The organism is Vibrio sp. 11-4(1) (genome assembly GCF_013048625.1).
In the GTDB taxonomy this organism is placed as follows: Bacteria; Pseudomonadota; Gammaproteobacteria; order Enterobacterales; family Vibrionaceae; genus Vibrio; species Vibrio diabolicus.
On record NZ_VHSY01000006.1, the window covers coordinates 288,358 to 346,028 of the forward strand.

The 57,671-nt window shown below is 44.4% G+C and carries 48 protein-coding genes, 4 tRNA genes and 1 other annotated feature (2 of these 53 only partly in view); of the genes, 24 read left to right on the top strand and 28 right to left on the bottom strand.

Going from position 1 to position 57,671, the window contains the following annotated elements:
• Nucleotides 1-832: the 5' portion of an HTH-type transcriptional regulator MetR gene (metR, locus tag FKN16_RS14310; RefSeq protein ID WP_170902979.1), read on the bottom strand. Its footprint begins 80 nt before the window's first position; 832 of the gene's 912 nt are visible here — the first part of the coding sequence; the start codon lies at nt 830-832; its stop codon lies off the left edge, out of view.
• Nucleotides 833-1,110: 278 nt separating this feature from the next.
• Between metR and metE the strand changes: the two genes are divergently transcribed.
• Nucleotides 1,111-3,393: a 5-methyltetrahydropteroyltriglutamate--homocysteine S-methyltransferase gene (gene metE, locus FKN16_RS14315; protein WP_170902980.1), complete on the top strand. Its 2,283-nt coding sequence runs from the start codon at nt 1,111-1,113 to the stop codon at nt 3,391-3,393.
• Nucleotides 3,394-3,526: 133 nt separating this feature from the next.
• Here metE and gspS2 read toward each other — a convergent pair whose 3' ends face one another.
• The 8 genes from gspS2 to FKN16_RS14355 all read right to left on the bottom strand — a co-directional run bounded on the left by gspS2 (nt 3,527) and on the right by FKN16_RS14355 (nt 11,216).
• Complete coding sequence (gspS2, locus tag FKN16_RS14320) at nt 3,527-3,919, bottom strand: GspS/AspS pilotin family protein (protein ID WP_170902981.1); 393 nt, start codon at nt 3,917-3,919, stop codon at nt 3,527-3,529.
• A 3-nt stretch (nt 3,920-3,922) separates the two neighbouring features.
• Entirely contained in the window at nt 3,923-4,219 is a 297-nt protein-coding gene (locus FKN16_RS14325; RefSeq protein WP_005392847.1) for a YciI family protein, read from the bottom strand.
• Between the two features lie 115 nt (nt 4,220-4,334).
• On the bottom strand, nt 4,335-4,730 hold the full coding sequence (gene yciA, locus FKN16_RS14330; protein ID WP_005392848.1) for an acyl-CoA thioester hydrolase YciA: 396 nt from the start codon (nt 4,728-4,730) through the stop codon (nt 4,335-4,337).
• Nucleotides 4,731-4,957: 227 nt separating this feature from the next.
• Nucleotides 4,958-5,521, bottom strand: coding sequence for a septation protein A (locus tag FKN16_RS14335; RefSeq protein WP_005392849.1), 564 nt, complete (start codon nt 5,519-5,521; stop codon nt 4,958-4,960).
• Nucleotides 5,522-5,724: 203 nt separating this feature from the next.
• Nucleotides 5,725-5,967, bottom strand: a complete 243-nt coding sequence (locus FKN16_RS14340) for a hypothetical protein (RefSeq protein WP_005392851.1) — start codon at nt 5,965-5,967, stop codon at nt 5,725-5,727.
• Nucleotides 5,968-6,078: 111 nt separating this feature from the next.
• Complete coding sequence (locus FKN16_RS14345; RefSeq protein WP_170902982.1) at nt 6,079-8,625, bottom strand: response regulator; 2,547 nt, start codon at nt 8,623-8,625, stop codon at nt 6,079-6,081.
• A gap of 6 nt (nt 8,626-8,631) precedes the next feature.
• The gene (locus FKN16_RS14350) at nt 8,632-9,801 is read right to left on the bottom strand and encodes an acyl-homoserine-lactone synthase (RefSeq protein ID WP_170902983.1); all 1,170 of its coding nucleotides are present in this window, start codon (nt 9,799-9,801) and stop codon (nt 8,632-8,634) included.
• Between the two features lie 155 nt (nt 9,802-9,956).
• Nucleotides 9,957-11,216: a dicarboxylate/amino acid:cation symporter gene (locus tag FKN16_RS14355; protein WP_012841620.1), complete on the bottom strand. Its 1,260-nt coding sequence runs from the start codon at nt 11,214-11,216 to the stop codon at nt 9,957-9,959.
• Between the two features lie 545 nt (nt 11,217-11,761).
• Here FKN16_RS14355 and FKN16_RS14360 point away from each other — a divergent pair.
• Entirely contained in the window at nt 11,762-13,303 is a 1,542-nt protein-coding gene (locus FKN16_RS14360) for a long-chain fatty acid--CoA ligase (protein ID WP_170902984.1), read from the top strand.
• Between the two features lie 122 nt (nt 13,304-13,425).
• Here the strand turns inward: FKN16_RS14360 and FKN16_RS14365 are convergent, their stop codons facing one another.
• The 8 genes from FKN16_RS14365 to FKN16_RS14400 all read right to left on the bottom strand — a co-directional run bounded on the left by FKN16_RS14365 (nt 13,426) and on the right by FKN16_RS14400 (nt 21,377).
• Nucleotides 13,426-14,121: a Crp/Fnr family transcriptional regulator gene (locus FKN16_RS14365; RefSeq protein ID WP_170902985.1), complete on the bottom strand. Its 696-nt coding sequence runs from the start codon at nt 14,119-14,121 to the stop codon at nt 13,426-13,428.
• Nucleotides 14,122-14,321: 200 nt separating this feature from the next.
• Nucleotides 14,322-15,128: a tryptophan synthase subunit alpha gene (trpA, locus tag FKN16_RS14370; RefSeq protein WP_170902986.1), complete on the bottom strand. Its 807-nt coding sequence runs from the start codon at nt 15,126-15,128 to the stop codon at nt 14,322-14,324.
• Nucleotides 15,128-16,318 carry a tryptophan synthase subunit beta gene (gene trpB / locus FKN16_RS14375; protein WP_170902987.1) on the bottom strand — a complete coding sequence of 397 codons (1,191 nt, stop codon included), beginning with the start codon at nt 16,316-16,318 and terminating at the stop codon, nt 15,128-15,130. The genes trpA and trpB overlap by 1 nt, the downstream gene beginning before the upstream one ends.
• A 64-nt stretch (nt 16,319-16,382) precedes the next feature.
• Nucleotides 16,383-17,822 carry a bifunctional indole-3-glycerol-phosphate synthase TrpC/phosphoribosylanthranilate isomerase TrpF gene (gene trpCF / locus FKN16_RS14380; protein WP_170902988.1) on the bottom strand — a complete coding sequence of 480 codons (1,440 nt, stop codon included), beginning with the start codon at nt 17,820-17,822 and terminating at the stop codon, nt 16,383-16,385.
• 13 nt (nt 17,823-17,835) lie between these two features.
• Nucleotides 17,836-18,846, bottom strand: a complete 1,011-nt coding sequence (gene trpD, locus FKN16_RS14385; protein WP_152811983.1) for an anthranilate phosphoribosyltransferase — start codon at nt 18,844-18,846, stop codon at nt 17,836-17,838.
• Between the two features lie 37 nt (nt 18,847-18,883).
• The gene (locus FKN16_RS14390; RefSeq protein WP_046874475.1) at nt 18,884-19,492 is read right to left on the bottom strand and encodes an aminodeoxychorismate/anthranilate synthase component II; all 609 of its coding nucleotides are present in this window, start codon (nt 19,490-19,492) and stop codon (nt 18,884-18,886) included.
• Between the two features lie 5 nt (nt 19,493-19,497).
• Nucleotides 19,498-21,075 (bottom strand): anthranilate synthase component 1, encoded by a 1,578-nt coding sequence (locus tag FKN16_RS14395; protein ID WP_170902989.1) that lies wholly within the window; start codon nt 21,073-21,075, stop codon nt 19,498-19,500.
• 126 nt (nt 21,076-21,201) lie between these two features.
• Nucleotides 21,202-21,305 (bottom strand) — a sequence feature (Trp leader region).
• Nucleotides 21,252-21,377 (bottom strand): trp operon leader peptide, encoded by a 126-nt coding sequence (locus FKN16_RS14400; RefSeq protein ID WP_005394819.1) that lies wholly within the window; start codon nt 21,375-21,377, stop codon nt 21,252-21,254. It overlaps the preceding feature by 54 nt.
• A 95-nt stretch (nt 21,378-21,472) precedes the next feature.
• Here FKN16_RS14400 and FKN16_RS14405 point away from each other — a divergent pair, with 95 nt between their 5' ends.
• A complete protein-coding gene (locus FKN16_RS14405) occupies nt 21,473-22,330 on the top strand; it encodes a PHP domain-containing protein (RefSeq protein ID WP_170902990.1) in 858 nt (285 codons plus the stop codon).
• 185 nt (nt 22,331-22,515) lie between these two features.
• Nucleotides 22,516-23,136 (top strand): L-threonylcarbamoyladenylate synthase, encoded by a 621-nt coding sequence (locus FKN16_RS14410; RefSeq protein ID WP_005376791.1) that lies wholly within the window; start codon nt 22,516-22,518, stop codon nt 23,134-23,136.
• Nucleotides 23,137-23,238: 102 nt separating this feature from the next.
• Here the strand turns inward: FKN16_RS14410 and FKN16_RS14415 are convergent, their stop codons facing one another.
• Entirely contained in the window at nt 23,239-23,949 is a 711-nt protein-coding gene (locus FKN16_RS14415) for a calcium-binding protein (protein ID WP_047009985.1), read from the bottom strand.
• A gap of 547 nt (nt 23,950-24,496) precedes the next feature.
• Here FKN16_RS14415 and rluB point away from each other — a divergent pair.
• Nucleotides 24,497-25,435 carry a 23S rRNA pseudouridine(2605) synthase RluB gene (gene rluB, locus FKN16_RS14420; protein ID WP_005376798.1) on the top strand — a complete coding sequence of 313 codons (939 nt, stop codon included), beginning with the start codon at nt 24,497-24,499 and terminating at the stop codon, nt 25,433-25,435.
• A 186-nt stretch (nt 25,436-25,621) separates the two neighbouring features.
• On the opposite strand, the gene FKN16_RS14425 is transcribed toward rluB, so the two are convergent.
• Together FKN16_RS14425 and yeiP are read right to left on the bottom strand one after the other, a co-directional pair.
• A complete protein-coding gene (locus FKN16_RS14425; RefSeq protein ID WP_005376800.1) occupies nt 25,622-25,942 on the bottom strand; it encodes an HI1450 family dsDNA-mimic protein in 321 nt (106 codons plus the stop codon).
• 2 nt (nt 25,943-25,944) lie between these two features.
• Complete coding sequence (gene yeiP, locus FKN16_RS14430) at nt 25,945-26,511, bottom strand: elongation factor P-like protein YeiP (protein WP_005376801.1); 567 nt, start codon at nt 26,509-26,511, stop codon at nt 25,945-25,947.
• A 194-nt stretch (nt 26,512-26,705) separates the two neighbouring features.
• On the opposite strand from yeiP, the gene FKN16_RS14435 reads away from it, so the two are divergent.
• Nucleotides 26,706-27,473: a nucleotidyltransferase domain-containing protein gene (locus tag FKN16_RS14435; protein ID WP_114323234.1), complete on the top strand. Its 768-nt coding sequence runs from the start codon at nt 26,706-26,708 to the stop codon at nt 27,471-27,473.
• On the opposite strand, the gene FKN16_RS14440 is transcribed toward FKN16_RS14435, so the two are convergent.
• Complete coding sequence (locus FKN16_RS14440; protein WP_170902991.1) at nt 27,470-29,833, bottom strand: DNA polymerase II; 2,364 nt, start codon at nt 29,831-29,833, stop codon at nt 27,470-27,472. The genes FKN16_RS14435 and FKN16_RS14440 overlap by 4 nt on opposite strands.
• Nucleotides 29,834-30,260: 427 nt before the next feature.
• Between FKN16_RS14440 and uvrY the strand changes: the two genes are divergently transcribed.
• The 10 genes from uvrY to nspC all read left to right on the top strand — a co-directional run bounded on the left by uvrY (nt 30,261) and on the right by nspC (nt 40,535).
• Nucleotides 30,261-30,905, top strand: a complete 645-nt coding sequence (gene uvrY / locus FKN16_RS14445) for a UvrY/SirA/GacA family response regulator transcription factor (RefSeq protein ID WP_005386783.1) — start codon at nt 30,261-30,263, stop codon at nt 30,903-30,905.
• Nucleotide 30,906: 1 nt separating this feature from the next.
• A complete protein-coding gene (gene uvrC / locus FKN16_RS14450; RefSeq protein WP_025767270.1) occupies nt 30,907-32,739 on the top strand; it encodes an excinuclease ABC subunit UvrC in 1,833 nt (610 codons plus the stop codon).
• Between the two features lie 46 nt (nt 32,740-32,785).
• Nucleotides 32,786-33,343 (top strand): CDP-diacylglycerol--glycerol-3-phosphate 3-phosphatidyltransferase, encoded by a 558-nt coding sequence (gene pgsA / locus FKN16_RS14455; RefSeq protein WP_005394805.1) that lies wholly within the window; start codon nt 32,786-32,788, stop codon nt 33,341-33,343.
• 464 nt (nt 33,344-33,807) lie between these two features.
• A tRNA-Cys gene (locus FKN16_RS14460) sits at nt 33,808-33,881 on the top strand.
• Nucleotides 33,882-33,918: 37 nt separating this feature from the next.
• Nucleotides 33,919-33,994 (top strand) — tRNA-Gly (locus FKN16_RS14465).
• A gap of 77 nt (nt 33,995-34,071) precedes the next feature.
• Nucleotides 34,072-34,158 (top strand) — tRNA-Leu (locus tag FKN16_RS14470).
• A gap of 13 nt (nt 34,159-34,171) precedes the next feature.
• Nucleotides 34,172-34,247 (top strand) — tRNA-Gly (locus tag FKN16_RS14475).
• Between the two features lie 911 nt (nt 34,248-35,158).
• Nucleotides 35,159-38,035, top strand: coding sequence for a pyridoxal phosphate-dependent class III aminotransferase (locus FKN16_RS14480; protein ID WP_170902992.1), 2,877 nt, complete (start codon nt 35,159-35,161; stop codon nt 38,033-38,035).
• Between the two features lie 18 nt (nt 38,036-38,053).
• The gene (locus FKN16_RS14485) at nt 38,054-39,298 is read left to right on the top strand and encodes a carboxynorspermidine synthase (RefSeq protein WP_005394799.1); all 1,245 of its coding nucleotides are present in this window, start codon (nt 38,054-38,056) and stop codon (nt 39,296-39,298) included.
• Nucleotides 39,299-39,401: 103 nt separating this feature from the next.
• The gene (gene nspC / locus FKN16_RS14490) at nt 39,402-40,535 is read left to right on the top strand and encodes a carboxynorspermidine decarboxylase (protein ID WP_005394797.1); all 1,134 of its coding nucleotides are present in this window, start codon (nt 39,402-39,404) and stop codon (nt 40,533-40,535) included.
• Nucleotides 40,536-40,613: 78 nt separating this feature from the next.
• Here nspC and FKN16_RS14495 read toward each other — a convergent pair whose 3' ends face one another.
• The gene (locus FKN16_RS14495; RefSeq protein ID WP_005394795.1) at nt 40,614-41,126 is read right to left on the bottom strand and encodes an ACT domain-containing protein; all 513 of its coding nucleotides are present in this window, start codon (nt 41,124-41,126) and stop codon (nt 40,614-40,616) included.
• 226 nt (nt 41,127-41,352) lie between these two features.
• Nucleotides 41,353-42,255, bottom strand: a complete 903-nt coding sequence (locus FKN16_RS14500; RefSeq protein WP_170903019.1) for a DUF3943 domain-containing protein — start codon at nt 42,253-42,255, stop codon at nt 41,353-41,355.
• A 193-nt stretch (nt 42,256-42,448) separates the two neighbouring features.
• Between FKN16_RS14500 and FKN16_RS14505 the strand changes: the two genes are divergently transcribed.
• A complete protein-coding gene (locus FKN16_RS14505; RefSeq protein WP_170902993.1) occupies nt 42,449-43,681 on the top strand; it encodes a CinA family nicotinamide mononucleotide deamidase-related protein in 1,233 nt (410 codons plus the stop codon).
• Between the two features lie 95 nt (nt 43,682-43,776).
• Here FKN16_RS14505 and yfaE read toward each other — a convergent pair whose 3' ends face one another.
• The 4 genes from yfaE to ubiG all read right to left on the bottom strand — a co-directional run bounded on the left by yfaE (nt 43,777) and on the right by ubiG (nt 48,764).
• Nucleotides 43,777-44,058 carry a class I ribonucleotide reductase maintenance protein YfaE gene (gene yfaE, locus FKN16_RS14510; RefSeq protein ID WP_005376817.1) on the bottom strand — a complete coding sequence of 94 codons (282 nt, stop codon included), beginning with the start codon at nt 44,056-44,058 and terminating at the stop codon, nt 43,777-43,779.
• Entirely contained in the window at nt 44,058-45,191 is a 1,134-nt protein-coding gene (gene nrdB, locus FKN16_RS14515) for a class Ia ribonucleoside-diphosphate reductase subunit beta (protein WP_005376818.1), read from the bottom strand. The genes yfaE and nrdB overlap by 1 nt, the downstream gene beginning before the upstream one ends.
• A gap of 81 nt (nt 45,192-45,272) precedes the next feature.
• On the bottom strand, nt 45,273-47,555 hold the full coding sequence (nrdA, locus tag FKN16_RS14520) for a class 1a ribonucleoside-diphosphate reductase subunit alpha (protein ID WP_005394788.1): 2,283 nt from the start codon (nt 47,553-47,555) through the stop codon (nt 45,273-45,275).
• Between the two features lie 501 nt (nt 47,556-48,056).
• Nucleotides 48,057-48,764 (bottom strand): bifunctional 2-polyprenyl-6-hydroxyphenol methylase/3-demethylubiquinol 3-O-methyltransferase UbiG, encoded by a 708-nt coding sequence (gene ubiG / locus FKN16_RS14525; RefSeq protein ID WP_031780424.1) that lies wholly within the window; start codon nt 48,762-48,764, stop codon nt 48,057-48,059.
• A gap of 481 nt (nt 48,765-49,245) precedes the next feature.
• Between ubiG and gyrA the strand changes: the two genes are divergently transcribed.
• The 3 genes from gyrA (at nt 49,246) to FKN16_RS14540 (ending at nt 53,309) form a co-directional block, all read left to right on the top strand.
• Nucleotides 49,246-51,966 (top strand): DNA topoisomerase (ATP-hydrolyzing) subunit A, encoded by a 2,721-nt coding sequence (gyrA, locus tag FKN16_RS14530; protein ID WP_170902994.1) that lies wholly within the window; start codon nt 49,246-49,248, stop codon nt 51,964-51,966.
• Nucleotides 51,967-52,089: 123 nt separating this feature from the next.
• The gene (locus FKN16_RS14535; protein WP_170902995.1) at nt 52,090-52,713 is read left to right on the top strand and encodes a hypothetical protein; all 624 of its coding nucleotides are present in this window, start codon (nt 52,090-52,092) and stop codon (nt 52,711-52,713) included.
• A 41-nt stretch (nt 52,714-52,754) separates the two neighbouring features.
• Nucleotides 52,755-53,309, top strand: coding sequence for a hypothetical protein (locus FKN16_RS14540; RefSeq protein ID WP_170902996.1), 555 nt, complete (start codon nt 52,755-52,757; stop codon nt 53,307-53,309).
• A gap of 87 nt (nt 53,310-53,396) precedes the next feature.
• Here the strand turns inward: FKN16_RS14540 and nrfA are convergent, their stop codons facing one another.
• Nucleotides 53,397-54,824 (bottom strand): ammonia-forming nitrite reductase cytochrome c552 subunit, encoded by a 1,428-nt coding sequence (nrfA, locus tag FKN16_RS14545; protein WP_170902997.1) that lies wholly within the window; start codon nt 54,822-54,824, stop codon nt 53,397-53,399.
• A 449-nt stretch (nt 54,825-55,273) separates the two neighbouring features.
• On the opposite strand from nrfA, the gene nrfB reads away from it, so the two are divergent.
• The 4 genes in view from nrfB to nrfE are tightly spaced (at most 9 nt apart) and all read left to right on the top strand, a layout consistent with a single transcriptional unit that may run on beyond the window.
• Complete coding sequence (gene nrfB / locus FKN16_RS14550) at nt 55,274-55,876, top strand: cytochrome c nitrite reductase pentaheme subunit (protein ID WP_109169692.1); 603 nt, start codon at nt 55,274-55,276, stop codon at nt 55,874-55,876.
• Nucleotide 55,877: 1 nt separating this feature from the next.
• Nucleotides 55,878-56,564 carry a cytochrome c nitrite reductase Fe-S protein gene (gene nrfC / locus FKN16_RS14555; RefSeq protein WP_012841634.1) on the top strand — a complete coding sequence of 229 codons (687 nt, stop codon included), beginning with the start codon at nt 55,878-55,880 and terminating at the stop codon, nt 56,562-56,564.
• On the top strand, nt 56,561-57,532 hold the full coding sequence (gene nrfD, locus FKN16_RS14560) for a cytochrome c nitrite reductase subunit NrfD (RefSeq protein ID WP_109169691.1): 972 nt from the start codon (nt 56,561-56,563) through the stop codon (nt 57,530-57,532). Before nrfC ends, nrfD begins: the two co-directional genes overlap by 4 nt.
• Nucleotides 57,533-57,541: 9 nt before the next feature.
• Nucleotides 57,542-57,671, top strand: the start of a protein-coding gene (nrfE, locus tag FKN16_RS14565; RefSeq protein WP_085343485.1) for a heme lyase NrfEFG subunit NrfE. The gene runs 1,775 nt beyond the window's last position; 130 of the gene's 1,905 nt are visible here — the first part of the coding sequence; it begins with the start codon at nt 57,542-57,544; its stop codon lies off the right edge, out of view.

Sequence of the window (57,671 nt, forward strand, 5' to 3'; positions counted from 1 at the left end):
CTTTCTCTGAGTGACGCGTTGCAGCAAATAAGCGACGCCATAAGCCTTGGCCAAAAGGTTTACTGGTAATAAGGCCTTGGCGCGAAAATTCAGAAATCGCCCAATTTGGCAGTGCTGCAACCCCTAATCCTGCGGAGACCATTTGCACTAACATCAGAGTATTGTCGGCTTGCTTCCATTTGGCGGGCTCTACACCCGCTGGCTGCAAGAAGTGTTTTACGACGTCTAGCCTTTGTTTTTGAACCGGATAAGAGAGCATGGTTTGATCTGCGAGATCTTGCGGATTAATAACTTCTTTTTCCGCCAATGGGTGGTTGGTCGCGGTAATTAAGCGCATTTCAAAGTCGAATAAAGGTTCATAATGCACTTCAGAACGAGGTTGAATATCTGACGTGATAACGAGATCCAACTCGCCAGCTAACAGTGCAGGAAGTGGTTCAAAGCCAAAACCTGATGAAAAATCCAGTGTTACGCTAGGCCAGGCAAGTTGATATTCCCTAAGAGCAGGCATGAGCCATTGGAAACATGAGTGACATTCAATCGCCATATGCAACCGACCATTGACGTCTTCTTTCAAGCTTGCCAAATCATTTTCTGCTCTTGCGAGTTTGGGAAGAATATCTTCTGCAAGACGCAATAGGATTTCTCCCTCTGAAGTGAACTTCACCGGACGAGTTTTTCTAAGGAATAATTGTCCCCCAATCCGTGCCTCTAAATCTTTGATCTGGTGAGACAAGGCCGATTGAGTGAGATGCAACGCGGTCGCGGTCGCGGTTAGAGAGCCGGTGTCTCGAAGCGAAGTGAGTGTCCGCAAATGTTTTAGCTCTATCATGAATTCCTTTCATCCTTTGTTGCTCGCTATGAACAGAATAGCAATCGTATAAATAACTTAACGACAAAAAATGGATATGTAAACGTCTAGACGTCTATTTGTTGTGTTTATTTGCGAATCATGTCGCCTCATGATGAATTTTTTTAATAAACAAGTTGAATAAATGGACGTTGTTCAAACCGCAGATGAGAGCGATAGTTTAGCCATCCAGACATCTTTTATGACGAAAGATACTCTGACCCAAACAAATTGAACAAGATTGAAAAAGGAATAGGGACATGGCTACAACAACGCACGTACTAGGTTATCCCCGCATCGGTGAAAAACGAGAATTAAAATTCGCTCAGGAAAAATACTGGCGCGGAGAAATAGATCAAGCAGAGCTTAAAAAGGTTGGGGAAGATCTGCGCGCTAAAAACTGGCAAACACAAACAGATGCTGGCTTGAGTTTTACCACCGCTGGCGATTTCGCTTGGTACGATCATGTACTGACGACCACGTTGTTACTGGGTCACGTGCCAAAACGTCACGCAGACGGTTTCCCTGATTTGGATACGCTATTCAAAGTGGGTCGCGGTCAATCTCAAGCGGGTTGCGGCTGTGCGGGCGCTGCAGCATCGGATATGACTAAATGGTTCAACACAAACTACCACTACATCGTACCTGAATTTAGCAAGGACGATACATTTGAAGTGAGCTGGCCTCAACTGTTTGAAGAAGTCAACGAAGCAACCCAAGCTGGGCATAAAGTGAAGCCAGTTTTGCTTGGCCCAGTCAGTTATCTTTACTTAGGTAAAGAGGTAGAAGAAGGGTTCGATCGCCTGACGCTACTGCCACGATTGCTTACGGCTTACCAAGCTATTTTGGCAAAGCTCGCAAGTCAAGGTGTTGAGTGGGTTCAGATTGATGAGCCAATTTTGTCACTAGAGCTTGAAAGTCAGTGGGCTGATGCGTTCAAGCTAGCGTACCAAGTGATTCGAAGCGATGTAAAAGTGCTGCTAACGACGTACTTTGACTCTATAAGCGATACGCTAGACAAAATTGTAAAGCTACCAGTGGATGGTTTACATATCGATTTATCTGCCGCGCCTCAGCAGCTTGACGAAGTGGTTGCCAAACTACCGGAGGGGTGGGTGCTGTCTGCTGGCGTGGTCAACGGTCGTAACGTGTGGCGCTCGGATTTGAGTGCGCAACTTGAACGTCTACAGCCAGTAAAAGAAAAACTGGGCGACAACCTTTGGGTTGCGAGCTCATGCTCTTTGCTACATAGCCCGGTTGATCTGGAACTGGAAACAAAACTCAGTGAGGAAGTGAAAAGCTGGTTTGCGTTCGCAAAACAAAAAGTAACAGAAGTCGCCTTGCTTGGCCGAGCACTCGATGGTGATCAAGATGCGATTCTCGCTTGTGATACCTACAGCCAGCCAATCAAAGCACGTAAAACGGCAACGCATGTGAATAAGCCACAAGTTCAAGCACGTTTAAACAGTATTACTGCGTCACTTGCCGAGCGCAGCGCACCTTACGCGGAGCGTGCTGCGCATCAAGCTGAAGTATTGGGCTTGCCTCTGTTGCCAACCACGACAATCGGTTCTTTCCCTCAAACGGGTGAAATTCGTGTTCAGCGCAGCGCTTATCGCACTGGCCAGTTATCTGAGTCCGACTATATCCAAGCACTAAAAGGACATATTGCGGATGCCGTAAAACGCCAAGAAGCCCTTGACCTAGATGTGCTTGTGCATGGTGAAGCTGAGCGTAACGACATGGTAGAATACTTCGCGGAGAACTTGGCGGGCTTCCAAACGACGAAATTTGGTTGGGTACAGAGTTATGGCTCTCGCTGTGTGAAACCAGCCATTGTGGTTGCCGACATTGAGCGTGAAAAGCCGATTACGGTGGAATGGTCGACGTACGCACAATCTCTAACCAGAAAGCAGATGAAAGGTATGCTAACGGGCCCGGTAACGATTTTATGTTGGACGTTCCCGCGTGAAGACATTACTCGTCAAGAAATCGCCCAGCAACTGGCACTGGCACTGCGTGATGAGGTTTCTGATCTGCAAGATGCAGGCATCAATATCATTCAAATCGATGAGCCTGCGATTCGTGAAGGTCTGCCGTTGAAAAAGCGCGATCACAAAGCGTATTTAGAATGGGCGGTGGATGCATTTAAGATCTCGGCAGCGAGTGCAAAACCAGAGACTCAGATTCACACTCACATGTGTTACAGCGAGTTCAATGAAATCATCGATTCAGTCGCGGCGCTCGATGCGGATGTGATTACCATTGAAACGTCACGCTCAAATATGGAACTGCTTAAAGCGTTTGAAGAGTTCAATTACCCGAATGAAATCGGTCCAGGTGTTTATGACATTCACTCACCAAACATTCCGACGGAAGAGTGGATTGAAGGCTTAATCAAGAAAGCGGCAGAAAAGATTCCGGTACAACGTTTGTGGGTGAACCCAGACTGTGGTCTGAAAACACGTAACTGGGCAGAGACAGAAGCAGCATTGGCGAACCTCGTGTCAGCGGCGAAGAAACTTCGTGCTGAGCTGGCGTAAGGCACCTTTTTAGCAAATAAAAAACGGAGATTGTTGTCTCCGTTTTTCTATTCTTAGCCGTTCATTTTCGTCGTTATACTATCCCGCAATAGCGGATGAATTGCTCGTATCGAAAACAACGCACTCACTGTGACTATTTCATTTGAGTACAAGTTTGCGCGGAAACCAACTCATCTGCCATCAACTGACCGCGAGAGTTACGCACTTTAATACGGTACATTAAGCCCATATCAATTTGCTTACGAACTTCCGGGTTACTGCAATAGGTGTAGATACTGGTATTCAGTACTTGATTTAACGGCTTTGCACCGAGTGCGTCATCGTTATAAATCATCATCATTTCAACAACATTTTTGTTGGATGAGACACGCATTATCTGCAGTGGACCGTATTCCAAAGGGAGACCTGCGGACAAGACTCCCGCTCGGTTTGATGCCAATAGCTCAAGCTGGCGTTGATTATCATCGGTAGATGAACAGCCCGCTAACGCACCAAATGCCAAGAAAAGACACAGTAATTTTTTCATAAATTAAAACACTTTTTTGAACGGTTTCACGATTACATTATCGTAAACACCAGCCGCTACGTAAGGATCGGCTTCTGCCCACGCTTTAGCGTCTTCTAGAGAGGCGAACTCAGCGATGACAGTCGAGCCCGTAAATCCAGCTTCTCCTGGGTTGTCAGAGTCTATCGCAGGCATAGGGCCAGCAGTAAGAAGGCGACCTTCGTCTTGAAGCTTTTGTAAGCGCTCCAAGTGTTGCGGGCGAACGCTCATGCGTTTTTCCAGCGAGTTCTCGACGTCCTGAGAAAAGATGACATACCACATAGCATAGTTCCTTAATTGGTAGGGTAAAGTGTTAATTTAACGCCTTTTTTGTGTCTCTCACAAGTGAACAACAGAAAATGTGAGATCCTTTCTAACAGTTAGCGCTGTAGGTTGACTAATTCTGAACCGGGCGTGGTTTGCCTTCACTGTCAATGGCTACGTAGTTGAAAGTCGCATCACAAACCATGAAGCGCTCGCCGACACCGTGTGCTTTTACCGGCTTGACCCATACTTCCAGATCGACACTCATTGAGGTGCGACCAATCTTAGTGCATTCGCCATAGCAGCAAACGACATCGCCAACACCTACAGGCTTCTTGAAGGTAATGCTTGACACTGAAACGGTAACAACGCGACCAGAAGAGATCTCTTTGGCCAGAATCGCACCTGCTAGGTCGAGCTGAGACATAATCCAACCACCAAAAATATCGCCATTGGCATTAGTATCGGCAGGCATTGCAAGGGTACGAAGCAGCAGTTGACCTCTCGGAGAGCTAATTTCTTGACTCATTGTGACATCCTAAATCTTAAAGGCGCTCAAACTAAGCGCCAACATAGTAAATACCTAGAACCAAAGGTCCTTAAAAAAACCGCAGACACCGGACCAGAGAAAGTTGGTTTACAGCAGCAAGAATGGTCTGATTCCGGTATGCCGTTTGATCGGTTTAGTGATACATGGAGCAAAACAGCGACCCGAAGGTCGCTGCAAAGTGCGCGGATTATAGCAAAACTGAGTTTTTAATCATCAGTCGACACATCGGATGAGTTATTTTTTTGTTCTTTTGGCATGTGTTTGTAAATGTAGAAGCCAGTCGCAATCATGTAGGCAAATGTCGCAATCAACATTCCGAATACTTTGAAGTTGACCCAAACATCCAGTGGTAGCTCGTAAGCGATATAAATGTTCAGACCAGCAAAGAATGAGAAGAAGCCGACCCAAGCCCAGTTGATCTTCGCCCAAATAGCATCAGGTAGCGAAATTTCTTTGCCCAACATGCCTTTAATGGCCGATTTCCCCATTGCGTGACTCGCTGCTAAACCGATAGCTAGAATCACATAAATGATGGTGACTTTCCATTTTATGAAATTGTCGTCGTGGAAGAAAAGGGTCATGCTGCCAAATATCGTCACGATAACGAACGTAATTAGCTGCATTTTCTCGACTTTTTTATACAGAGCATAGGTGACGACAAGCTGAATTGCCGTTGCAACGATCAGCGCTCCTGTTGCTGCGTAGATGTCGTACATCTTGTACAAAGCGAAGAAGACGATGAGTGGGATAAAATCTAGGATTTGCTTCATGGTGGCAAAATCTACCTAATTAGTGAATTGAAGACAGTCTAACGGAATCTGACAAGATGTGAATACCGTCAAGGTTAGAGGTAAGAGAAGTAATCCCCTGACTGAATGATACAACAAGCAACATTTCGCAAAGATGAAGTAGTAAATCGAAGGCATAAAAATTGCCGCGATAGAGCGGCAATTGAGTTGATAGAATTTAAGATTTAAGCAACACGTTGATATTGAGAAATAAGCGTTTTGACATCTTCTAAATAGCCTTCACGTAACAGGTTATCAACGGTTGCTTCAAGCTCTTCGAGAGACATCGTAAAGCAAGTGGATTTGCCGGTCATTAGGCTCAGATACTGATGGTATTCTTCTTCTGTATAGTGGCCTAAGCGATCGAGTAGTAGTGCTTTGATTCCATGATGAATCAAGCCGTAGTATGTGTGTCGATGAAGTAACATGGCGATCTCCTTATCAAGCTCATCCGCTAACCATTTGCAGCTTGCTTGACCCTCTGGATAATTCGATTTACTTCAGTAATGCACATCTAGTGCCAGTTTTATCTTCGCAAATTAGAAAGTGTTGGAAGTAGCAAAACTCTCATGTTGCAACCAGCGCTTGATGACGGTTTGGAGCGCATTTAACGTGGTTGGCTTTTCAAGTCTGTCATCCATGAGTTTCGCAATGAGCTCCAGCTCTTTAGCTCCAGACTCTCCAGATAGTGCGATGATCGGAACGGAAGACGCAATTTGCTTAATTCGTTGGCTTGCGTCAAATCCATTCATCACTGGCATCTGTACATCCATAAGCACCAAATCAATCTTGTGCGACTGAAATAGCTCCACCGCAGAAGCGCCATTATTTGCTTGTAAGCTGTTGACTCCCAGCCTCTTTAAGTACATTTGAACCAAAGTACGCTGCACCTCTTTGTCATCAACAATGAGCACTGTTGGTGCATCGTTGGTTACTTGTACGTGTTGGGTTGTGCGAGGTTCAGAATGTGGTGCATTTACTTTCCAGCCATTGAAGTCCGGTGCTCTCAACGTCTCTGGCTTGGGGGCGTTTGGAACGACCGGGAAATACAAGTAGAACTCTGTAAATTCGCCCAATTCAGACTGGCACTCAATTCGTCCGCCAAAAGAGCGCATAACGCGTTGACAGTAGCCTAAGCCAAGGCCGCTGCCGCCACTTTTCTGGTACGAGAAAAATTCGTCAAATATCTTGTGTAAAATACTGCTATCAATGCCAGGACCACTATCTCGGAAGATCAGAACGTTTTCATAGGCCCCTGTTTGAGTACGAATCTCAATTTGACTATCGGGATAAGAATCAAAATAGTAGATAGCATTGCGAATTAAATTGAAAATGACAAAGTTAAACAGAGTCTCGTTTAATTTCACGACAAAATCGTGCTCTTGGGGCAGGTTGATTCTTTCGATTATTTGATCGTTTTCAAAGCCATAACGGCTGACCGCTTGATCGACGGCCTTATGTATTGAAGTAATGTCTAAATGCTCATGCTCAGGTGAGCTGTCGCTGACTTCTCGCAAAATGATGTCGATCAATTGGCGACCGCGTTGAATCGCTGCTTCTCCTTTATCAATCTCTCTCTTTAACGTATCAAGTGAAGCGTTTGATTCAATATGCTGTTTTAAGGTTTCAAGTTGTAATTGCACTTGAGCGAGAGGGTTACGCATTTCATGGGCAATTGAATTCGCCAACGCATGACTCTGTCTTATACGCCGATCTGCTTCTATTGAGCTTTGTATACGGGTCAATAAGGTCTGTAGTGCTGAGATTTCTTCATTACAGAACATTTGATTGTTAAGTTTGTGAGGCGAGACTAAAAAGTGGCTAACGGATTTGCAATGACCAAATAATGGCATAACAAGAGCGGTATCATTAGAACTCATTCTATCGTAGAGCACTTTTATAGAGTTTTTGACCGATATTTTGTGTTCTAATTCCTGTGATAGTTCATCCAAAATTAATACTGTTCTGTTCGATGACAGATATCTCTCGTAAAACGCCTCGTTATAGTTACTTGTGACCAAGCGTAATTTGTCATCTGGGATTTGTAGTAGTGTACCAAGGCGACGCATTGCATCGTCGATAGATATTTTAAAATCCTTTTCTAATTCCAATATTTTTTGTACAGGCGTTTTTTTGGTACCATAAATTAAAAGTGCTGTACAATAACCTACTTTTTCATATAATACTCTCCAAGTCATCCCTATTAAAGCACATATAGGTATTGCAACTAACCACTGTACATTATCAGAGAGTGGAATAAATATTATCCCAAGAGGAATAGTCAGAAGCATACAGGCGAAAAGAGCGCTTAATATCAAATAGGCAAGGTATTTTATACTGTAAAATCGTGATGTTAACAATGCATAGCCAACAAATAACATTTCGCTCACTGATAATGCCGGAGGAAGCCAAGTTAACGAGAAATCCTTTAGGAAGTAAGTAATGCCTATTTGTATGACGACTGTGGATAACATGTACACTAATATCCCAGCGATCATGTAACTTGTTTTTGCTAGAGTTAGACGATTGCTATATTTACGCATGGTAATAAGATTACCTAAACAAAGAATCATCAAACAAAACATAGTGAAAAAAAAGTATGGCGTTTGGTTTCCAAACTCAATTATGAATTGGCTAGTGTTGATTATGCTAATGTTCTCTACGGTTAGTCCAGGCGTTATGTTCACTGATATGGAATAAAAAACAACAATGGTTATGAGCCACCTTTGCCATAGGTATATATTGCTTTTCCTCTGCTCGGCAGACAGTTGGCATGAAAAGTAATAGGCGAAACAGAAGGCTAATGAAGAGGTAATGTTGGCTACTCGTGCCATAACGATACCGAAATCAGCCCCTAGTTTTGGGAGAAAGTTGGTATGAAAATAAGCATTACTGATAATCCACCCAATAATGCAGGCAGAATAAGCAATGTACGAGAAATGGTAGGTGCCTAATATCTTTTCTTCTTTGTTTGTCAACTGGATGCAATAATAAATCAACCAAATAAATACCAGTAAAACTATTAAAAGGAGTGCGGTTGCTTTTGGGTACAATATTAGAATTGTTGGTAATTTGGAAATTTGCATCTCTTTTTATCCTTTTACCTTCTTAACTAATCTAATATAATCAAAAAAAGATATTTTATTAAACTCGTCTTTCAATATGTTTATATTCCATAAACCACGATAAGTTAAAATATGATCATTATTTAAATCACAAAATCCTAAATTGTAGTATCCTTCCTCTTTGATGTTAGAGTAAAAATCGAGGATAAATGGTTGGTCTATAACTGTAAAACTAATTTTATATCCAAGTTCATGCAATAATTGAGTGAGTTTTTTTTGAGTAAGATATATATAATAAAGTTTCTGCCGTGTATTTCCAGTGACTGCTAATCTAAGGATTTCACAAACCTTATGCTTATTTATTAGTGCTGTTTTCACTATGTTGTCAAACTCTTCGATAGACTGAATCTTTGAAGAGCTGGTTGATTCTATAATTCCCAAGCGTTTTAGGTTCGAAAAGGCTGAGTTAGGGAAGCAATAGTTCCACTTTGAATTGCTAAATTGTGGTGTATAGCTTAGCCAAGAGTCCCGAGTCTCCCAATCCTGAATGAGCATCGAAGAAACAAGCACTTTGGTTTTTTCAAAGCCTGATCGTTTGAGTAAAAGAAAGTGTTTTCCAGTTTGCGACATGGATAGGAGAGGTAGCATCTCAAACCATTTATTACCTTTGATAAAAAGTTCAAGGTTAGTTAACGCCACAGCATCGCTGATAGTCATAATGTGCGGATGGTTTGGTGTGCACACCATAAGCTGGGATTCTTCGATCTTATCAATTACCACTCCGTAGTATACTTCGTCTTTGAGCGGAAGTTCTAGTTGGTTTTTTGATTGATCGTTTAACAGAGATTTTTGCTTGATCGCAGCAATCTCACATTTACACCAGAAAACCATCCAATGCGGGTAACAATCTGCGGCAATTTGTTCAATTAAGAGCGCCTCTTCGGAGAAAGGCGTTGGATACTGCTGTACTAAATCTCGATAATCCATTAATTCAAACAGTACGGACAGACTCTTAGATGCGTATTTAGGAAAGAGGGACTTAAGAAGCTTTATTCTATACAAAGCAACTTGTTGAAAAAGAGAAGACCTTTCTTGCGGTGTAAGAGTAAGAAGGACCGTGTCAACCAGCGCCTGTTGTTTTGACTCGATCGGCAAATCTGTACTGGCGAGGGGCTCCAAAGACAGCTTAAGACTCATGATATAACCTAGTTCTGACGTTTTTTATATTTTGTAATGGTTTATATCATTTTGATAAATTTATGCTATTGGTTTCTATTTATATAGTTACGTAATGCAAGAAAAGACAAAAAAACCGCTCATAGTGAGCGGTTTTTAGTTCATTCGAGAAAGGACTAAGCTTCTTGCTTTTTAAGCTCAGCTTCTGCCGCTTCCTCTTCAATTAGCGCATCAACGATAACTGCACATGCTGCATCACCTGTGATGTTTAGTGCTGTACGAATCATATCGAAAATACGGTCAAGAGCGAATAGCAGTGGTAAACCTTCGATTGGAATGCCAGCGGCAAGAAGCACGGCAACCACTAGGAAAGAAGGACCAGGAACACCCGCTTGACCAACCGCACCCAATGTAGACGTTACGATAATTGCAATGTAAGCGCCCATACCTAAATCGATATTGAACAGTTGAGCAAAGAAGATAGCAACCAAGCCATAGTAAATCGCATTACCTGACATGTTGATCGTTGCGCCTAGAGGCAGAACAAATGACGCGGTTGAATTTTTTACGCCCAGTTCTTTTTCACAGGTGTCCATTGTGACAGGCAGTGTTGCCATAGAAGAGGCCGTTGAAAGCGCAACAGCTTGTGGTTTTTTCATTGAAGACAGGAACTTCTTCGCTGATGTCTTGGTGAAAATATGCACCATTGCTGGGTAAACAACGAAACCGAAGATTAGGATTGCGGCAACGTAAACAACGAACAGTTTGAATACCACCATTAGTGCGCCAAAACCGAATGTACCGACTGCTTCTGCCATCAGGCCGAACACACCGATAGGGGCAATGATCATCACTTTGTTGATCATCCAAACCATTGCGTCAACGATGCAGTTAACACCATTAATGATTGGCTCACGACGCTCTTTTGCTTGCTTAGAAATTGCAATACCAAAGAACATACAGAAAACGAGGATCTGTAGGATGTTTGCTTCATTTAGTGATTGGAAAACGTTGGTTGGGATCATACCAGTGATGGTTGCCCAGAAAGTAGGTAGTTCACCTTTTGAAGCGTATTCTGCTGAGAACATGCCTTCAACGCCAGAGACGTCGATCCCCATGCCTGGTTGGAATACTTCACCCATAAATAGTGCAAGCGCAACGGCTAGGGCGGATGTTAAACCGAAATAACCTAGAGTGACGATGCCAACTTTGCCTGCTGACTGGCTGTTCCCAAGACCAGCTGCGCCAGAAATCAAGGCTACAGCGACCAAAGGAATAACCAACATTTTGATTAAGTTGATAAAGATAGCACCTAAAGGAGCGAACACTGTCGCATCATGACCCATCATGGCACCAACGGCTGTGCCCACGATCATGGCGATTACGACTTGTACGCCAATGTTGTTTAGCAAACTCTTTTCTTTTAACACTTCCATAACCTCTGTGCTAATAAAATGTAAAATCCTAAAATTACCCACTAACCATGAATGGTTTTATAGATAATTATCTCGCCTTGCTTTTTACACTTATCGTTTACAATTGGCAATATGCAGCAAGGTATTATTGATGGATTAATCGATATTTTATTGACGAACGATAAAGTTTTGTTCAATAGCAAACGTTTGCTATTGATTTTTGTTATGCCTATTAGCTGTGTAATTGTTTTTGTTTATTTCTTTTTCTTGTTTGTTTTTTGTTAACTGAGATGAATTTTGTGTTTGCGAGCGTAGTCTGCGTCTTGCGTGACTTAGATTGATATTTATAACAATTAATTTCTTTCAAGCTCACATTTTTACCAATTAGCTTTGTGAAATGTTAACTGTTTTACATTCTTAGTTTTGATTGCATTGTAAACATAATGTTAATCAGAAATGGGAGAGACATATATAAAGTACCAACATTTTAGTGTCGAGGAGTGCTCTCTCTGTTAATGCTCCCGAGCCGATAAAACGAAAATCAACAAGTAAGAGGTGAAGCGATTATGATGAATCTTGCTGCTGCATTACAAAGAAATGCTGCGAGTAAACCAGATAAGACGGCGTTGATATGTGGTGATGTCGAGATAACTTATGCGCAGTTTGATGCGATTACCGGAAAGATCGCGGCATCTTTAATCAACAAAGGGGTCGTTCCGGGCGATCGTATTGCGCTCTCATGCCCAAACATTCCTTTTTTCGCGTTTGTTTATTATGCGATACAAAAAGCTGGCGCGGTTGCTGTCCCATTAAATGTGCTTTTGAAAGCGCGAGAAATTAAGTATCACTTAGAAGATTCAAAAGCGAAGTTTTACTTCTGTTTTGAAGGGACAGCAGAACTGCCAATGGCAAAAGAGGGGGTTAAAGCGTTTGAGCAGGCCGAGATATGTGAAAATATGGTCGTGATGACTCAATCTCAAGTTGAAAACGAATGGAATGGTGTGCCAACTCTCAATGCGTTTATAGCGGATGCAGAACCATTGTCAGATTATGTACCGCGTAATGCGGATGATACTTGTGTTATTTTGTATACATCAGGGACGACGGGCTTACCAAAAGGAGCTGAACTGACGCAGCAGAACATCATAATGAATGCTCTGGTGGCACAAAACATTATGGGTAGCCAGGCCGATGATATTCACTTAGTAACTTTGCCTTTATTTCATACCTTTGGTCAAACCGTCCACTTAAATGCTAGTGTTTTGGGCGGGGCAACCTTGGTGTTAGTACCTAGGTTTGAGCCTAAACATGTTCTTGAGCTGATAGCAAAACACAAAGTGACGTTGTTTGCTGGAGTGCCAACGATGTATATTGGCTTGCTTCATGTCCAGCACCAATTTGATACATCCTCACTACGTGTTACTATCAGCGGTGGAGCCCCGTTGCCAACCGAAATCTTTAGATCCTTTGAGGAACAATTTAATGTCCCAATTCTTGAAGGATACGGGTTATCAGAAACAAGTCCTATTGCATGTTTTAATCATTTAGATCAGGAACGTATACCAGGATCGGTAGGTCAACCGATTCAAGGCGTTGAAGTAAAAGTTGTCGACATTGAAGGCAATGCACTACCGATCGGTGAAGAAGGTGAGATTGTTGTGCGTGGGCATAATGTTATGAAAGGATACCTTGACCGCCCGGAAGTCACTGAATCCGCGCTACAAAATGGTTGGTTCCATACTGGTGATGTTGGCCGTTTTGACAGTTCAGGTAATCTATTTATCGTCGATAGAATGAAAGATCTGATCATTCGAGGTGGATTTAACGTTTACCCTAGAGAAATTGAAGAAGTGTTTATGACTCACCCTGCCATCTCAATGGTAGCGGTGATAGGGATTCCAAATGAAGAGTATGGAGAAGAGATAAAGGCTTACGTTGTGCTTAAACCGGGAGAGTACATTGATGCGGAAACATTACAAAAGTGGGGCAAAGAGCAGTTAGCCTCTTTTAAATATCCTCGTTATGTTGAAATTCGTGAGCATCTCCCGATGAGTGCAACAGGAAAGATTTTAAAGCGTGAATTGAAATCTGAATTGAATGTGGCTTAGTCAATTCAATGAACTTCGGGTCACAGCGCCACTTGTCTGGAGCGAGTGGTGTTGTGCACGTTACTCAAGAATAGAAGATGGCAATCTCTCGCTAGCGTGTACACATGAACTATCTGTTTACTCTATTGTTCGAGTTGTTTTATGTGCGCTTCTAAGCGTTTTGGATTGGTAATGGTCACCGAACCATATTTCAGTTCTAGCATCCCAATACTCTCTAAGTTTTTTAGTACTTTATGAACACTTTGACGCGTTAGCCCCATCATGTTGGCGATATGCTCTCTAGTCACTCTCACGACACACGGCTGAGTATTGACAGCTTGGTTGTGTTGGTATTCAGCAAGCAACAGCAACCTTCTTGCAATCCGCTCTTCGATTCCTCTAATCGCATCATCTTCGATAACAGAAATGGCAGACCATAAGCGGCGGCTAAGTAAGTCGAGAATCGTAGGGTAACTTTGAGGATATTTGACGAGTAATTGGCGAAACTTATCACCAGGTAGTTCCAGTAAGGTCACGCCCGAATGCGCGGTTGCGCCAAAAATACGGGGCATGCCGGGAGAAAAAACATTGTCTCCAAACCAGCCTCCTGCCTCGAAAATCATTAATGTGACTTCTTTGCCTTTTGAACTCATCGAATTAATTCGTACGGCACCCTGTGCTACGACCATAAGAGAAGATTGAGGTTCCCCTTTATTGCAAATCAGTGCTTTTTCGTCGAAACAGCGAACTTTAGCTATTTGTGCTGCTTCACTAAGTCCTTTCTCGGGCAGCCCTGATAATACAGGACATTTGGCTAATAACGCTTTGACTTCTTCCATGTGCAACCTTACAGCATCCCGCTCTAGTTATTATTTGTGCTGGTTAAGTGGCAAAGTTTATCACTCTTTGATTGCTCTGCTTTAGATTGGTTTGGAAAGTGCGGGCGTTGAATAAAAAATGATATGGTATAAACGCCATACAAGAAAATGCCCGCTAAACAGAATGTTAAGCGGGCGCTATACGTTACATCAAATGGAAATTATTTCTGAGTGGCAGCTTTCATCGCTGACACAAAATCACCAAGTTTATCGAGCATAATTTGTGGCTGCTCGACATTCGCTTCAATGATTTTCACCACAGCTGAGCCGGAGATGGCCCCTGCTGCGCCAGACTCTATTGCTTGTTTCACCTGTGCTGGTTCAGAAATACCGAAGCCAAGCAGCGCTGGTGGTGCATCGAACTGGTTTAATCTATCTAACATGTGACCAACTGGCATATTTGCTTTTGTCTCTGCGCCTGTCACGCCAGAACGAGAAAGCAAGTAAGTGTAGCCACCACCCAGTTCTGATACTTGCTTCAGTGTTTCGTCACTTGCCGTTGGCGGTGCGATGAAGATTGGGTGAATACCAAACTTCTCTGCTGCTGCAACAAACTCTGCACTTTCATTGGTTGGTACGTCTGCAATCAAAACAGAATCGATGCCTGCTTTTGCACAGCGCTCGTAGAAGTTTTCGACACCGCGTGAGTAAACTAGGTTCGCGTACATCAGAAGGCCAATAGGCAGATCTGGGTATTTAGCACGAATCTTACCAATTTGTTCAAAGCAGATATCTGGTGTAGCGCCTGAATCTAGCGCACGAATGTTAGCGCCTTGGATGGTTGGGCCATCTGCAAGCGGATCTGAAAATGGAATACCAAGTTCAAGGGCGTCTGCGCCAGACTCAACGAGGGTTTCCATGATCTTGTAAGATTGTTCTGCGTTTGGATCGCAAACCGTTACGAACGGTACAAATGCGCCTTGGTTTTTTTCGTTTAGACGCGCAAACATCTTCTCATAACGGCTCATTAAATCACTCCTTTTTCTTCTAGGATGGCGTGTACGGTGAAGATGTCTTTGTCACCACGACCAGATAGGTTTACGACCAATAGTTGTTCTTTCTCAGGATTCTCACGAGCCATGCGCAATGCATGAGCCAGTGCGTGAGAAGATTCTAGAGCAGGGATGATACCTTCGTGACGCGCAATTTCTTGGAACGCTTCTAGTGCTTCATCGTCTGTCACGTTGTCGTATTCAGCACGGCCAATTGCGTTTAGATGGGCGTGTTGTGGACCAACTGAAGGGAAATCAAGACCAGCAGACACCGAGTAAGACTCTTCTACTTGACCGTTTGGATCTTGCATCAACGGTGCTTTCATGCCGAAGAAGATGCCTGTTTTACCATGCTTAAGTGGTGCACCGTGTTGGTCAGTATCGATACCTTTACCTGCTGGCTCAACACCAATGAGGCGAACGCTTTCTTCTTCGATGAAGTCAGCAAACATACCAATCGCGTTTGAACCGCCGCCCACACACGCGATAACTGCATCAGGAAGACGACCTTCACGTGCCAAAATCTGATTCTTAGTTTCTTCACCGATCATTCGTTGGAAATCACGCACGATGGTTGGGAATGGGTGAGGACCAGCCGCTGTACCTAGTAGGTAGTGCGCGTCTTCATAAGTTGCAGACCAGTCGCGTAGCGCTTCGTTACATGCGTCTTTAAGTGTTGCTGAACCTGAGTGAACCGGAATGACTTCTGCACCCATGAGTTTCATACGGAATACGTTCGGGCTTTGGCGTTCAACGTCTTTTGCACCCATGTAAACGCGACACTTAAGACCAAGCAGTGCACATGCTAGTGCAGTTGCAACACCGTGTTGGCCAGCACCTGTTTCTGCGATGATTTCGTTTTTACCCATGCGTTTCGCAAGCAGAGCTTGACCTAACACTTGGTTGGTCTTGTGCGCGCCACCGTGAAGCAGATCTTCACGTTTTAGGTACAGTTTGGTTTTCGTACCTTTGGTTAGGTTACGAGTTAGAGTCAAAGCCGTTGGACGGCCCGCATACTCTTGAAGAAGCGTCATGAATTCGCTGCGGAATTCTGGATCTTCTTGCGCGTCGATAAACGCTTGCTCTAGTTGCTCCAGTGCTGGAACTAGAATTTGCGGAACGTACTGACCGCCGTATTCGCCAAAGTAGGCATTCAGTTTTGCCATCGTTATATTCCTTCTCGTATTTTTCGCTACGAATAGCTTTAAATTTTTTAGCTGAAATACAGCTTTAGTAGTTGCGAATGGCGGTGAATGCCGCGAGCAACTTCTGTGAATCTTTTTTGCCTGGTGCACTTTCTACACCAGAGTTTAAATCTAATCCCAAGCAACCTAGTGTCGCTGCTTGTTGAGCATTTTCTGGCGACAGTCCGCCTGCTAGCATAATTTGACTTGGGTCACCGATCAGTGACCAGTCGAACACTTGACCAGTTCCGCCAGTTTGGGTGCCAACTTGAGCATCTAATAGATGGCGGTCAATGTGGTCTGCAAGTAGTTCTGGCTTCGCATCAGTCACGCCGTAAGCTTTCCAAATTTCTACTGTTGTTGGCAGTTCGGCTTTTAGCTGGTTAACGTAAGCTTGGTCTTCTTGGCCGTGCAACTGCACCGCTTTTAAACCCAAAGAGGTCACCATGGATGCAACAAAATCGATATCGTGGTTTTGGAACACGCCTACGTAGTTCAGTGGGGCACCGCTCATGGTTAAGCGAGCGCCTTCAAGGTCAACTGCACGCTTCGACTTCTCGACAAAAATCAGGCCACCAAATACCGCACCAGCTTGATATGCTTTTGCTGCGTCATCTGGATGCGTTAAGCCACAGACTTTGTTTTCACCCAACGTGACTTTGCGTACTGTAAGCTCTAGGTTGTCTTCCGCCATCAGCGAACTACCAATCAAGAAGCCGTCTGCGTATTCCGCTAAATCACGAACTTGTTGATGCGTATAAATGCCAGACTCTGAAATTACCGTCGCGTTTGGTGCCAGTTCGCGAATGGTCGGTGCCAATTCTTTAGTACGATTCAAATCGGTACTTAGGTCGCGCAAGTTACGGTTATTGATGCCGATAACGCGTGCTCCTAGATTAACGGCACGATGAAGCTCGTCTTCGTTGCTGACTTCGGTCAGAATGCCCATATTCAGGCTGTGAGCTGCTTCTTCTAGCGCTTTGTACTCTTCGTCATTCAGGACTGAAAGCATCAGAAGTACGGCATCAGCACTGTAATGACGTGCTAGGTAAACTTGGTAGGTATCTACCATGAAGTCTTTACACAGAACGGGCTGTTTGACTTGCCCACGCACTTGAGGAAGAAAGTCAAAGTTACCTTGGAAGTACTTCTCGTCTGTTAGGACTGAAATTGCATCAGCATGGTTGTTGTAAACCGATGCAATGTAATCCAAGTCGAAGTGATCACGAATCAAACCTTTGGAAGGAGACGCCTTCTTACATTCGGTGATGAATGCCGTCTTTTCGCCACTCAGTGCATCGTAGAAGCTGCGGTCCGATGGCAGCAAATCAGACTGAAAGGTGCTTAGCGGTTGAGACACCTTACGGTCTGCTACCCACTGATATTTGTCGCGGACAATTTTTGCCAGTACTTCTGCCATTTCTGCTTCTTTCTTAGAAACGTGTTCAGACAGGTTGTCAGCTTGCTGAGTGTTGAAGTCAGTCATCTTCTTCAATTCCTTAAGCGTGTGCGGCAAGTTGTTGTACCAATTGGTACGCCTTGCCTGAATTCATTGCCTCAATCGCTTGTTGCGTGTTGGCTTTTAAATCTTCGTGGCCGAATAGACGCATTAGCAGAGCAACGTTCACCGCCACTGCACCCAATTGTGCGTCTGTACCTTTACCCGTCAGGATATTGGTAATAATCGCTTTGTTTTCTTCAGGATCACCGCCTTTGATCGCTTCTAGCGGGTGTGCATCTAAACCGAAGTCTGCAGGCGTTAGTTTGTATTCTGTGATCTTACCGTCTTTGATTTCGGCAACGGTTGTTTCACCGTGAATCGCCACTTCATCCAAGCCACTGCCGTGTACTACAGCGGCGCGCTTCATACCCATTTGTAGCATGGTTTCTGCGATAGGACGAACCAGTTTTTCACTATAAACGCCCATCAATTCGATGTTAGGACGAGCAGGGTTAATCAGTGGGCCAAGAATGTTAAAGATGGTGCGTGTTTTCATGGTTTGACGCACTGGCATCGCATGACGCACACCACCGTGGTATTGAGGTGCAAATAGGAAAGCAACACCGATATCGTCGACCGCTTTGCGTGTATCTTCTGCGCTCATAGCTAGGTTGATACCAAATGAATCAAGAAGGTCAGAAGACCCCGATTTGCTTGAAACGCTGCGGTTGCCGTGTTTTGCTACTTTTAGACCACATGCTGCAGCAACAAACGCCGCAGTGGTTGAGATATTGATGGTGTTGTGGCCGTCACCGCCGGTACCTACGATATCTGCGAAATCGTAATCTGGGCGAGGAAATGGGTTTGCGTTTGCCAGCAGTGCTTTTGCCGCACCCGCAATTTCATCCGGTGTCTCGCCTTTGATTTTTAGTGCAGTCAGTGCTGACGCCATTAAAATTGGGTCTAGTTCTCCACGGATAATGATGTCGAATAGCTGTTGGCTCTCTTCCTGAGTAAGCGATTCTTGCTCGTACAGTTTGGTAATAATAGGGTTGATGATTGCTTCCATATTTCCTCTCCTAAATTTCTTATGTGCCAAGTGCTTTTTAAGCAGTGAGTGGGTTCGCTGAAGTTTGTTCTTCAAGTGCCCATTCAATGGCATTGGCCAACAGTGTCGCTCCGTAGGTCGTCATAATAGATTCCGGGTGGAACTGGAACCCGCAAACTTTATCTTCTTCATGTACAACAGACATCACCAAGTCATCCACTTCTGCCGTGATGGTTAGACTCTCAGGAATCTTGGTCGCAACCAGCGAGTGGTAGCGTGCAATCGCAAGTGGTGATGGTAGGTTTTGGTAAATCGCATGGTTTTGGTGCTCCATCATAGAGACCTTACCGTGAATGATTTCACCCGCGCCAGCGACGGTGCCGCCGTACGCTTCAACAATCGCTTGGTGACCAAGACAAATACCGATCATCGGAACTTTGCCTTTCATGCGTAGGATAAGTTCTGGCATTGAGCCTGCCTCTGACGGTGCACCAGGGCCTGGCGATAGCAGAACCACTGGGTTTTCAAGCTCGTTTACCGCTTGTTCGATGGTTTCTGCTGGGATGTTGTTTCGGTAAATCTTGACTGAGTGACCTAGCGAGCGGAATTGATCCACAAGGTTGTAGGTGAACGAGTCAAAGTTATCGATGAATACGATGTTCGCCATGTCTGCTACTCCTTGTTCGTAGGTTGAGAATGCGCTGCTTGAATAGCAGAGATTACCGCTTGTGCTTTACCGCGCGTTTCGTCTGCTTCCGCTTGTGGGTCAGAGTCGAACACAACGCCTGCGCCTGCTTGAACTTGAGCAATGCCGTTCTCAACGTAAGCTGAGCGAATTACGATACATGTGTCGAGTGTACCTTCGCCGGTAAGGTAACCCACAGCACCGCCGTAGCTACCGCGTCGTGCGCCTTCTACATCGCGAATCAACTGCATTGCACGAATCTTTGGTGCGCCAGTGAGCGTGCCCATGTTCATACAAGCTTGGTATGCGTGCAGGGCGTCTAGGTCTTCACGCAGTTGACCAACCACACGAGATACTAAGTGCATTACGTGGCTGTAGCGGTCGACTTTTAGTAGGTCTGCTACGTGGCGAGTGCCAGCTTGAGCAATACGAGCGACGTCGTTACGTGCTAAGTCAACCAACATCATGTGTTCTGCGTTTTCTTTCATGTCGGTGCGCAGTTCAAGTTCGATGCGGCTATCTAGGTCGAAATCGATCTCTCCATTCGGGCGTTTACCACGGCGACGTGTGCCTGCAATTGGGTAGATTTCAATTTGGTTGGTGTCGGTTTCGTACTTAAGCGCGCTTTCTGGTGATGCGCCAAACAAAGTGAACAGCTCATCTTGCATGTAGAACATGTAAGGGCTTGGGTTACTTTGTTTCAGTTCTTTGTAAGCAGCGAGTGGAGAGGGGCAAGGTAGAGTGAATCGGCGAGATGGTACGACTTGGAATACATCGCCTTTCACTACGAACTCTTTTAAGTCGCGAACGATTTGGCAGAAGTCATCATCAGATACGCTAGGTTCTACCGTTACGTCGGCGATTTTCTCTGCACTTGGAAGTAACTTTGGCGCCGCACATTGAGCACTGATTTCTGCGATGCGAGTCTCTAGCGCTAGTTTTTCTGAACCGTCAACAAACAATGTAGCTTGAAGCTGGCAAGACTCCGTTTGATGGTCGACAACAAGCAATGTTTCCGCTACATAGAAAACGTAATCTGGGCACTGGTTTGTTGCTTCTGCATTACCAAGCGGCTCGAAGTTTGCGACTAAGTCGTAGGCAAACAGACCGCCAAGGAAAATAGCGTGTTTGTCTTGCTGTGAAATATCGAAGCTATGTTGCACTAAACGTAGCGCATCAAAAGAAGAAGCTTCACGTAGGCGAGAATCTTCATCTAACGTGTCGCATGGCTGATCAAATTCTAAAGTTAGCGTTTCGCCATCGAACTTACTCTCAACGTTACCACGGATGTTCTGGTTTAGGTGAGAAAGTAGTTTTTTACCGTTGTTGGTTAACGCCTGCATGTTTACAGTGTGGCCGTAACAAACGATGCGCACCGCTGAATCGACGATTAAAAGTGATTTTAGATTCTGTTTCGAATCAATTTCAGCGGATTCGAGCAGTAAGCTATCTCTTTTGTTCTCACAAATGGTATGGAACAAACGTGTTGGGTCTTGAGTGTAAGGAACCGAAGTCTTTAATACTTCTAGGCATCCAAGTTTCTTGATTTCTATGGCCTTATTCACAAGACCTCCTTGTAGCTGTCTAAATCTTCCTGCCGTACATAGTCGCATAAAGCAAACGTTCTCCCAATCTAGAGTTAGCCATATTCGATTAATGTTTAGGCAGTTGAATGTGAAATGAGCAACAAAACAAAAAAGCCCGCTTAAGTAGCGGGCTTTACAACGTTTGGTTCTATAAACTAGAAGTATACGTTTGCCCACCAAGAACTAGTCCAAGTGCGCCACCAAGCAAGATCTGATGAGTTTGTCTTATTAAGACAAACCGCAACTTTCGCTTTTTGGTTTTGGTTAAATTCTTGTAACATGGTGAACCTTAAATTACGTACTTTGTATTTGTGTACTAGTTAACTAGTGCGAGAGTAAAAAGTCAACCCCAAAACAGCATTAAAACGATAAAAATATGAGAATTGATTTACATAGTCACACCACTGCATCGGACGGTCGGTTAGAGCCTAAAGATTTAGTGGAAAGGGCGCTGAGTTTTGATATCGAGGTTTTGGCGATCACTGATCACGATACGGTTGACGGTTTGGCGTTAGCCAAGCAACACGTTCAAGACAATAATTTACCGATCAAAATTATCAACGGCATTGAGATATCGACTGTCTGGCAAAACAAAGACATTCATATTGTCGGCTTGAATATCGATCCGGAAAATGAACAATTATCCGCCCTCATCGAGCAGCAGAAGCAGCATCGCATAACAAGGTCAGAGTTGATTGCAGAGCGACTACAAAAAGCAACTCGGGAAGGCGTGCTCGAAGAGGTAAGGCAGATCGCCGGTGATGCGCCTGTTACGAGAGCGCACTTCGCGAAATGGTTGGTGGATAATGGTTACGTAAAAACCATGCAAATGGTGTTTAAAAAATACCTAACGCGTAATAACCCAGGTTATGTACCACCGAATTGGTGCTCGATGAAAGATGCGGTTGATGCTATCCATGCGGCTGGTGGGATGGCGGTATTGGCGCATCCTGGAAGATATAAGTTGACAGCGAAGTGGATTAAGCGTCTTCTAGCAGCGTTTGTAGAAGCAAACGGTGATGCGATGGAAGTTGCACAGCCGCAGCAAGCGCAACAAGAAAGGCGCAACTTGGCTGATTATGCTATACAATACAAACTATTAGCGTCTCAAGGCAGTGATTTTCACTACCCATCCCCTTGGATGGAGCTAGGAAGGAACCTTTGGTTGCCCGCAGGCGTCGAACCAGTTTGGAAAGATTGGGGTATTGATCCTTCGTTGGATATATCAAAGTAACCTCAAAGCGTGGGTTTCAGCATCAAATAACTGGAAAGTGTATATAGGGTATTAATGTGGCTTTCCTTGTCGTTGGAACTGAACAACACTTTGAATCTTGAAGTCACTTGATAAAGCACAACAAGGCGGCATTCAAGCTCCACATAAGAATATAGAGCCGAGAGGCTCGATAATGAGGAATTACAATGAGCCAGTTTTTTTACGTTCACCCAGAAAACCCACAGGCTCGCTTGATTAATCAAGCAGTAGCAATCATTCGTAACGGCGGCGTTGTGGTGTACCCTACCGATTCAGGGTACGCACTTGGCTGTCAGTTGGAGAACAAACAGGCACTGGAACGAATCTGTCAGATCCGTCGTCTGGATGATAAGCATAACTTTACTTTATTGTGTCGTGATTTGTCGGAGCTTTCTCTATATGCGCGAGTGGATAACTCTGCATTCCGACTACTGAAAAACAACACACCAGGTCCTTACACCTTCATCTTCAAAGGCACGAAAGAAGTGCCGCGTCGTTTGATGAACGCGAAACGTAAGACCATCGGTATCCGTGTTCCAGACAATCAAATTGCCTTGGACTTGTTGGAAGCATTAGGTGAACCGATGATGTCTACGTCGTTGATCCTACCTGGCAGTGACGTAACAGAGTCTGATCCGGAAGATATTCGCGATAAACTAGAACATGCGGTTGATGTGATTCTTAATGGTGGTTACTTAGGTGAACAACCTACGACCGTCATTGACTTTAGCGAAGGTGAACCTGTTGTGGTGCGTTTGGGATCAGGTGACCCGGCACCATTCGAATAATTCGACTAATAGACGTACACCACCGTCAAACAAAATAGGAGGCATCGCGCCTCCTATTTTAGTTGTCATATCGAATATCTCATTGAACTTAACTGTTTGAGATTAAGCGAAATCGAAAATGTCGATACCATTTTGTTCAGCATAGTTGATGTATGCAGAGCTCACGCCGTTTAGTGTCACTTCAACATTGTATTCATCACTAGAGAATACTGCCCAACCACACTCGTTGTAAGATAAAGTAAGATCATCCGCTGAATCTAAGAACGTATCGCGAATGCCATCATTGTCGGTGTCTCTGCCCATATCGAAGACAAGTTTGTCATGAAAAATATTAAAATCGACAATATCGGCTTTAATATCAATATCGTTGGAGGATACAGGTTGATCCGGTACACCAATAGCCAGGCGGTTTGTAAGCACGAAAGTGTCGTCTCCACAGCCGCCGCTCAGTACTGATTCACCATCGCCAACGACGAGCGTGTCGTTACCCCAACCCCCACTCAAGTAGTTGTTGCCTGAGTAATCAAAAATTGTATCATCGCCACAACCACCAAAGAGCTTGTCATTTCCTAATCCGCCCGATAGGAAGTCGTTGCCAAAGCCGCCAGAAACAAAGTCGTTCCCTCGGCCACCGAGCAAGGTATCGTCTCCCCAGCCCCCGAAGACAACATCATTTCCTCCGTATCCTACGAACTTATCATCACCACAGAAGCCGAAGAAAATATCGGTTGTTTCAGACCCTTTTGTACCGGTCATATTGTCATCTTGAGATGTCCCAAAAATCCAATTTAGGTCTAGATTTAGCATAGACATTGTTCTATTCCTTTTTGTCTGATTTATGCCAATCGCCGAAAATGTAGAGCCAATCTAGCTAGTTAAAATACACGATAACGTTAGTGTCATTTTTAATAGTAAATAGTGACTTACCGATGCTTCTTGTCTTGCTATGAGTGCTCATTTATCCACGATGATTGGTATTACTTAGCAGCAAACTGGGACTGTTTATTCTTCGTTGTTTTTAAAGCAACACGAACAGTAAACACACCCCAAGTGGTTATCGTTGTAACCCTGACAATTTTATCAGGTACTGCACGGTTAAAGTGGCTCGGGAAGACCGATATTAGTGGGATTCTCGCTGGGCAATATCAGCATTAAGTAGGAAAAAAGTTGCAGAATAGAGTAAATATTTTCGATGTTTTAAAGTGAATTTTTGGTGTGGAGAATGGCGCCGATTTAGCTTACATTAACTGAGAAAGTTACGTATAATGTCGGACCGAAAAATCCCACTGAAATGGGTAATTAGCAAAATACAGACCAATCCTGGTCTAGACGTCTGTGAAGACGACACATAGGTAGATAAATGAGCGAAAAGTTACAAAAAGTATTAGCACGTGCTGGTCACGGTTCTCGTCGTGAGATTGAATCGTTAATTAAATCTGGTCGCGTTAGCGTGAACGGTGTAGTCGCTAAGCTTGGTGAAAGACTTGAAGACGAGAGCAGCGTAGTTCGTATCGATGGTCACATTGTCTCTGCAAAGATTCAAGAAGAAGTGATTTGTCGTGTACTTGCGTACTACAAACCTGAAGGTGAACTGTGTACTCGTCACGATCCAGAAGGTCGTCGTACTGTTTTTGATCGTCTGCCAAAGATTCGTGGCTCTCGTTGGATTTCAGTTGGTCGTCTGGATGCGAACACTTCTGGTCTTCTGCTTTTCACAACGGATGGTGAACTGGCGAACCGCTTAATGCACCCAAGCCGCCAAGTTGAACGTGAATACCTAGTACGTGTGTTCGGTGAAGTAACTGAACAGAAAGTTCGTAATCTAGTAAAAGGTGTTGAACTGGAAGACGGTTTAGCTCGCTTTGAAGATGTTGTTTACGCGGGTGGTGAAGGCATGAACCACACGTTTTACGTTGTTATCAACGAAGGTCGTAACCGCGAAGTTCGTCGACTATGGGAATCGCAAGAGTGTACCGTTAGTCGTCTGAAACGTGTTCGTTACGGCGACATCTTCTTAGACAAGAAACTGCCTCGTGGCGGTTGGATGGAGCTTGACCTGAAAGAAGTAAACTACTTGCGTGAGCTTGTAGAGCTTCGTCCAGAGAAAGAAACCATGCTTGATCTGAACAAAGACAACACGTCACGCAAACGTGAGCGTGCACGCAGCCAAAAAATTCGTCGCGCAGTTAAGCGCCATGAAGAGCGTGTTAACACGCCAAAAGGCCGCAGCAACAACCCTTCTCGTCGTAAGCCGAAGAAGACTGCTGGTGACCAAGGCGCACGTAACAAGCATCGTTAATCGATAGCAAAACATCAGAAAGGCTTGCCAATTCAGCAAGCCTTTTTCTTATCTGTTACATAACAAAAGGATCTAAAGCCGATATAGAGCAGGGGACTTTGGATAAACAAATATCTCAGCTAAACAAAAACAACAGATAAAAAATACCAGCACTAGGCTGGTATTTTTGTTCATGATGAAGAAACGTTAATCGCGTTTCCAAAGCATATGGCAGAACTTATGTTCTGGGTCTCGGCTGATTAGCATACGAGCAAATACGTCATCAAGAACGTCATTTTCCTCATTTACTAGGCCGATACGAACCTCTGCATATACTTCTTTGTCGATCTCGAAGCCAACATGTTCAACCCAGTCATCACCAGTTTCAACAAGTTCTGCGGCACCACGATCTTCAAATTGCGCAGTAAACAGAATCACGTCAGCAGGCTCTAGGTTATCTGGAGCCATCTCAAGGAAAATGTCGTACGCTGCGTCGATGACGTCGTCGTAAGAAATCAAATCAGACATGCTTATGCTCGGCTCATGTATTTACGTTCAGCTGTGTTAATGATAACACGGTCACCAGTTGCTATGTACTCAGGAACCTGGATGACAAGACCTGAAGCGAAGCGTGCTGGTTTAGTACGAGCAGATGCAGAAGCACCTTTGATTGAGGGGTCAGTTTCTTCAATCACTAGCTCAACAGAAGATGGTAGTTCAATACCCACAGCAGCACCGTTAACAAGGATAATGTGGATACCTTGTGTATCTTCGTTGATGAACAGCATGTCGTCTTCAACTTCATTGTGCTTGAATGTGTATTGTGAGTAGTCTTCGTTATCCATGAAGATGTGCTCATCGCCGTCAGCGTATGAGTACACAACTGCACGTTTGTTCATTTCTACCGTTTCAACAACGTCATCAGACTTGTAACGCTCATCTACACGTGCGCCCGTGTTTAGATCTGTACAACGCATTTTGTAGATTTTAGCGCCGCCACGACCGCCAGGAGTCGTTACTTCGATGTCTTTAACTAGAAGAGTTTTACCATTAGACTCGATTGCGAAGCCTTTTTTGATTTCACTTGCCTTTGGCATTGTATATTCCTATTCATACTTATTAAGCAAAACTCGGTGATTATAGCGCTAAGTTAGCCGCCTAGCATTAAAATTCATTGCAGAAATTTGTTGTTACTCCCATGACTAAACACCTGAATGGACTTGATTCAGTGAGTCGGCTAAGAGAACATATAGTCCAACTTCTTGAACCATCTGAGAACACGTTTTAAGTCATGTCTCTGCCTGTTATCGATCCTAAACAACCATTTCAACCAGAGTTTGCGCCTTTAATTAGGGAAGTCACCGCTTGTCTCAAAGGTGGACTGGGGCAAAACTTGCACAGCGTTTATGTATACGGTAGTGTTGCTCGCAAAACAGCGATCGTTGGGAGGTCGAACTTAGACCTGGTTGTCGTTACTCAATCATCCTTTGAGCACAATCGCGCGACTTTGCTCAACACAATTAAGTGGCGTGCGCAGCAGAGTTACCCTCAAGTTAATGGTGTATCGGTCCGTACAGCCTTAGTGAGCGAAGTAGCTAATTTAGATAGTATTTTCACTTGGGGCTTTATGCTTAAGCATTGCTGTGTCTGTGTTTATGGTGATGATCTAGCAGACTGTTTTGGTGATTACGTCCCAAGTTGGGAAATTGCTAAGCACTGGAATATGGATGTGGAAGATTGGATTACGGTGTATCGCAAAAAAATCGTACAAGCGAAGACGATAGAAGAGCAGGTGGCCGCCCAGCGCGTGATTGCTAAAAAGTTACTAAGAGCGTCATACTCTTTGGTGATGTATCGAGATAAACGTTGGTTTGATGACCCTATACAATGTGGCAAGGTATTCTTAACTTATCATCCTGAAAAGCAGCTTGAGATCGAGCGGCTAGAAATTTTACTTTCTGGCCGGGGTATTCCCAAGCGTTCTGTTATCGGGCTAATTGATGCGTTTGGTGATTGGTTAGTCAAACAGTACCAGAAAACAGAGTTTCGTATCGGTTAAAACAACCCCATTTGTGGTGCTGAAAGCCTGTCAAAATCCGTCCCAATGAAAGGGAGAATCGCATCTGCAACGGGTTTGAGTTGTTTATCAATGTAATGTTGATAATCAATCGGGCTATTGAGGTACTCATAAGGTTCAGGACCGTTCACGGTTATAATGTATTCAATTCGTCCTTTGTTTTGATACTGTAATGGGCGTCCAAGCTTGGCATTTATCTCATCCGCTAAACGAGCTGCACGCACTTGTGGCGGGACGTTCTTCTGATACTCATGCAGTTTTCTGCGCAGTCGCTTTTGATACACCAACTGTTCATCAAATTCACCGTTGTTAGTTTTCTCAACCATCTCTCGGACATAGTCGCTTGGATCTTCACCATGGAAAATCATGCTATAGAGTGTATTTTGAAATTTCTGTGCTAACGAGGTCCAATCAGTACGGGCACTTTCTAACCCTTTAAATACAATCCGTTCTTGCTCTCCTTCACCGATTAAACCCGCATAGCGCTTTTTCGAGCCAGTTTCTGCGCCACGAATCGTTGGCATAAGGAATCTGCGATAATGGGTTTCATACTCGATTTCCAACATAGATGTTAGGTTGTACTCAGAACGCAGGTGTTCTTGCCACCAAGAGTTGATGTAATCAACTAATTGATTTCCAACAGCGTCGGCTTCTACTTGACTGTATGGTCGATTCAACGACACAAATGTGGAATCCGTATCGCCGTAAATCACTTGATAGCCTTGTTCCTCAATCAGCACTTTAGTTTGCTTCATGATCTCATGTCCGCGCATGGTAATACTAGAAGCTAATCGAGTATCAAAGAAACGACATCCCGATGAGCCCAGTACGCCATAAAAGGAGTTCATGATGATTTTGATTGCCTGAGAAAAAGCTTTTTCATTGTTCTTTTTCGCGACATCACGTGCCGCCCAAAGCTTTTCAATCATTTCTGGCAAAAAGTGTTTCGTACGATGGAATTGCCCACCGCGAAAGCCAGGTACAGCCTGATTTTCTTCTTTTCCAATATCGAGCAATAACCCCTCAACTAAACCCATAGGATCAATCAAGAAAGAGCGAATAATCGATGGATATAGACTCTTAAAATCCAATACTAAAACGGAATCATATAGGTTAGGGATGGAGTCCATTACGTAACCGCCGGGGCTCGCAATCCAATTTTCAGGGTGTAGGTTTGGGGCAACGTAGCCTGCTCGGTGTATCTGAGGCATGTATAGGTTTGTGAATGCTGCAACCGAACCGCCTACACGATCCAGTTCTACACCAGTGAGCCGAGAACGCTCTATTGCAAAGTCAAGCAGGTGAGTGTGATTGAAAATCTTGTTCACCAACACGCAGTCTTGTAAGTTATATTTAGCCAGCGATGGTTTGTCGGAGCGGTACATACGATTGATCTCATCCATACGGTCATGAACGTTGTGGATTTCTTTACCTTCCCCCAAGAGTTCTTGAGATACAGACTCTAATGACCAAGACCGAAAGTGATAAGTCGCCGTTTTTAACGTATCGATACCATCCATCACAACTCGCCCGGGAATGGAAATAAACCCTTGTTGGCTTTGAGATGAACTTCTGAAAAAGCTGGCTTGGTCTGCTCTGCCAAGCATGAGTTTCATGTTGTGCCATTCTGCTCGTTTGTGTAGCAGACGAAAGTCAAAATCAATGACATTCCAACCGACAATGATATCGGGGTCGAATTGTTTAAACCAATCGATGAGTGCTTCTAGAAGCCCCTTTTCATCCTGGACCCATTGTATCGGTGTATCCGAAGGTTCTGATTCTCCGATCATGATAACGCGGGAATCCATGAAGCTGTCTAATCCGATGGAGTAAAGAATGCCTTTCTCAGAGCATTCTAGATCTAACGAGACAACGTTTAACTTAGGCTCATATTGCCCCGTACGGCATTTTGCGTTCTGGACGAGTTGGTAGCCATTGGTACGAGTCACATTGCCTGTAAACTCAATACTGCCTTTAATAAAACGCTCCATGAGGTAGCGATCGGCGAGGCGAATATCACTTTCGTAAGTGGTGATATCATTTTGAGCGAACGTGTCTTTAAGTGTGAGAGCGTCTCTGGTTACGTTGGTATAGCATGCAGAAAGAGGCGTATGTTCAAACGTTTTGAGATCCAAAAGGCGGATGTCGACGGGTATGTTTTTTTCTCGCGCGAGTGTTTTTGCTTGCTCTGAGTGTTTCTGAGCGATGAAAAATACTGGCTTCTCACCATTAATAATTAACTGAGTAGGACCTGCTTCTGTCGAAAGCCACAGCTCGATTTGAGTTTGACCTTTGATGTCTCGTGCCTGTCGAGTAAGCAGAAAGCCTTGTTGGATATTCAAATGTGAGAAACCTTAGAAAACTTGAAGAACGCTAGTTTAACATTAAGAACTGTAAAAATAACCAGTAAAGAAAACGGTTCAAATTTTTGCTGGAATTAGTGATTACAAGTTAGCCTCTGGTGCAAGAGGGACAGTGTCATTTTAAGTTATAGCGTGTTTCTCTGGGCAATATGAAACCTAGTTACTTGATTTATTGTACTTAATGTTGTTAATTGTCTTTTCTTAGATTTCGGTTCTGCTCATCACGCTCTAAAATAATAGAGTGGTTTATGAATAAGTTCTTGCTAAAGTTTGCGTTTCAGCACATATTCATAGAAAGCAATTTTTTGTCGATTACGTTAGTATATAGGCAGTCATACTGATATCCACATTTAACAAATAATGGTTATGTGGGTGCAGAACCAATACAAAGTGTGGAGATACAAGTTTGATAAATGTTTTCCTTGTAGATGATCACGAGCTGGTTCGCACAGGGATACGACGTATTATTGAAGACGTCCGTGGAATGAACGTAGCAGGAGAAGCTGACAGCGGTGAAGATGCAGTAAAATGGTGTCGCAGTAATCATGCTGACGTCGTTTTAATGGACATGAACATGCCAGGAATTGGTGGCTTGGAAGCCACTAAAAAAATTCTTCGCGTGAATCCTGATGTGAAAATCATCGTACTTACCGTTCATACAGAAAACCCGTTTCCAACCAAGGTGATGCAGGCAGGTGCGTCTGGTTATTTAACCAAAGGTGCTGGCCCTGATGAAATGGTGAATGCGATTCGTGTAGTTAATAGTGGGCAGCGTTACATCTCACCAGAGATTGCGCAGCAGATGGCATTGAGTCAATTTTCTCCAGCCTCTGAGAACCCTTTTAAAGACTTATCCGAACGTGAATTGCAGATCATGCTTATGATCACCAAAGGCCAAAAGGTAACGGATATTTCTGAGCAACTTAATTTAAGTCCAAAGACAGTCAACAGCTATCGCTACCGACTCTTTAGTAAATTGGACATTAATGGTGACGTTGAGTTAACTCACTTAGCGATTCGCCACGGAATGCTGGACACCGAGACCCTTTAGCGTGAATCCTCCCTTCGATTCGGCTTCCTTTCTCAAGACAGTAACTCATCAGCCCGGCGTTTACAGAATGTACAACGCCGAAGCTGTTGTCATCTATGTAGGTAAAGCCAAAGACCTAAAAAAGCGCCTTTCAAGCTACTTTCGGAAAAAAGTAGACAGTGAGAAAACTCGCGCGCTTGTCAGTAATATCGCCAAAATTGACGTCACAGTGACTCACACTGAGACAGAAGCGCTCATCTTAGAGCATAACTACATCAAGCAGTATTTACCGAAATACAATGTTTTGCTGCGAGATGATAAGTCTTACCCTTATATCTTTATTAGCGGTCATAAGCACCCACGGCTTTCTATCCACCGTGGCGCCAAGAAGCGCAAAGGTGAATATTTTGGCCCCTACCCAGATTCTGGTGCAGTAAGAGAAACATTGCATTTGCTGCAAAAGATATTTCCTGTGCGCCAGTGTGAAGACACTGTCTATTCCAATCGAACGCGCCCATGTTTGATGTACCAAATTGGCCGTTGTGCAGGGCCATGCGTTGATACCATCATTTCTGATGAAGAATACGCAGAGTTGGTTGGCTTTGTGCGCATGTTTTTGCAAGGCAAAGACCAGCAAGTACTCAAACAACTGATCGAGAAAATGGAAGTTGCCAGTCAGCAATTGCGCTTTGAAGATGCCGCTAAATTTCGCGATCAAATCCAAGCGATTAGACGTGTTCAAGAGCAGCAGTACGTCTCAGAAGACAGCATGGATGATATGGATGTACTCGGGTTTGCTCAGGAGAATGGTATCGCGTGTATCCATATCCTGATGATACGCCAAGGCAAAGTGCTTGGTAGCCGTAGCCATTTTCCGAAAATCCCACAAAATACAAGCCAGCAGGAAGTGTTCGATAGTTTTCTGACTCAATACTATTTGAGCCATAACGAAGCACGCACGATTCCTTCTCGTATTATTTTGAATCAAGAGTTGGCAGAAGATATCGCGCCAATACAGAAAGCGTTAAGTGAAGTTGCTGGTCGTAAGGTTCATTTCCATACCTCGCCAACTGGCTCTAGAGCAAGGTATCTCAAGCTTTCGAACACGAATGCACTAACGGCGATTACCACCAAAATCAATCACAAGATGACGATTAATCAGCGTTTTCATGCGCTTCGCGAAACATTGAAGTTGGAGTCTATTGCTCGAATGGAGTGTTTTGATATCTCCCATACCATGGGGGAAAGTACGATTGCATCGTGTGTGGTGTTCAACAATGAAGGCCCCGTTAAGCAGGAGTATCGTCGCTATAACATCACTGGGATTACCGGTGGTGACGATTACGCTGCAATGGGACAAGCGTTGGAGCGCCGTTATTCGAAGCAATTGGACGTAGAGAAAATTCCCGACATCATCTTTATCGATGGTGGTAAAGGTCAGTTAAATCGTGCGCATGATATTATTTCGCAATATTGGGGTGATTGGCCAAAGCGTCCCATCATGATTGGTATTGCGAAAGGGGTCACTCGCAAACCAGGCTTAGAAACGCTGATTACAGTCGATGGGGACGAGTTTCATTTACCAAGCGATGCTCCAGCGCTGCACCTTATTCAACATATTCGTGATGAAAGCCATAACCATGCTATAGCGGGGCATCGTGCTAAGCGAGGTAAAACCAGACGTACGAGTGCACTTGAAGGGATTGAGGGAATTGGCCCTAAACGACGTCAGGCGTTACTCAAGTACATGGGTGGGTTACAAGAACTTAAACGTGCAAGTGTCGAAGAAATCGCCAAAGTACCGGGAATAAGTCACTCTTTAGCAGAAATTATTTTCCAAGCATTGAAACAATAAGGAAAATCGCGCAACATTAAGCCGCAATGTGTAAGAGAATAATAAAATGCGTTTGAATATCCCGAACATTCTGTCTCTTCTTAGACTGTTCCTAATCCCTGTTTTTGTGGTTGTCTTTTATCTACCTTATTCATGGGCACCGTTTGCAGCAGCAATGGTGTTTTGGGTAGCGGGTTTTACTGACTGGCTTGACGGCATGTTGGCCCGTAAACTTGGCCAAACTTCTCGTTTTGGCGCTTTTATTGATCCTGTCGCTGATAAAGTGCTAGTGGCAACGGCATTGATTCTAATCACGGAACATTATCATTCAATTTGGGTGACCATTCCTGCGGTAACGATGATTGCGCGAGAAATCATTATCTCAGCATTGCGAGAATGGATGGCTGAAATCGGTAAGCGAGCGAGTGTTGCGGTATCTTGGGTTGGCAAAGTAAAAACTGTTTCGCAAATGTTCGCCTTATGGGTGTTGATATGGCGTTACGATGAATGGATGGTTTGGTTAGGCTTTGCGGCCTTGTATGTGGCTACTTTCTTGACATATTGGTCAATGATTCAATATTTAGCTGCTGCGAAAGACGATCTGTTGAATGAAGAGCATCATTAAATTCTGATATTAGAAAGCAGGCTTAATAGCCTGCTTTTTTGTATCTAAGATAATCTACGGCATTTCTTTGCTTCTCACGTTTTTCAATGCTTGCTAACGGCCATACTTGAAATTTCTATCTGAGAGTTCCTGTTTCGATAGAATTCCATATGTGATCTAAGTCTTGTTTTTGCCCTTGGAGAGCCTCAGAGAAGCGAGTCTCCTGATTGTTAACGCTTCAATACACGTAACGCACGGCCAGCAGTGTAAGGCGTAGCCAAAGTTTTATGATAAACAAGTGTATTTAAGCGATTTTTAGTATTAAAACTAAGCAATCTACCGTCTTTCGCACAAATTCTAGTCAAACGATTTAAAAAAATAAAAATAGTGTTGACTCGATCGCTCGAATCCGTAGAATGCATTCCGTACCCAAGAGAGCACAGCTCAACAGGGTGGTGAAAAAGCTTAGCTTTGTTCACAGATGAGGCGCCTTGGCAGAGTGGCTATGCAGCGGATTGCAAATCCGTGGACCTCGGTTCGACTCCGGGAGGCGCCTCCATTATTCTTTTGAGAGTGAATAGCTTTCGAGAATAAATGCGACACTAGCTCAGTTGGTAGAGCGCAACCTTGCCAAGGTTGAGGTCACGAGTTCGAACCTCGTGTGTCGCTCCAAATTTTATTGATATGGCGTTAGCGGTATCAGATGGTGTTTTACTTTTCTGTAAAGGCATCACAAAGAATATTTGTGTGCCCTGGTGGTGGAATTGGTAGACACAAGGGATTTAAAATCCCTCGACGTTCGCGTTGTGCCGGTTCAAGTCCGGCCCGGGGCACCATCTCATATTAAATGCGACACTAGCTCAGTTGGTAGAGCGCAACCTTGCCAAGGTTGAGGTCACGAGTTCGAACCTCGTGTGTCGCTCCAGGTTTAAGGCCCAGCATCAAAATGCTGGGCCTTTTTTGTATTTCTTAAAATCTTAAATTTCTTCTTCGCGATGTATTTCTTTAAGCACTGAGCTCCTTCAGCTTACTAACTTAACTCCTTGTTAATTTTAGCCATAGCAACGTCACTTCATGGCCATACCTATCCGACTAGTTTAAGTTTAGTCAATCAAAGTTCTGTGAATAAAGACTCATCGATTTAGGCTGAGCAGTAACGTAAATACTAGCTCTGTTAAATGCCTTGGATACTGAAAATAATGTTCTACGATTAAAGAGTGGTATGTTCATAAACCGTTTTGGTTCATGGCGCTGATATTGTAAGGATATTTGTTTAAATAACAGGTATTTGAGAAAAGAAGAAAAGCGTTGTAGATGAGTATGAATGTACAAATATCACTAGGGGGAACTTTGTTGTGATTTGCGTCACTGTTACTAATATGAAAAATCGTTGCCAGAAGATTTTATTTTGTGATAAATTCGCGCGCAATCTCGGAGCGTAATTAACAACGTTTGATCTCTGGGGGATACGCGTAGTGACCATTCAAGCTGATTGTGACACTGCGTAGGGTAGGTATCGGCAAAGCCTTTTGTCGATAGACGGGATACTAATGCTGTAAAAGCGGCATATTAATGGGAAACCCAACATTGAAACCTTTGAATAAACACACACTAATCAGCTTCATACTGCCGAAATGTCCTGTTTTACAAAACGGGTGCATTACGGAACCTTGATTAATCCCTTTTACATATAAAGTCACGAATATCGTGGCAGATGATCTGTATTTGTCATTTTGCACTGACAAATGCGGAGGGGTATACACACCTCCTGTAACTTCATTCCAATGATTATTAATACAGGATATAGAATTATTATAATTCAAGGGATTATGTAGTATGAGCACTGCCTTTGAAGTCGATAGCAATATCGCAAACATTTTTTCGTCTCAGGTTCCTATCGTTGAGGGAACGTATGACTTAACGCCAGATCAAGTATTGATTGATCAGGCTGAGCATGAATCTGAAGTGCGTTCTTATCCACGTCGCTTGCCAATCGCAATCAAACAAGCTTTTGGTTGCTTGGTTGAAGATACACGTGGACAGATCTTTTTAGACTGCCTTGCGGGGGCGGGCACTCTAGCTTTGGGGTATAACCATCCTGAAATAAACCAAGCTCTGAAAGAGCAATTAGATTCGGGTCTGCCATATCAGACGCTAGATATTGCAACATCAGCAAAAACGACGTTTATTCAATCTGTTAAATCTTTTCTTCCTCAAGAGTTAAGTGAGAACAGCGTTATCCAATTTTGTGGTCCGTCTGGAGCCGATGCAGTTGAAGCCGCGATCAAACTCGCGAAGCAGACTACTGGTCGCAACACCATGTTTGCTTTTCGTGGCGCATATCATGGTATGACTAACGGCACAATGGGCATGATGGGCAACCTAGGTACGAAAGCGCGTCGAACTGGTTTAATGTCAGATGTGCACTTTATGCCTTTCCCATACAATCTGCGTTGTCCATTTGGGCTTGGCGGTGATGAAGGTGCGAAAGCAAGCATTCGTTATATCGATCGTCTTTTAAACGATGATGAATCGGGCATTATGAAGCCTGCTGCGATCATCGTTGAGCCAGTGCAAGGTGAGGGTGGTGTTGTTCCTGCGCCAGCATTCTGGCTGCGAGAGTTACGTCGTATTTGTGATGAACACGGTATCTTACTGATCTTCGATGAGATCCAGTGTGGTGTTGGTAAAACTGGCTACAATTTCGCATTTGAAGAGTCGGGAATTGTTCCAGATATCCTGTGTTTATCAAAAGCTATTGGCGGTGGCTTACCAATGTCGCTATTGGTTATCAACAAGCAGCATGATACTTGGAAGCCGGGCGAACACACAGGTACGTTTCGTGGCAATCAGTTAGCCATGGTCTCTGGTGCGAAAGCATTAGAAATCATCCAGCGTGACAATCTGGTTGAGCATGCCAATATTGCGGGCCAGTATTTGCACTATGGTCTTGAAAGCATTCAAAAGCGCGTGAACTGTATCGCAGAAGTACGTGGCAAAGGCTTGATGCTTGGTGTGGAGATTAAAAATCCAAACGGTGAGCTCAATAAATTTGGCGAACCTCAAGCGGATAGTGAACTCACTCTTTCCATTCAACGCGCAGCACTTGAGCGTGGCTTGATCGTTGAGAAAGGCGGACGTGAAGGTGCAGTAATTCGCTTCCTTCCTCCTCTTATCATCTCGTTTGAGCAAATCGACTTTGCTTTACGTGTATTTGAAGACGCGATTTTAGCAGCAGGCGGTAGTCACATCGAAACTCAGCCACAAGATGAATGGAAGAAGCATTTCATCCACACTGGAGAGTTGGGCAGCAATGAGTTTGCTTCGGTGATGAATCACACTACGACAGCAATGAAATCAGTGTTTGAACAGGTTGCTGCACCATACTCAGGTATGGATCCAAAAGCATTGGAAGCAGCGATCCATGCTGTTGATCTTGACAATAAAAATGCGCCTCTCAAAACGGTTATTGATGATGCAGCCGAGTTGGTCGCGAAAAACGCGATTTTTACTCAACATCCAGATTGTATCGCTCACCTTCATACTCCACCGTTGATGCCTGCTATTGCCGCAGAGGCAATGATTGCGGCTTTGAACCAATCAATGGACTCATGGGATCAAGCTTCATCAGCGACTTATGTTGAACAGAAAGTTGTGAACTGGCTATGCGATAAATACGAGTTAGGTGAAAAAGCGGACGGTATCTTCACGAGCGGCGGCACGCAAAGTAATCAAATGGGTTTGATGCTTGCGCGTGATTGGATTGCTGACAAACTCAGTGCGCACTCAATTCAAAAGCTTGGCCTTCCTGAATACGCAGACAAGCTGCGTATTGTATGTTCGAAAAAATCCCACTTCACGGTTCAAAAATCAGCGTCTTGGATGGGGTTGGGTGAAAAAGCGGTTATGACCGTCGATGCTAATGCCGATGGAACGATGGATGTCACTAAGTTAGACGAAGTTCTAAATCAGGCAAAAGCAGAAGGTTTGATCCCATTTGCAATTGTCGGCACAGCGGGCACAACGGATCACGGTGCTATTGATGACCTAGACTTTATCGCCGATATGGCAGCGAAACATGACATGTGGATGCACGTCGACGGTGCATACGGTGGAGCTCTGATTCTAAGTAGCCAAAAAGCCCGTCTGAAAGGTTGTGAGCGTGCACACTCCATCAGCGTAGACTTCCACAAGTTGTTTTACCAAACCATCAGTTGTGGCGCGCTGTTGGTGAATGACAAGTCTAACTTTAAATTCCTGCTTCATCACGCAGACTACTTGAACCGCGAACACGACGAACTACCGAACTTGGTGGATAAGTCTATTGCTACAACTAAGCGTTTTGATGCGCTCAAAGTGTTTATGACGATGCAAAGCGTGGGGCCAAAAGCCCTAGGCGATATGTACGATCATTTGCTTGATCAGACGCTTGAAGTTGCGGACATGATTCGAGATAACAAACACTTTGAGTTGTTGGCTGAACCATCGCTATCTACGGTTCTGTTCCGCGCGACACATGAATCAGCGGATCTTGACGAACTGAACAAAACGTTGCGCTTAGAAGCGTTAACACGCGGTATCGCGGTATTGGGTGAAACCATTGTCGACGATAAAACCGCGCTTAAATTTACGATTTTGAACCCGTGTCTGACGACGGCGGACTTTGAATCTTTGCTCTCAAAAATCAATACGCTAGCGGCAGAGCTAGTTTAACAAAGGTAACGGAAAACTATGGCAATTCTACAGATTGGTGCAGGCGGCGTTGGCTGGGTAGTTGCACATAAAGCAGCACAAAACAACGACGTTCTGGGTGATATCACAATCGCATCACGTACCGTAGGTAAGTGTGAGAAAATCATCGAATCGATTCAGAAGAAAAACAATCTGAAAGATTCAACTAAGAAACTAGAAGCTCGTGCGGTAAACGCGGACGACGTAGATTCTTTAGTTGCTTTAATTAAAGAAGTGCAGCCTGACTTAGTGATCAACGCGGGTCCTCCTTGGGTGAACATGTCTATTATGGAAGCATGTTACCAAGCTAAAGTGTCATACCTTGATACATCTGTTGCGGTTGATTTGTGCTCTGAAGGCCAACAAGTACCTCAAGCTTACGATTGGCAGTGGGGCTACCGTGAGAAGTTTGAAGAGGCGGGTATCACAGGTATTCTTGGTGCCGGTTTCGATCCGGGCGTAGTATCGGTGTTTGCTGCATACGCGGTGAAACATCTGTTCGATGAAATCGATACTATCGACGTAATGGATGTAAACGCAGGTGACCACGGTAAGAAGTTCGCAACTAACTTTGACCCAGAAACGAACATGCTTGAGATTCAAGGTGATTCCTTCTACTGGGAAAACGGCGAGTGGAAACAAGTACCTTGTCACTCACGTATGCTTGAGTTTGAATTCCCGAACTGTGGTTCACATAAAGTGTACTCAATGGCGCACGACGAAGTTCGATCTATGCAAGAGTTCATCCCGGCGAAACGCATTGAGTTTTGGATGGGGTTCGGTGACCGTTACCTGAACTATTTCAACGTAATGCGCGATATTGGTCTACTCAGCCCAGACCCACTGACGCTGCACGACGGCACGGTAGTCCAACCTCTACACGTATTGAAAGCGCTACTGCCGGACCCAACATCTCTCGCACCAGGTTACACAGGCTTAACGTGTATCGGTACTTGGGTACAAGGTAAGAAAGACGGTAAAGATCGCAGCGTATTTATCTACAACAACGCAGATCACGAAGTTGCATACGAAGATGTTGAACACCAAGCTATCTCATACACCACTGGCGTACCTGCGATCACCGCGGCTTTGCAGTTTTTCCGTGGTAAGTGGGCAGACAAAGGCGTGTTCAACATGGAGCAGCTAGATCCAGACCCATTCCTAGAAACCATGCCATCGATTGGTCTAGATTGGCATGTTCAAGAACTGGAGCCAGGACAACCTGTTATCCATAAATTGAAGTAAGAATTTAGCGACTCTTATTTGTACGTTTAAGCCGATGCACTTGCGTCGGCTTTGTTCGATTTTATAGTGCCTTTGCTAAGGCGAAGGGACGTAAGGTATCAAAATGCAACAAAACGAACTAAAAACGCCATACTTCATGATCAATGAAGACAAGCTGATTGAGAACCTAGAGAAAGCAAAACAGCTAAAAGACATCTCTGGTGTGAAGCTTGTATTAGCACTGAAGTGCTTCTCAACATGGGGTGTATTCGACATCATCAAGCCTTACCTAGACGGAACAACCAGCTCTGGCCCGTTTGAAGTGAAGCTTGGCTACGAAACGTTCGGTGGTGAGACACACGCATACAGTGTGGGTTACAGCGAAGATGACGTTCGCGACGTGGCGGACATCTGTGACAAGATGATCTTTAACTCTCAGTCACAGCTAGCGGCTTATCGTCATATTGTCGAAGGTAAAGCATCGATTGGCTTGCGACTAAACCCAGGTGTGAGCTACGCAGGGCAAGACTTAGCAAACCCAGCTCGTCAATTCTCTCGTCTTGGTGTTCAGGCTGATCACATCAAACCGGAAATTTTTGATGGTATTGATGGCGTAATGTTCCACATGAACTGTGAGAACAAAGACGTGGATGCGTTTATCGGCTTACTCGATGCTATTTCAGAGCAGTTTGGCGAGTACCTAGATAAGCTGGACTGGGTAAGCATGGGTGGCGGCGTTTTCTTCACATGGCCGGGGTACGACATCGAGAAGTTGGGTTTAGCGCTTAAAGCATTCTCAGAGAAACACGGCGTACAAATGTATCTAGAGCCGGGTGAAGCGATCATCACTAAGACAACCGATCTTGTTGTAACAGTGGTTGATATTGTGGAGAACGTGAAGAAGACGGCGATTGTCGATTCAGCAACAGAAGCTCACCGTTTGGATACGCTTATCTACAACGAGCCAGCGTCCATTCTTGAAGCATCTGAAAACGGTGAACATGAATACGTGATTGGATCGTGCTCTTGTTTAGCTGGTGACCAGTTTTGCGTGGCGAACTTCGAACAGCCTCTCGAGATCGGACAGCGTCTGCACATTCTAGATAGTGCAGGTTACACCATGGTGAAACTGAACTGGTTTAACGGTCTACGTATGCCTTCGGTTTACTGTGAACGCTCGAATGGTGACATTCAAAAACTGAATGAATTTGACTACTCTGATTTCAAACGTTCACTATCTCAGTGGTCGGTGAAATAAAACGTATTGAGTATTAGAACGACAAAGAGCAGCTGAATTGCTGCTCTTTTTTATTGGGGAAGCGTTAAAGGTATGCAGTTAGCTTTCTACAATTACACGAGTGTCTTCACTCAGAGATTCTAACTCATTAGCCACGTCCTCTATCTCTAGCTCGCTAGGCAGTTTAATCGCCATTTTTGCGCTGAATAAGCTGGAGCTTACCCCACCGCCGCCTGCAATGAATACGCGTTGGCAATCCATATCTAGAATTGAAATGCCTTGATTATCGAGAACGTGAGTAATTTCATTCACAATACCTGCTCTATCGTTGGCATCTAAGCGAAGCTGAAAGATGGTGTCTTCACGATGCGAGTGAGGATCCGAGTCAACGAACCTAACCACAAGAGTTTGACATGAAGAGAACGCCTCTTTAACGATGTCGGCATTTTCTCTTGGAAGCTCTACTTTGATGACACCTGCAACTTGATCTTCGATAAAGTTTACTTTGCTTATCAGCCATTTACCGCCATTTTCATGAGTAATTGCTGCGAGCTCTTTGATGGTTGCGGGTGACGCTTGTCCGACAAAATTAACAATAAATACGGTGTTCATAATGTCCCCTCCTGGAATAAGGTTTGGACGCAGTACGAATAAACGTGCTACTTAAGTTATTGGAATAAATCCTTTTATTTAGTGTAGGTGCTAGGAGAGGGTTATGTTTGATGAAAGTCAATTTTTGACACTAATTCGTGAAGCAAATAATTAAAACGATGTTTAGGGCACAAAAAAGCAGCCATCATAAGGCTGCTTTTCTACTGAGTATCAACTCAAGTCAAGGCTAAAATGTTACTTTTAGTTCGACACCGTAAAATTGGCTATCGTAGTTGGCGCCTGCGTCCATTGCGAATTTTGCGACGTCTTGATTACCAAACCAAGGTGATGAATTAAATTGTAGTTCTGCACTACCGCCCCATGTATCGGTTACCCAATAATGGATATGTCCAACAGGGTTTAGGAAGAAGAGTGATACATCACCGACGGTTTCAGAGCCCATGACTTCGCCGCCGTTTGCTACAATATCTTGCTCAGCAGTGAGCATCATTTCGCCAACCACAGCACCAAAGAATGGAGTGATAAAAATATCCTGCCAAGATGGCACTTCTGCAAATGCTTCTACTCCGTACTCCCAAAAGAACGTTGACATGGTTGCGGAGTACAAGAATGACTGAAACTCGTTATAGCCAGCGTGGCGTGCGGCTGTGTAGTAAACGCCGCCAAAATAAGGATGCATGATGTAGTTGAGGACATGTTCATCACGATCCCAAACAGGCCCGTCAGAGACATTATCTTTCCATTTTTGACCCAGCTTACTCATGTCTCGGTCTTCTTCGTCCCACTTAGTGATGCTTTCTGGAAGGAAAGTCATCATACCAACGGTTGCGATACTCAGGCCAAGAATGGTGTAGGTTTGACCCATGAGGTAATCCCAGTCTTTATCTTGAGGGATAATGAGATGTTTAGGCTGAAGCCCTGCATCAAGATTTAATGAATCATCATTATTCTGTTCAAACATAAGACCGCGATTTTGAGACTCGAAGGTGTACAGAGTCGTCGTTTCGCAGTAACCTGACAAGCAATCAGGTGTGTAAGAAAACTCCGTATGACTGGTCATATCGTACTGACTTGCGTGCGCAAGTGCTGACGAAGTCAAGCAAAGGCCAGTTAGAGTTTTCTTGAACATGGATGATTTTGACACAAAGGTCTCCGAGTTGATGGTGTGATGATCGGGCTCGCAATTATCCCTCAAAACATCAACCATTTAAATACTTGATCCTTATTTAGTCCCAATATATCTCGTCGAGATTCGTCCAAATAAAAAGAAAAATAAGCACTATAACGAATAATAGGATTGTGCTTATGTTCAGGAGTCAGTTGTGAAAATAGCAATGCTTAGTACCGGTGAGGAAGTGCTCCACGGTGATATTGTTGATACTAATGCGGCATGGTTGTCTAGCCTGTTTTATCAACATGGATTTGGCTTAACAAAGCGTTCAACGGTTGGTGATAGCCTGTCGAGCTTGGTTGAAGAGTTTTTAATGTTGAGCTTCAACAATGACGTGGTGATCGTGAATGGTGGTTTAGGGCCAACGACCGATGATATGAGTGCGGCCGCCGCTGCGAGAGCAGCTGAGTGTAAACTCGTGCTTTTCAAAGAGTGGCTGCAGCATCTAGAAAGTTTGTATGCTCGACGTGGCATCCCAATGCCAGACAGTAATTTAAAACAAGCCATGCTACCAGAAACGGCTGAGATTCTGGATAACCCGATAGGCACGGCCTGTGGTTTTAAGATGCTGATTAATGATGCCATTTTTTATTTTACGCCGGGTGTGCCAAGTGAATTTAAGCTTATGGCAGAGACGCAAATTTTGCCTGATCTGAGAAGAGCTTTTCCAGAGGTGCAAGGTTCATGTTGTAGTCGAATCTATACGTTCGGCCTTTCCGAATCCGGCATCTCGGACAAGCTTGATCAGCTAAAACTTCCTCAAGGGTATGAGCTTGGTTATCGCTCTTACTTACCTTTTATTGAAGTGAAACTCTTTGGCCCTTCTGACCAGCTTGAACAGCGTTTGAAGTTGGTACAGATGATCAATAAGCATCTTGAAAGCAATACCGTTAGTATTGATTTACCTATGGTTGAAAATGTCGGCCAGCTGTTGGTGGATAAAGAGTTAACCGTGTCGGTTTCCGAAAAAAGCAGTGGTGGATACTTAACTTATTGGTTAAATAGTGATGAAAAAGCTGAAAGGCAACTTGGACATGGTTGGGTACTACCAAGCCAGACTCAAGCGATGAGCAACAGCGGAGACCCATTAGCAGAAACGTTTGCTCTGGCAGGAGCGACGCGAGAGAAGTGTGGGACGGATTTATCACTCGTCACTGGCGATATTGAAGAGGGTGTTTTTTCCGTCGCTTTATCGACACCGTCAGGCGAGTGGGGAGCGTTATATAAACTCTCGAAAAAGTATCAGCGCAATGATCAAGTTAAAGTGATCAGCACGGCAGCACTAGACTTGTTGCGTCGCTACCTAGAACGTAAACCGATGTTTGCACATTATGCATTTTTAGAGAAAGTTAAAGAGATGCATCTCCCAGGTAGTGCTTTATAACCAGAGACCTATGACAGCCTGAGAGATAAAACACGTAGATATAAAAAAGCCAAGGTAATCACCTTGGCTTTTGCGTTTTATACCGTCGAGTCACGTTATGCGCGCTGCTTTTCTTTCATCGCGTAGTTAACGCCACTGAGTGACAAATCCGATTTTGCTTTACAGATACAAGGTAATATCTCATCACTTTGCGTGTAAGCCATGGCAAAACCAACATACTCCACTTCACCAGATTCCAACTTGCAGCGACAAGCGCCACAGTGCCCATCACGACAGTTGTATTCTGGTAATAAGCCAGCTTGCTCCATTGTTTCCAAAATTGTATTGGAAGGGTTAGATTCAATACTGATGAGTTTGTTGATTTTGAGTGTTGCCATTACAGCTCGAATCCTTCGAAGTCGTCTGCGCGAACTTCATTGTCAATTTGACCCACAAGGTAAGAAGAAATTTCCGCTTCTTGAGGCGCAACTTGAACGTTATCTGAAGACAACCAAGCGTTAATCCATGGGATTGGGTTGGTTGTTGCTTCTGGATAAGCTGCAGGTAGACCTACTGCTTGCATACGGATGTTGGTGATGTATTCAACATATTGGCTTAGGATGTCTTTGTTTAGACCGATCATAGAGCCATCTTTGAATAGATACTCTGCCCACTCTTTTTCTTGCTCAGCCGCTTCTTTGAATAGGTCAAAACAGTCTTGTTTTGCTTCTTCTGCGATTTGCATGAAAGTGAAATCATCCTGACCGTTACGTAGCAAGTTGATCATGTGTTGCGTACCGTTCAGGTGAAGCGCTTCATCACGTGCAATCAGCTTAATGATTTTCGCGTTACCTTCCATTAGCTCACGCTCAGCGAAAGCGAATGAACATGCGAAACTAACGTAGAAACGGATGGCTTCTAGTGCGTTAACAGACATCAGACAGATGTACAGTTTCTTCTTCAGATCGTACAGACTAACCTTAACCGTTTCACCGTTAAGGACATGCTCACCTTCACCGTAGCGATGGTAATCATTCGTCGCTTGAATCAAATCGTCGTAGTAGTGCGCGATGTCTTTTGCACGCTTCAGGATGTGCTCGTTCTCAACGATATCATCAAATACCACAGCAGGGTCGTTCACGATGTTACGAATAATGTGCGTGTAAGAACGAGAGTGAATCGTTTCAGAGAAAGACCAAGTCTCAATCCAAGTCTCTAGTTCCGGCAGAGATACAAGCGGTAGCAGTGCCACGTTAGGGCTACGACCTTGGATAGAGTCTAGAAGCGTTTGGTACTTCAAGTTAGAGATGAAGATGTGCTTCTCGTGATCTGGCAGTTTGTTGTAATCGATACGGTCACTAGATACGTCTACTTCTTCTGGACGCCAGAAGAAAGAAAGTTGTTTCTCGATAAGCTTTTCGAAAATCTCAAACTTTTGTTGGTCGTAGCGTGCAACGTTTACTGATTGACCTAGGAACATTGGTTCCTTCAACTGGTCATTCTTTTTTTGGTTAAAAGTACTGTAAGCCATAATGCCTCAATTCCTTTTAAACCTCCCCATAAGGGGAGGTTATCGATAGTCTGTCTTTACGGAGTGTTGGGTGCGGGTAGATTAAATCTTACAACCGCCGCCAGCACAATCGTCATCTTGTGGTTGAACAGCGTCTTTCTGTTCATCTTTTGCGCCATCACGAGTGTTATGGTAGTAAAGCGTTTTCACACCAAACTTGTACGCTGTTAGCAGGTCTTGAAGCAGTTTCTTCATTGGTACCTTGCCAGTCTCGTAACGTGACGGGTCGTAGTTAGTATTAGCAGAGATAGCTTGGTCAACAAACTTCTGCATAATACCCACAAGATGTAGGTAACCGTCGTTCGAACCGATGTTCCAAAGCAGTTCATAGTTGTCTTTAAGTTCAGTGAACTCAGGTACAACTTGCTTCAGAATACCGTCTTTCGAAGCTTTTACTGAAACATAACCACGTGGTGGCTCAATACCGTTAGTTGCGTTTGAAATCTGAGAAGATGTCTCAGAAGGCATTAGCGCAGTCAGTGTTGAGTTACGTAGGCCGTGCTCCATAATTTCTTTACGTAGGCTGTCCCAGTCGTAGTGCAGCGCTTCGTCACAAATTAGGTCGATATCTTTCTTGTACGTATCAATCGGCAGTAAGCCTTTCGCGTAGTTCGTTTCGTCGAATGAAGGGCACTTGCCTTGCTCTTTCGCCAGTTCTACCGATGCTTTTAGTAGGTAGTACTGCATTGCTTCGAACGTACGGTGAGTCAGGCCATTTGCGCTACCGTCAGAGTATTTCACGCCATGTTTCGCTAAGTAATAAGCGAAGTTGATCACACCAACACCTAGCGTACGACGGTTCATCGTCGATTTGTATGCCGCTGGTAGAGGGTAATCTTGATAATCAAGCAGTGCATCTAGCGCACGAACAACAAGATCAGATAGCTCTTCGAAATCATCTAGAGACTTGATAGCACCAAGGTTGAAGGCAGAAAGCGTACATAGTGCGATCTCGCCCGAGTCATCTTCAACGTTAGTTAATGGCTTCGTTGGCAGTGCGATTTCTAGACATAGGTTCGATTGACGAACTGGCGCTACTTCAGAATCAAATGGGCTGTGAGTATTACAGTGGTCCACGTTCTGAATGTAGATACGACCTGTTGATGCACGCTCTTGCATTAGCAGAGTGAACATTTCAATCGCTTTAACCGTTTCTTTCTTGATTGAAGGATCGTTCTCGTACTTCACGTATAGACGCTCAAACTCTTCTTGGTTTTCGAAGAATGCGTCGTATAGACCCGGTACGTCTGAAGGTGAGAATAGTGTGATGTTGCCACCCTCAACTAAACGTTGGTACATCAGTTTGTTTAACTGAACACCGTAGTCCATGTGACGAACACGGTTCTCTTCAACACCACGGTTGTTTTTAAGCACCATTAGAGAGCGAGCTTCGCCGTGCCACATTGGGTAGAATACAGTCGCTGCGCCACCACGAACACCACCTTGCGAACAACATTTTACTGCGGTTTGGAAGTATTTGTAGAACGGGATACAGCCAGTGTGGAATGCTTCACCACCGCGAATCTCTGAACCTAATGCACGGATACGACCAGCGTTGATACCAATACCAGCGCGCTGAGATACGTAACGAACAATCGAGCTTGCTGTTGCGTTGATAGAATCAAGACTGTCGCCACACTCGATCAGAACACATGAGCTGAACTGGCGAGTAGGGGTGCGCACGCCAGACATAATTGGCGTAGGTAGAGAAATCTTAAATGTCGATGTCGCATCGTAGAAACGCTTGATGTAATCAAGACGCGTTGCTTTTGGATATTTCGCAAATAGGCACGCTGCTACAAGGATATATAAGAACTGAGCACTTTCGTAAATTTGGCCCGTTACACGGTTTTGTACGAAGTACTTGCCCTCTAGCTGCTTAACTGCCGCGTATGAGAAGTTTAGGTCGCGTTTATGGTCGATGTACGCATCAAGTTCGTCGAGTTCTGCTTTTGTGTAGTCTTCTAGAATATGTTGATCGTACTTACCCATATCGACGAGGCGAGACACGTGATCATAAAGCGTTGGTGGCTCGTATTGGCCATACGCTTTTTTACGCAGATGGAATACCGCTAGGCGAGCAGCTAGGTATTGGTAATCCGGAGTCTCTTCAGAGATCAGGTCTGCCGCAGACTTGATGATTGTCTCGTGAATATCTGTCGTTGTGATGCCGTCGTAAAACTGGATGTGAGCGCGAAGTTCTACTTGAGAAACCGAAACATTATCTAGACCTTCTGCAGCCCAAGTGATAACGCGGTGGATTTTATCCAGATCGATACTTTCTTTACGGCCATCACGCTTGGTGACGGTAAGTTGTTGGTTCATTCTGCTTTATTTCCCTAAGAAAACTGATAAAAGCCGTATTTTTGTTTGTTTATGTGCAATATGAGTAAAGCTTGCGGCGGCTTTGTGATCAAAGTCTATCTATATATTGTCGCTTAAACACAACATATAGGGGTTCATTTGTTTGCGGGTTACAAGATAGTGCTATTACACTGATTTATCAAGGTACAGATCGGGGATGACTTGTGGATAACTGACAAAATGAAAAAAATCAGTAAGTGAACACTAACCGATGAGAAAAGGGCAGACTTGAATGGTTAAAAGCACGGTTTTGAGATCGGTTTAGAAATAACCGCATGCAAAAATATTTTCCTTGATCTTTGGCCGTTTTTATCTACGAAAAATAGGTTGGTTAAAATGGAATCTAGAGCACGAATTTTAGGCATAAAAAGACAAAAAAAGCGGCAACTTTGTGCTACCGCTTTCGATTCATTTTCTACAAAAAATGTCAATCACAAAACGCATTTTTTAACATGATGGCGTTCAGTATTTTTTAGTATGAACGATGTAGTTTACGTCTACATTACGGCCGAGTTTGTAACTGTCATTAAGAGGGTTGTAATGCAGGCCCGTAATGCCCATTTCCGTTAGGTCAGTTTGGTCTATCATCTTCATCATTTCGGCAGGCTTGATAAACTTCTCGTGCTCGTGAGTCCCCTCAGGAACAATCTTAAGAAGTTTCTCTGCACCGACAATAGCAAACAAGTATGACTTGATGTTTCGGTTCAAGGTTGAGAAAAACACGTGACCACCAGGTTTTACTAGCGCAGCACAAGAGCGGATAACGGAGAGAGGATCTGGAACGTGTTCAAGCATCTCCATACAAGTCACGACATCGTAAGTCCCTGCGTTTTCTATAGCGTGGTCTTCTATTGTGCTCTGAATGTAGGTCAGTTGAGTACCTGTTTCTAATGCATGTAGTCGTGCGACTTCTAAAGGTTCTTTGCCCATATCAAGTCCAGTCACAATAGCGCCTTCTTTCGCCATGCTTTCAGCAAGAATGCCACCACCACAGCCGACATCAAGTGCGCGCTTGCCAAACAAGCCATTTGCTTTTTCAAGTACATAGTTCAAACGAAGTGGGTTAATTTGATGAAGTGGCTTAAACTCGCCTTCTAAATCCCACCATCGAGAAGCCATGTCCTCGAATTTCTTAATTTCACTTGGGTCGACGTTTTGTGCTTTAGTCATAATTGGTTTTATTGCATTCAATCTGAGTCCTTTAGAGGGCGTCAGTATACTCCAACGTTTTATACCCAAACAACCTCGATGTGCTTAGTGAAGGGACAATGACAGAGTTCACTGGCGCGGCAACAACAGGTTTCTGTAACTTTGAAAACGCTTGCATTATTTTCGGTTCACCCTTGAACTAGTGCCAGTGACAATACTCTAAAACCTGCATTTTTGACGTTGTGTGGATATATTGGGATTAACGATTTCACCTCGGTTTTATACGTACAGAGTCCGATTTTGCTCAATGTTGACCGAAATATAACCACTAATCAGAAAGATATGGGATGAGTGTGCAAATTCTCGACATTTGATTCATAACCAAGCTCACAACCTGATAAAAGGAGAGGGAAAGTGATGCCGAAGTGATGAATTGTGTGTTATATTTTTGCACCTTACACGTATCGTAATTACGATCAGATAATAGAGGGATAATGGCTCTATGAGCGATTTAGCTAAAGAGATCACGCCCGTAAACATTGAAGATGAGCTTAGAGGTTCATATCTAGACTATGCGATGTCAGTCATCGTGGGTCGTGCTCTTCCAGATGTGCGTGATGGCCTAAAACCAGTACACCGCCGCGTTTTATTCGCGATGAACGTACTAGGCAACGATTGGAACAAACCATATAAAAAATCAGCCCGTGTTGTCGGCGACGTAATCGGTAAATATCACCCACACGGTGATAGTGCTGTGTACGACACAATCGTACGTATGGCTCAACCGTTCTCGCTTCGTTACATGCTGGTCGATGGTCAAGGTAACTTTGGCTCTATCGATGGCGACTCTGCTGCGGCAATGCGTTACACCGAAGTTCGAATGGCAAAAATTGCCCACGAACTATTGGCTGACCTAGACAAAGAGACCGTAGACTACGTACCAAACTACGACGGTACTGAGCAGATCCCAGCGGTTCTTCCAACTAAAATTCCAAACCTATTGGTTAACGGTGCTTCTGGTATCGCAGTAGGTATGGCAACCAACATCCCGCCTCATAACCTTGGCGAAGTGATCGATGGCTGTCTTGCATACATCAATAATGAAGAAATCACTATTGATGAACTAATGGATTACATTCCTGGTCCTGATTTCCCAACGGCGGCGCTGATCAGCGGTCGTAAAGGCATTGTAGACGCGTACAAAACAGGTCGCGGCAAAATCTACATGCGTTCGAAAGCGGACATCGAAGTGGAGAAGAATGGTAAAGAAACCATCATCGTCACTGAGATCCCATACCAGGTAAACAAAGCTCGCTTGATCGAAAAGATCGCTGAGCTAGTTAAAGATAAGAAAGTTGAAGGCATCAGTGCACTGCGCGACGAGTCAGATAAAGATGGTATGCGTATTGTTATTGAATGTAAGCGCGACGCTGTGGGCGAAGTGGTTCTAAACAACCTATACGCTCAGACTCAGTTGCAAACCACTTTCGGTATCAACATGGTGGCCCTAAACAATGGCCAACCACAGCTATTCAACCTGAAAGATATGTTGAAGTGCTTCGTTGATCACCGTCGTGAAGTTGTGACTCGTCGTACTATTTTCGAACTACGTAAAGCGCGTGAACGTGCCCACATCCTTGAAGGTTTAGCGCTAGCGCTTGCCAACATTGATGAAATCATTGAGCTTATCCGTAAGGCGCCAACACCGGCTGAAGCAAAAGCGGGTCTTATTGCTCGTGGTTGGGATTTAGGCAACGTTTCAGCAATGCTAGAGCGTGCAGGTACTGATGCAGCACGCCCTGAGTGGCTAGAGCCTCAATATGGTATCCGCGATGGTCAGTACTTCCTGACTGAGCAACAAGCACAAGCAATTCTAGATCTACGTTTACATAAACTAACAGGTCTAGAACACGAGAAGATTCTTGGCGAATACAAAACACTTCTAGAAGAAATCGCTGAACTCATGCATATCCTTGCAAGCACTGAGCGTTTGATGGAAGTGATCCGCGAAGAACTTGAAGCGGTTCGTGACGGCTTTGATGATGCTCGTCGTACAGAAATCACAGCTGCGAGCCATGATATCGACATGGAAGAGCTGATCGCACGTGAAGACGTTGTGGTTACTCTATCGCACGGTGGTTACGTTAAGTACCAAGTACTGAGCGACTACGAGTCACAGCGCCGTGGTGGTAAAGGTAAGAGTGCGACCAAGATGAAAGATGAAGACCACATTGAGCGTCTTCTAGTGGCGAATACCCACGATAATATCTTGTGTTTCTCTACTCGCGGTAAAACATACCGTCTGAAAGTTTACCAATTGCCTCTAGCGAGCCGCACTGCTCGTGGTAAGCCAATTGTGAACATCCTTCCACTAGAAGAAGGTGAGCGCATTACCGCGATTCTGCGTGTTGATGAATTCTCTGAAGACAAATTCATCTTCATGGCAACAGGTGACGGTACGGTTAAGAAAACGCCGTTGAACCAATTTGCAAATGTTCGTTCAAATGGTCTGATTGCGGTAAACCTACGTGAAGACGATTCGTTAATCGGTGTGGATATCACTAACGGCGAAAACGAAATCATGCTGTTCTCTAAAGCGGGTAAAGTGGTTCGCTTTAAAGAAGCAGAAGAAATTCCAGTACTTGACGAAAATGGTAAGCCAGTTCTTGATGAGAATGGTCAGCCAGAGATCAAGTTTAAAGGTGTTCGTCCTATGGGTCGTACTGCCTCTGGTGTTCGTGGTATGAAACTGGCTGAAAATGACCAAGTGGTATCACTTATCGTTCCTTCGCACGAAGGCGACATCCTAACAGTTACAGAAAACGGTTACGGTAAACGTACAGCGCTGAGTGAGTACCCGACAAAAGGTCGTGGCACTCAAGGTGTCGTTTCTATCAAAGTTTCTGAGCGAAACGGCCCGGTAGTTGGTGCTATCCAGGTTGTTGAAGGTGATGAAATGATGATGATCACCGACGCTGGTACACTAGTACGTACTCGTGTGGGTGAAGTTAGCCAGGTTGGTCGTAACACGCAAGGTGTAACGCTTATCCGTACTGCGGAAGACGAATCTGTTGTTGGTTTGCAACGTATTGAAGAAGTTGATGAAGAAGAGCTGCCTGCTGGTGAAGAAGCAGAAGCGTTAGAGTCAACAGACGAAAATACGCAGCAAGATACTCCAGAAGCGCCAGCCGCTGATGATGCAGAGGAAGGTAACGAAGAGTAATCTTTCGTCACTATTCTAATGTAAAAAGCCGAGCCTCAGTTGCTCGGCTTTTTTGTACCTCTATCAACGCAATACAAGCATTAAACCAGTACACTAATACTCAGTTTGTCTAGGGAGCGCGTTATGTCTGTTTGGTTTTTCATTGCCATCACTTTGATGGGATTATTCGTCGTCGTATTATCGCTCAGCGCTTCAAGAGTAAGAGCGGCACAATGGTTCGGTTTTTGTGCTTTGGTACTAGTGTTAACCAGCGCTAGCTTCTTATTGTTGCGTCAATCTCCTCCACAACCTATTCAAGCTGAAGTCTCTCGAATGATGACTGCTCGCGATATCATGCGGGAAATTCAAGACCAATTGCGTGAAGACCCAAACAATGCCGAATTGTGGTTTCAGCTAGGGCAGGGCTACCTGCTAGAGGGAGAACTGGATGGCGCGCTGATTTGTTTTGATTATGCCATCCAACTGACTGAGCCAGTCGGTGCCACGCAACTTGCTGCGAAAGCGACGACCTTATACTACATTCACCAGCAATCAATGACGCAAGAAGTCAGTTTGCTTCTAGAACAAGCTTTGCAGATAGAACCGCATAATGAAGCGGCTTTGTCGTTGATTGCCAATGATCATTTTCTGTCATTCCGCTTTCAGGAAGCCATTGATACTTGGGTGCTCTTACTCGACTCGAACGATCCAAGCTTGGATCGAGTACAAATTATTAACTCGATCAATAACGCGAAAGAGCTGTTGTAGGCGTAGACTCTAATAAGTAATAGAAGAAAGGTGGGGGACGAATGAAGAATAAAGCGTTCGGAATATTGGTGGTGCTGTGCGGCGCTGTATTAGCGGGTTGTAGCTCTTCCGATCATTCTGGTTCGTCCTCTTCGGTTTATTATTCTTCAGGTTATTACGATCCGTGGTGGTACGATCATGACGACTACTGGATTTATTACTATCCGGGTTGTTGCGACAACGACGATGAATACAAAGAGAAACTAGAAGAGTGGTGGAATGGCTTGGATGAAGAGCAACAGCAATCCATCAAAGACAAAGTCGAAGATTGGAAAGACGGTGATATGTCCGCCAATATCGATAGCATGAAGCGACAGCTTGACGATCATTGGCAATCGCTGCCTGACGAGCAAAAGAAGGAGATTCAAACCAAGTGGGAGAACCGCCCCGAGCGCATCGAGCCTACGGCTTTACAAGATAAAGCGGTGAAAGAAAAGGTTCAACAAAGAAAAGCATTGCCGGAAACGAAGATCCAGCGCCCAGTTACACGCCCAAATGTGCAGATGCCTAAAACACGTCCACATATTCAGCCTAGGCTGAGACTTCCTCGTCGCTAATCTGTTTTCCTCTGCCTTCTATCAAACAAAAAGGGCGCAACGTGCGCCCTTCGTTTTATCCATTTAACCTAGTGTAATCGATACTGATCAGTACGTTGCTTCGCGCTCAGCAGCTGCTTTATCCCATTCTGGTGCCACCGTTTCTAGGAAGTGTTTCTTGTCTGCGTTCATCTTTTCCATATCCATATCTAGTGCTTGTTGCGCTTTTGCTTTGGTCGAGATATCTGGAATTTGAACTGGGTCAGTAATACCTTTTGTTGCCAGTAAACGAACTAACTTAGTACGAGCGTCAGCAGCGCGATCAACTGCGGTACCGAGTACTTCAAGTGCTACCTCAGGAGCATGCATGTGAACACCGTGAGAAGCAATCGCGTAGTCCCAACGCCATTGTGCATGGCGAATATCTTGTAGGATAGGTTGCATCTCTTCTTCTGTTGCCCCTGCTTCCCATGCTGCACCAGCTTCAAAGTGCGCTGCCACAATTTGCTTCTCGGCGGTTAGCTTCATGTTTAGTACTTGCGCTTTGCGAGTCGAAACGATGCCTTGTAGCTGCTCTTTGGTTTGAGTATGGCATTGCGCACAGGTGTCTTCAAAACGATCAAACGGGTTACCCACTTTGTGGTCAGTGTATACCGTACCGTCTTCTTTGGTTACTTTAGGCATGTGACAGTCCACACACACCACTTTGTTTTTGCCATGAATACCCGCTCTCCAAGTTTCGAAACCTGGGTGTTGCGCCTTAAGCATTGGTGCTTTAGAAACGGCGTGCGTCCAATCTTTAAAGTTTAACGCGTCGTAGTATTTCTCCATATCCGCGACGTTGGTCCCCATGCCCCATGGGAATTTGACTGCTTTAGTCGGACCTGTGAAGTAGTACTCGACATGACATTGAGCGCAGACCGATGCTTGCTTATCTAAGCGAGACTGTTCATCAAAGTTTTTACCAATAATATCAAAAGCACGCTCAACGTATGGGCGAGTCAGTGCCAGCGCAGGTTCGCCTTTCTTGAAGGCTTCAGAGCCCGTGTTGTGGCAATCGGAACAACCGATAGGGTTGACGATTTCTGAGCCCAAGCGCGCCCATTTACCTTCAAAATAGCCGTCTTCACCGCGCTCTTCAATTACGCGGGCGACATCTGGGCTTTTACAACTCCAACAAGCCATCGGCATTGGCCCGGAGTTTTCGTCTGCTGGTGCGCCAGTTCTGAGGGTTTGCCTCACATCATCAAGCGCGTAAAAGTGACCGCGCGCTTTGTTGTAGTCTTTAGCAAAACCATAACCGGCCCACAAGATCACCATGTTTGGGTCTTCACTTAAGGCATCTTCAATATGCTCGCTTTCCGATGTGGCTTTCCAAGAGTGATATTGGTCAGGATGGTTTCGTTCAAAGGTATCATTGCGAGGCTCTATGAGACCAGTATCCTCTGCCGCCAAAGGAGCACCAACCAAAAATAATTGGCTGGCGAATAAGGTCGCAACCGCGATAGGTGCGCTCATCCAGTGTTTTATGCTCACGGTGTTATCTCCATATTCGTTTTTATTAGCAGCGTTGTGAGGAGCTATTCCAAATAAGAATCGGAGATCTATCGTTAATATTAATAGTGAATTGAATAGATGAAATAGTGACCGAAATTGGCCTTGTTTTAGATCAAATTATGCTAGTGATCTTAATCATGTTTAAGTTCATATACCCCTAAAGTGGTATATTGTAATCCCCTTTAATCACAGTGTGTTATGGTGATAACCATTTTAAAAATAAGGTGATTAAGTTCGCTTTTTGAACATGTGATTCTACCTCTTAGGAATTATAGAGGTATTATAAATACAGGTTTAGCGTTGTGGCTTTCCAAAATAAGAATTGATGTCATTTGAAGGTGTGAAAATATCTTCAGAGGAAATTAATTGTTGCTCAAATAATAGTTGATAACAGTTATCAATTATTATCGAGCTAAGGAAAGAAAAATATGGGCAATATAAAATTGACCATAGAGACAATGCTGAAATTTCTCTTCATCTTTGCCATCTATGGTTTTTTCACCGCCGCCCATGCGACTTCTTCAGAGCCAGTTGAAGGTGCTCAAGCTGAGCGTCATCAAGTCGAGTTGATCCGTGACCGAGACTATAAATGTCTTCAATGTCATAAGGATGCAAAAGAGACTCTGAATCTATCGCATGATTCGCAAGCGTTATTGAGTCAAGGTAAGCAGCTCAATTGCACTAACTGCCACAGCAACATTGGCCCTGATCACCGTGAAGGCGCACCCGATGTGATTAAGTTTTCTGCTGCGCAATCGAAAGCGGTGCACGACAAAGTGTCCCTTGACCCAAGCTTGATTCTCAAAGCTAATAGCCAGTGTGTGGATTGTCACGCGCCACTTAAGTTAAGAGAAAAGCATTGGACGCACGATGTGCACGCCAAGAATCTCACTTGTTCAAACTGTCATGATGTTCATGCCGCAAAAACCAAAGCTTTGTCTTATGACAGAAAACAGCTGATTAAGCAGTGTGTGGATTGTCACTCTGAATTTGCCGTCGAACCTGAACTTGCCAAAGAAGAGGAGAGATAGCATGAAATGTTCGAGAAGAAACTTTTTAGCTAGCAGCGGTGCGTTGATTTTAACTACAGGCGTTGCGGGCACTTCCGTTGTTAGCTCCTCTCTTTATGCCAGCAACAGTGAACAAGCGAAGCGCATGGGTATGGTTCATGATGAAAATGCCTGCATTGGCTGTACCGCTTGTACCGATGCTTGTCGCGAAGTAAATAAAGTCCCTGAAGGCGTGACGCGACTTAAAATTCATCGCAGTGAACCGATTGGCGAATTCCCAGATGTGGAATACCAGTTTACTCGCGAATCCTGTCAGCACTGTGATAATCCACCATGTGTCTATGTGTGCCCAACAGGCGCAGCATACAAAGATGAAGCGACGGGCATTGTGGATGTACACAAAGAGAAATGTGTCGGATGTGGTTATTGCCTTGCTGCTTGTCCTTACCAAGTGCGCTTCTTTAATCCAGTCGATCACTCTGCGGATAAATGCAACTTCTGCCGCGATACCAACCTGGCGCAAGGTAAGCAGCCAGCTTGCGTGGAATCTTGCCCAACAAAAGCACTCATCTTTGGTGATTTAAATGACCCAGCTAGCGAGGTGAGCAAAGCTATCGAAAGCCATGTTGTCTATCGCGATAAATCGCATTTAGGTACGCAGCCTAAACTGTACAAAATTCCGCATAGTAAAGGGGAGGTGTCATCATGAACGGCTTCGAAAGTGCATTCCACTTTGACTCGTTAGTCTGGGATTGGATTATTGCGATTTACTTATTCCTTGCTGGGATGTCAGCAGGTGCGGTGATGATTTCTATCTATTTAAAACGCAAAGTGATTGAAGGTGATCCCGCAAACAATGGCATTATAAAAGCAATGGCTTGGCTAGCGCCATTTGGCATTATTTCTGGCTTAGTGATTTTGATTTTCCACTTAACTAAACCGCTTGAGTTTTGGAAGATCATGATTTACTACAACCCGACTTCCGTGATGTCGATGGGCGTTGTCTTGTTCCAAGTGTACATGCTAGTGCTGTTTGTTTGGATCGGCGTTATCTTCCGTCATCAAATCATCAGCTTTTGTGAAGGGAAGTTACCGAGCAAACTGTTGGATTTTGCCGATGGCATCTTGATTAAAGCAGGGAAAGCCAACAACGCGATTGAGTTGTTCTTGGGCTTTTTAGCGATCGTGCTTGCGGCATACACCGGCTTCTTATTGTCTGCATTGAAGACTTACCCAATGCTAAACAATCCAGTTCTGCCAATCTTATTCCTATTCTCTAGTTTGTCATCTGGCGCAGCAGCATGTTTGATGTTCGGCATCTTGGTGTTTAAAGAGTCGACCAGCAGCCCTAGTGTGTCTTGGGTGCACGGATTTGAACGCCCAGTGGTATTGTTTGAGCTGTTTGTCTTAGTGACATTCTTTACTGGGCTTATCTTTAGTGGCGGGCAAAATGAAGCCGCGGCTTGGAATGCCATTTCGAGTGGATTCTGGGCTCAGTGGTTCTGGGTTGGGGTAGTGCTCATCGGAATGATCACACCGTTGATACTAAACTGGCTAACGCCTTCAGAAGTTCGTCATAGAGGAAGTTACGTTTTTGCGGTCACAACGTTGAGTTTGGTTGGCGTACTCATGCTGCGTACTTTCATTCTCTATGCTGGTCAAATGACCATCGTGTAAGGAGGCTAAATGGAGGCTGAGCTCGGTTTCTTTTTGTTGATATTGGTGGCTGTCGCATCGACATGTGCGACGCTGCTGCATTGGGTTTGCTTTACGCTGCGGAAGAAGGGAGTGTTGCCACACCAAACCGCAACGTCTC

Bases quoted from the DNA above. Each gene is read 5' to 3' on its own strand.
- gspS2 (WP_170902981.1), bottom strand. From the start codon at position 3,919: ATGAAAAAATTACTGTGTCTTTTCTTGGCATTTGGTGCGTTAGCGGGC.
- FKN16_RS14340 (WP_005392851.1), bottom strand. From the start codon at position 5,967: ATGTTACTTCATCGACACACATACTACGGCTTGATTCATCATGGAATC.
- FKN16_RS14400 (WP_005394819.1), bottom strand. From the start codon at position 21,377: ATGTTACAAGAATTTAACCAAAACCAAAAAGCGAAAGTTGCGGTTTGT.
- pgsA (WP_005394805.1), top strand. From the start codon at position 32,786: ATGCGTTTGAATATCCCGAACATTCTGTCTCTTCTTAGACTGTTCCTA.
- FKN16_RS14405 (WP_170902990.1), top strand. From the start codon at position 21,473: ATGAGAATTGATTTACATAGTCACACCACTGCATCGGACGGTCGGTTA.
- FKN16_RS14410 (WP_005376791.1), top strand. From the start codon at position 22,516: ATGAGCCAGTTTTTTTACGTTCACCCAGAAAACCCACAGGCTCGCTTG.
- yfaE (WP_005376817.1), bottom strand. From the start codon at position 44,058: ATGGCAACACTCAAAATCAACAAACTCATCAGTATTGAATCTAACCCT.
- FKN16_RS14325 (WP_005392847.1), bottom strand. From the start codon at position 4,219: ATGTGGTATGTCATCTTTTCTCAGGACGTCGAGAACTCGCTGGAAAAA.
- nrfB (WP_109169692.1), top strand. From the start codon at position 55,274: ATGGGCAATATAAAATTGACCATAGAGACAATGCTGAAATTTCTCTTC.
- FKN16_RS14335 (WP_005392849.1), bottom strand. From the start codon at position 5,521: ATGAAGCAAATCCTAGATTTTATCCCACTCATCGTCTTCTTCGCTTTG.
- nspC (WP_005394797.1), top strand. From the start codon at position 39,402: ATGCAACAAAACGAACTAAAAACGCCATACTTCATGATCAATGAAGAC.
- FKN16_RS14540 (WP_170902996.1), top strand. From the start codon at position 52,755: ATGAAGAATAAAGCGTTCGGAATATTGGTGGTGCTGTGCGGCGCTGTA.
- nrdA (WP_005394788.1), bottom strand. From the start codon at position 47,555: ATGAACCAACAACTTACCGTCACCAAGCGTGATGGCCGTAAAGAAAGT.
- nrfC (WP_012841634.1), top strand. From the start codon at position 55,878: ATGAAATGTTCGAGAAGAAACTTTTTAGCTAGCAGCGGTGCGTTGATT.
- FKN16_RS14390 (WP_046874475.1), bottom strand. From the start codon at position 19,492: ATGGCGAACATCGTATTCATCGATAACTTTGACTCGTTCACCTACAAC.
- FKN16_RS14535 (WP_170902995.1), top strand. From the start codon at position 52,090: ATGTCTGTTTGGTTTTTCATTGCCATCACTTTGATGGGATTATTCGTC.
- trpCF (WP_170902988.1), bottom strand. From the start codon at position 17,822: ATGACTGACTTCAACACTCAGCAAGCTGACAACCTGTCTGAACACGTT.
- nrdB (WP_005376818.1), bottom strand. From the start codon at position 45,191: ATGGCTTACAGTACTTTTAACCAAAAAAAGAATGACCAGTTGAAGGAA.
- FKN16_RS14480 (WP_170902992.1), top strand. From the start codon at position 35,159: ATGAGCACTGCCTTTGAAGTCGATAGCAATATCGCAAACATTTTTTCG.
- FKN16_RS14350 (WP_170902983.1), bottom strand. From the start codon at position 9,801: ATGAGTCTTAAGCTGTCTTTGGAGCCCCTCGCCAGTACAGATTTGCCG.
- FKN16_RS14500 (WP_170903019.1), bottom strand. From the start codon at position 42,255: ATGTTCAAGAAAACTCTAACTGGCCTTTGCTTGACTTCGTCAGCACTT.
- FKN16_RS14435 (WP_114323234.1), top strand. From the start codon at position 26,706: ATGTCTCTGCCTGTTATCGATCCTAAACAACCATTTCAACCAGAGTTT.
- yeiP (WP_005376801.1), bottom strand. From the start codon at position 26,511: ATGCCAAAGGCAAGTGAAATCAAAAAAGGCTTCGCAATCGAGTCTAAT.
- trpA (WP_170902986.1), bottom strand. From the start codon at position 15,128: ATGAGCCGTTATGAGAAGATGTTTGCGCGTCTAAACGAAAAAAACCAA.
- FKN16_RS14485 (WP_005394799.1), top strand. From the start codon at position 38,054: ATGGCAATTCTACAGATTGGTGCAGGCGGCGTTGGCTGGGTAGTTGCA.
- FKN16_RS14360 (WP_170902984.1), top strand. From the start codon at position 11,762: ATGATGAATCTTGCTGCTGCATTACAAAGAAATGCTGCGAGTAAACCA.
- FKN16_RS14425 (WP_005376800.1), bottom strand. From the start codon at position 25,942: ATGTCTGATTTGATTTCTTACGACGACGTCATCGACGCAGCGTACGAC.
- trpB (WP_170902987.1), bottom strand. From the start codon at position 16,318: ATGGCAAAACTGAATGCCTACTTTGGCGAATACGGCGGTCAGTACGTT.
- yciA (WP_005392848.1), bottom strand. From the start codon at position 4,730: ATGAGTCAAGAAATTAGCTCTCCGAGAGGTCAACTGCTGCTTCGTACC.
- FKN16_RS14355 (WP_012841620.1), bottom strand. From the start codon at position 11,216: ATGGAAGTGTTAAAAGAAAAGAGTTTGCTAAACAACATTGGCGTACAA.
- nrfD (WP_109169691.1), top strand. From the start codon at position 56,561: ATGAACGGCTTCGAAAGTGCATTCCACTTTGACTCGTTAGTCTGGGAT.
- FKN16_RS14415 (WP_047009985.1), bottom strand. From the start codon at position 23,949: ATGTCTATGCTAAATCTAGACCTAAATTGGATTTTTGGGACATCTCAA.
- rluB (WP_005376798.1), top strand. From the start codon at position 24,497: ATGAGCGAAAAGTTACAAAAAGTATTAGCACGTGCTGGTCACGGTTCT.
- gyrA (WP_170902994.1), top strand. From the start codon at position 49,246: ATGAGCGATTTAGCTAAAGAGATCACGCCCGTAAACATTGAAGATGAG.
- metE (WP_170902980.1), top strand. From the start codon at position 1,111: ATGGCTACAACAACGCACGTACTAGGTTATCCCCGCATCGGTGAAAAA.
- ubiG (WP_031780424.1), bottom strand. From the start codon at position 48,764: ATGACTAAAGCACAAAACGTCGACCCAAGTGAAATTAAGAAATTCGAG.
- FKN16_RS14345 (WP_170902982.1), bottom strand. From the start codon at position 8,625: ATGCAAATTTCCAAATTACCAACAATTCTAATATTGTACCCAAAAGCA.
- FKN16_RS14365 (WP_170902985.1), bottom strand. From the start codon at position 14,121: ATGGAAGAAGTCAAAGCGTTATTAGCCAAATGTCCTGTATTATCAGGG.
- FKN16_RS14495 (WP_005394795.1), bottom strand. From the start codon at position 41,126: ATGAACACCGTATTTATTGTTAATTTTGTCGGACAAGCGTCACCCGCA.
- trpD (WP_152811983.1), bottom strand. From the start codon at position 18,846: ATGGAAGCAATCATCAACCCTATTATTACCAAACTGTACGAGCAAGAA.